We start from the raw sequence: 56,343 nt of genomic DNA on the forward strand, positions 1-56,343 counted from the left end.
CGGACGGCGAGTGGCCGGGACCAACGGGGACCGTCGGCGAGCGCTCTGGGAACGCGCAGGTCAGCGTCTTGCCACGTCAGCTCGGATCCGGTTACGCGATCCACCAAACTGGGGCTACCGCCACCAGTCGCCATCGGCGGGGAGGGAACGGTGCAGGTAGTCCTTCAGCTCCCGTGCAGCCCACAGCCGACTGTCGTTCTCGTGGTCCCAGACGAAGATGTCCGGTCGCTCGGGCGTTAGCACGAAGGCGAATTGGTCGCCCCCGCTGTTGTCGCCGAAGAACAGCAGTGGATCGAAGGGCATGTACAGGCCCGGGAACGTATCGGGGGACCAGAACAGCAGGTTCTTCTCCACAATCCGATCCAGCGACCACACCGCGTCAGTCCCGTACTCATCGACTATCCCGTCGGTCTCCATCAGTAGAGCAGTCAGCTGCGACGGCAAGCGCCGGCCAAGGCGCCGCTCCGCTTCGGCCAGAGCGGTTGCGTCAACGGGTGCCCTGAACTCGACCTTGGCCGAGGCTTCGGCAGCGGTCTCTATCCACATGAGCGCAGCCTAGGCGGAAGAGCTGCCCGCCCCGACGGCAGGCGCTGTACAGCAGCGGGGTACCGCAACCCCAGCAACCACCCCTGTCCCTACCGCCCTTTCAGGGCCTTGTGGTGGCCGGTATGACCGTCGCTGACCGACCCGGCTAGAGCTACGGATCAGAAGGCCTCTGACATCCGCGGCTGACATCAACGACGCCGGACAAGGGCAGACACGAGCACCCCAGTCCAGTCGCCACGACGACAGACAACGGCGCCAGGGCCACCCCTCGATCGAACTCCTAAAGCGGTTGTCGCCAGCCCGCCCCGTCGGTGACCGGCCGGTGCGCCTACTCGAAAGTGGGAGCGATTGCCATCAACATGCTGCTGTTTGAGCCCTTGTCGGCGGCGGCTGTGGTGGGGTCGATGCTGGATTCCTCTGCGACCGTCGTCGCCCAGCAATCCCCCCAGGTCGCCGCCCAGTCGCCGGCCAGGTCGCTGTCGGGGTCGAGATCCTCGGGCTGGCCCGTGATGCCGTAGGCGTCGAGGAGTCGTCGCTCGACACCGAACGGTTCGCCCAAGGCGAGCTTCGGGTACTCACTGATCCAACGCCTAAGAATCCGTCCGCGCTCGGCGATCAGCCACGCCTCCCCGTCGTTCTGCTCGCTGTGGAAGAAGAGTTGAGCTTTGCCGAAGTGCGCGCTCAACTCTCGGCACAGGTCAGTGACGGGCGCTGTCTGCTGCGGGTAGGGCAGGCCGAAGTACGGTCCGACCACCAGGGTCCATCCCTGCATGGGTGGAGTAACGACGACCGTGGAGAACGGCTCCTCCTCGTCGTGCGCCACCTCGTCGATGAGTTCCACGCCGTCGACCCAGGTGGTCTCCCGTACATCAGTCAGGCCAAGGGCCTTCACCACCTCTGCCTGATCGACGGTCTCGACCGCGAGCCATGAGAGCCAGCAGGCGCGTATGAGTGGTGCGGAATCGGATGTCCCCATGGCCTGCATCGTAGGGCCGTACGAGTATGACTCGTGCTTCCACAGCGGCCGTCGAGGCACCGGACGGACGTGCCAGATGCGTGCCAGATCTCGCGGAGAACCACAGGGAGCACGGGGGAACAAGTCGGCAACCGCTCGGACGCCGTACACGTTCCGCCGCAGGTCAGAACAAGTTCTTCGCACGTTCGGCGAGCACCAGGTCCTCGAGCCCGGCGGCGACTTCTCGTTGCCGGTCCTCACCGGAGTGCTGATAGATGAGCGCCGCCTTCTCGGAGGACTGGCCGGCGCGCACCATCGTGTCCCGGAGGGTGGCGCCCGAGCGCGTCGACAGGGTGTGTCCGGTGTGACGAAGGTCGTAGAAGCGGAAGCCGTCCGGGAGCCCCGCAGCCGCGCGAGCGCGACGCCACTTCCGCCCGAACGAGGTGCGCCGGAATGCCGCGCCCTTCTCGCCCACGAAGACCAGCCCATCGGGGCCCTTCTCGGCGAACCAGTCGAGATGCCGCTTCACCTCCTTCTGAAGGAAGGCCGGGAGGACTCCGACACGGGCGCCCGCGTCGGACTTCGTCGGGCCGGGAGCCCGCTTGCCATTGGTCCGCTCAGGCTCGGCGACACGCACATGGATCACGAGATTGTCGATGTCCACATCCCGGCGACGGAGACCGGCCAGCTCTTCGGGCCGCATCGGACCGTAAGCGCCGAGGTAGACCATGAGGCGCCAGCGGATACCGATCGCGTCGGCGAGGGCGTCGACCTGGGCGACCGTCGCGATGCGCCGTTCTGCCGCCGACTCCTTGCCCGCCCCCTTGATCCGGCACGGGTTGCGGGTGATCAGGTCGTCATCGACGGCCGTCTCAAACACCTGTCGTCGCTCCGCCGACCTCTCGTTGAAGCGGGGCGAGACGACCGATGAGAAGCTGACACGCAGTCCGTCTGAATGGGAGCAGCGACGAGGCGGCCAGGTGGTCGCTGAACAAGGAGGCGAACACGATGGCGCGGTACCTGATCTCCTTCGACGACGGATCGATGAACTTCCCCGAGGAGGACCTCCCGGCGGTCGGCGAGGCATCCCACCGGGTGGTCCAGGAGGCCAAGGACGCAGGTGTCTGGATCTTCGGCGCCGGAGTGGACCGTCAGCAGGCGAGCATCGTGGCCACCGATGGCACGGTCACCGACGGACCGTTCCCCGAGACCAAGGCGGTCGTCGGCGGCTTCTCGATCATCGAGGTCCCGTCGCGCGAGGACGCACTGATGTGGGCTGCGAAGATCGCCGAGGCGTGCCGGTGCGCACAGGAGGTGCGCGAGATCATGTACGACCCGGAGAGCTGAGCCACCGATCCGAGGAGTCCTCAGCCGCGGCGTTGGGGCGATCATCACAGCGCTGCGATAGCCAGAGCGGCCCCGGGGGTATCCCTGGGGCCGTCTCGGGGCCGCCAAAGGGTGCTCAACGACGACCAACGCTGACAACCAGCGGCAGCTAAGCCGCAGGTCACAGCGTTGATCGATTACATGGCCGCAGGTCAGAGACCCGGCCCTTCACTTCTTCGGCTACTGGTGGACGTGGCCCGCCCGTCGACACAAGTGCCGTGCCCCATCCGTGCCCGATCCTGCGGGGAACGTCGGGGAACCACGGTGACGAGCGGGCACCCCGCAGTACAACGGCCCTCGACCATTCTCACCTGGTCAGGGGCCGTTCACGTACGCGGTGGTTGTGGGATTTGAACCCACGGTGGCTTGCGCCACGACGGTTTTCAAACCACACCACCCATCAATCAGCGGTCAGGGCGTTCCTGACCTGCACAATTCAGGGCCAATATCCCCCAGAGGAGGCCGTCTTGGCCGGAGGTTGGCCGCATGCACTACCGGCGCACTGACCGCGGCGGCCGCTCCTTCGACCGCCGCGACGACCGTGGCGGCTTCCACCAGGACCGTGACCGTGGCGGTTTCCAGCGCGACCTTGACCGGGAGCGTGGCGGTTTCTGCCGCGACAGCAACCGTGACGGTTCCCGTCGCGACGACCGCGCCGGCCACCACGACCGCCCGTACGGCCGCCGCGACGACACGCCGCGCTGGAAGCGCAACGGCTCACCCGGTCTGCGCGGGCTGACGCCAGATCCGGAAGGACCCAGACCCGGAAAGCCGCACACCCGGGAGGGCCCTTCCGGGTTTCCCTTTCCTCCGCCATGAGTGATTCGTGAACACATTCGAATTCTGTGTATGTCCTGTGTTAGCTTTCGGCGCCTGCTGGAGGCCTGCTCCGCATCGCGCCACGTCGGTGTGCACCACTTGCGCGTGTCCGTGTGTGTCCGCGTTGAGCTGCCTCCTCATCAACAGCCAGTTGGAGGTATGCGTGACAGGACGACACTCGCCTGCCCGCAGACGCACGCTCATACGCACGGGCATCGCCACTGCCGCCGCGCTCGCGGTCGCCGGCGGTGCCATCCCGTTTCTGCTGCAGGGAGCCCAAGCCGATCCCACGCCCCTCACGATTCCGGTCCCCGATCGGTTCGCACCGCTGAAGAACACCGTGCATGATGCGGGCGCCTCGGGCTTCCTCACCAGGGAGGAGCAGGAGGGCGACGCGTACAACACCGGCTTCGGCCCCATGAGCGGCTACCGGTGGATCCCGCAGAGCGGCGAACCGCAGGCCGTCGGCTCCGACCCCGCCGATTCCGGTGTGCGAGTGGACGGATCGGCCTCCGATGTCGTCGCCCTGTACACGAAGGCGTCCCGCACGGTCGAGCTGAAGGACCTGAAGGCGGGTACGTCGACGACGTTCACGCTGCCCGACGGGCACATCTACCTCGGTGCCACGGGCGGCGCCGTCCTCACCGCCACCTCGAAGGACACCGGCGACATCGAGGCGCTGCACGTGCTGCGCAAGCCGGACGGCGGCGAGCTCACGGACACCACAGTGACCGGTGCCGTGCCCGCGTCCGCGTGGGCGGTCGGCGCCGACGGGCACACCATCGCCCTGCGCACCCCCGTCACCGGTGGCCAGCAGATCACGCTCGTCGACCTGGAGGCCGGGCGCGCGGCCCTGGCCTTCCCGGCCGCGTGGGCGAGCGCGCAGCTGCAAGTCGTGCTCTCCGACAAGTACGTGGGCTGGTACGACAGCGAGAACGGCGACGACAAGGTGCATCTGCTGCGCCGGGACACGCTCGACGGCGCCGAGACGACGGTCGCCGTGGCGGGCAGCAGCGAGTACCCGGCCAACGTGGCGGTGCTCGGCGACTACGTCCTCGCCACCACCGGCTATTCGCCGCAGCAACCCTCCGACGAGTACCAGCTGCGCCGGGGCGGGGAGCTGCGGGCGCTGCCCATCGGCGGCGGCGACGCCAAGACCCTGCTGCCGCACGCGGCCCTGTCCATGGCGGCCGCGCCCGACGGCGGCGTCCTGGTGACGGGCGGCGCGGACGCGGGCCACTGGGCGGTACGCAAGGCCACGGTCGACGCCGACGGCCTGATCGGCCTCAGCACGCTGCGCGAGCTGCCCGCACGCGCCGGCCAGCTACGTGAACTCGCGCTGTCCGCCGGAGTGCTGGCGACGACCGAGTGGGACACCAACTCCTACCCCTCGGTCTTCAAGCGCACCCTCGACCTCGGCGACAGCCCGTCCGCGGGCGACCGCTCGGTGCTCCAGGAGCCCGCGGCGACGGACAACGCGAGCGACGTACGCCGATACGCGGGCACCCTCCCCGTGGGTACCGGCGACGGCCGCTTCGCGTACAAGGACACCTACGCGTACAGCACCTCGAAGACACACCTCGAGGTGCGCTCCTCGGCGCAGGACTCGCTGTCCCTGCCGCTGCCCACGACCGACGCGGGCGGCCTTCCCACGACATACGGCAGCAAGGTGCTCTCCGCGTCCGGCCGCTATGTCGTCTTCGGGCAGGGCACCGGCCCCAACGACCACCAGTACGTGGCGGACATGGCGGCGGCCGGCGGGCCGAAGATCATCTCCGAGCGGGTGGGCGGCGGAAGCGCCGTGTGGGGCACCAGGCTGTGGACGGTGGGCGACACCGACGGCACCATCAAGGCCGTCGACCTCAAGTCCAAGGAGACCGCCGACACCATCGACATCGGCTGCACGCCGACCCGGCTCCAGGCCGTGGGCCGCTGGGTCGCCTGGGACTGCGCCTCCGGCTCCGGGCTCTACGACCGTACGACGAAGCAGAAGGCCGGCCTTCCGGCCGCGGGTGAGCTGGGCGACGGTTATCTGCTCAGCCTCGACAAGGACGCCGGGAAGGTCCGCCTGACCGACTTCCACACCGGCACCGTCGGTGACACCCGCGACCTGGCCGATCTGCCCGGTGCCACTGGGAAGATCACGGCCGACCGGTTCGGCGGCGGCGTCGCCTGGCTGGACACGGCCACGGGCGTCGTGCACGCCCAGTCCACCGGTCTGCCCACGTCCCCGCTCGCCAGGATCGAGGCGCACCCCGACACGTCCGTCAACCTGAAGTCCACGACGGACGCCCGCTGGGACGGCTCCTGGCAACTGTCCAAGCCCGCGGCATCCGGCGCACAGGTCGTGATCAAGGACAGGGCGGGCCGTACCGTGCGGACGCTCAACGCCACCACACGCGGCGCCGCGCTGACTGCCGCCTGGGACGGCAAGGTCTCCGACACCAGGTACGCGACCGACGGGACGTACACCTGGACGCTGACCGCGGCGCCGAAGGACGGCCAGGGCGCGGCCCTGCAGCTCATCGGAAGCATCACGCTGACCGGCGGCGCACGCGGCCACCACGACCTCAACGGCGGCGCGGGCGACCTGATGACGCTCAGCTCCTCCGGCTACCTCACCACCCACTACGGCGACGGCAAGGGCGCCTTCGGCAGCAAGGCGTCCGGCTCCGGCTGGCCGGCGGGCACCTACGCCGTGCCCTTCGGGGACCTGACCGGGGACCGCTGCAACGACCTCCTGGTCCGCATGCCCGACGGCATCCTGCGCCGCTACACGGGCAAGTGCGCGGGCGGCGGCTACAGCCCCAGCGGCAGCTACAAGGCACTGGGCACCGGCTGGCAGCAGTACAACGTGCTGACCGCGCCCGGCGACATCACCGGCGACGGCCGTACGGACCTGATCGCGCGACAGGCCTCCACGGGCGACATCTACCTGTACGCCGACAACGGCTCCGGCGGCTTCAAGAGCCGGGTGAAGATCCGCTCGGCGTGGACCACGTACACGCACATCACCGGCGTCGGCGACCTCAACGGTGACGGCTTCGGCGACCTGCTCGCCCGCCACAGCGACGGCACGCTCTTCCGCTACGACGGCACGGGCGCGGGTCAGTTCAAGGACCGGGTCATCGTCTTCACGTCCTGGGGCAAGACGTACAACGCGATGGTGGGCGTCGGGGACATCACCGGTGACGGCAAGGGTGACCTGGTCGTCCGCGACACCTCCGGGAACCTCTACCGCAACGACGGCAAGGGGAACGGATCATTCACCTCGCGCACGCAGATCGCCACGGGTTGGCAGGTCTACAAGGGCCTGTTCTAGAAGACTGCTGAACGTATCCGTTTCTGGCCCCGACTCGGTCGAGTCGGGGCCAGCCTTGTAGGCATGCCGGGGGAATAGGCCGGGGAGACTGTCGGGCCGGATTGAGCGGGGAGCAGCGGGGAATCACGGTGAAAGCGACCGAGCCCGCGCAGTCCGCAGACTGGCCGTTCGCCGTCAGCACCCGACTCCGCCCCAGAACATCGCAGCTTCCCAAGCTGAGAGCGCGAGTTCGATTCTCGTCACCCGCTCCACGCCAAAGGCCCAGGTCAGAGACCTGGGCCTTGTTTGTTGTCCCGTCGATTCGAGGGCGGCGTGAGTCGCTGGTGCCATGGCATGTGCGGCAGGCGCGACAGGTGCGGGAAGCTCCGGATCCGTGCGCTACGCGGCGATGACGGCAACCCCTGTCCTGCCCCCGTCGACGTCCACCACGGTCCCGTGCACGAAGGCCGCTTCGTCGCTGGCCAGCCAGACCACGGCATACGCGATGGCATCCGGTGTGCCGACAGCACCGGCCGGGGTGCCCTTCATCATGATCTCGCCCGGATGTGGCTCGCCGCCCTCCGGGGCCGGGGGCAGGACGACGCCCGGCGAGACGGCGTTCACGCGCACGCCCATCGGGCCGAACTCCGCGGCCCACGCACGCGTGAGCGTCTCCATGGCTCCCTTAGTGGAGCTGTAGAGCGCGCCGAGAGGGACGCCCAGGCGCGCGATCCACGAACCGAGGTTGATGATCACCCCGCCACCGGACTCCGTCATGGTCGGCGCTACGGCAGCGGTGAGGAAGAACGGGGCCTTCACGTTCACTCCGTAGACCTCGTCGAACGTCTTCTCGTCCGTGGCGGTGGTGGCGGGCGCCGGGTAGATGCCGGCGTTGTTCACAAGGATGTCGATCCGCCCGCCCAAGGCCTCCCGGGCCCGATCGGCCAGGTCCTGGGAGTTCTCCGCGCTTCCGTCAAGGTCCGCCGCCAGGAAGTCGGCCCGGCCGCCGGATGCGCGGATCCCTTCGACGACCTGTGCTCCCCGTTCCCGATTGCGCCCGGAGATGATGACGTGAGCCCCTTCGGCGGCGAACGCTTCGGCGATCGCCTGCCCGATGTTGCTGGTGGACCCCGTGACCAAGGCCGTCTTGTTCCGCAGTCGTTCGCTCATGACGTGTTCTCCCTTGTGCGGCCGCGTGCGTCTTGCCGTGCGCGGACCACTGTGCGTCGTGGAAAATGGACCAGCAAGTCCAGAAATTCGCGATGAGGAGGCCTGATGTCGGACGCGCCGACCGAGAAGGGCCGTGCCACACGGGCCCGCATCGTCGAGGGTGCAGCCGAGGTGTTGCGCGAGCAGGGCGTCGCCTTCACCACGCTCGACGACATCCGTGGCCGCACCGGCACGAGCAAGAGCCAGCTCTTCCACTACTTCCCCGGCGGCAAGGACCAACTGCTGCTGGCGGTAGCACAGTTCGAGGCGGACCGGGTGCTGGAGGACCAGCAGCCGCACCTGGGGCGGCTGGACTCGTGGGAGTCCTGGCGGCAGTGGCGGGACGCCGTGGTGGAACGCTACGAACTACAGGGCGACCACTGCCCGTTGGGGTCGCTGTTCCTCCAGGTGGGACGGTCCGGCCCCGGCGCGCGGGCGATCGTGACGGGGCTGATGCGGCAGTGGCAGGAGCAACTCGCCCGCGGGATGCGCGCCCTTCAGGCAAACGGCCTGGTGCCGTCGGACCTCGATGTGGACCGGACGGCCGCCGCGCTGTTGGCGGGCATCCAGGGAGGCGTGACCATCATGATGTCCACGGGCGACTCGTCCCACCTCAAGGCAGCCCTCGACACCGGGATCGAGCATCTGCGCACGGCAGGACGAACGGAAGGGTCGGGAGGGAACCGGTGCGGGACTGACGGGGCACCGCCGTGGCCGTGACCGGCGCCGCGTGCACGGTCAGCGGGTCACCGCGGGCGCGGTCTTCTTGCGGGCGCGGTATGCGGCTGCCTTGATCTTGTTGCCGCAGGACTCCATCCCGCACCACTGTCGGCGCATGCCCCGCGAGCGGTCGATGTAGGTGCGGGTGCACTCCGGGTTGCCGCACTCCTTGAGCAGGGGCACGTCCGGTCCGCTCAGTAGCTCGACTGCGTGGCGCGCCACCACGGAGAGGGCTTCTTCCGGCGTCGCCTGAGTCCATCGCCCCGACGGAGTGAGCTGCGGCACCGCCGGCGGCTTACGGGCCGCGTTGTTGACCACGGTCAGCGCCGCCCCGTCGTACTCCTCTCCCAGTCGACGGGCGGTGACCAGCTGGTAAATGGCTTCCCTGACGGTTGTCGCCTGCTCGACGTCGGCCTCCTGGCCGGGTGAGACCGCGTCGACGATGCCGGACTCCACGTACCATGCGTTCAGCCTGTCCGGCGTCACGAACATCTCGAAGCGCACGGTACGGCGCGCACGGAGCGTGGCGGCGAAGTCGAGTGCCGGATTCCCGCAGACGAAGACATGCTCAAGGTTCATGTCACCATCCTGACAGGTGACTCTTGCCCCGGGCAAGGTGCGCCACCTCGGCCGCCACCGCTCAGAGGCCGAGGTCGGCGGCGAGACAGGAGAAGGACGTCCACGATCTCTCGGGATCGTAGGCGTATCGCGCCGGGTCGTTCGGTGCGACCGCCTTCTCCTCGACCATCTCGTCGTGACGGATACGCTCGGGCAGCTTGCCGAACCGCGTTCGGCGTGCCGCCGCAGCACTGTCCGTGGCCTTCTCGTTCTCCATGGTCGAACTCCTTTCAGGTCTTCAGCGGAAAGGGCCGGTCACCGGTCGAGAGGGTGACCGAGAGGGTCAGAGACGGTCCACGTCGATGACGGCCTGAGCGAAGGCGGTGGGTGCCTCCTGCGGCACGTTGTGGCCGACGCCCGCCAGGGTCCGGTGCTCGTATGCGCCGGTGAACCTGTCCCGGTACGAGATGCCGCCGCCCGGCGCGGTGAAGGGGTCCTGGTCGGCGTCGAGGGTGATGGTGGGCACCTCGATGAACGGCCGTGTGGCGAGCCGCCTTTCGATCCCGTCGTAGCGGCGCTCCCCGTCGGCGAGGCTCAGGCGCCATCGGTAGTTGTGGATGACCACGGCCGCGTAGTCGGGATTGTCGAAGGCTGCCGCGGTGCGCTCGAACGTGGCGTCGTCGAAGTCCCAGGTCGGGGAGACGGCCTCCCAGACGAGCCTGGTCAGGTCGTGGCGCAGGCCCTTGTCCTCCATGGCGAGCCGGCCTCGCTCGGTGGCGAAGTAGTACTGGTACCACCAGGCGTACTCGGCCTTGGGCGCCAGCGGCTTCAGGTTGGCCTCGCGGTTGGTGACGAGGTATCCGCCCACCGACACAAGAGCCTTGCAGCGTTCGGGCCAGAGAGCGGCGATGATGTCGGCGGTGCGTGAGCCCCAGTCGAAGCCGGCCAGCACGGCCTTCTCGATCTTCAGGGCGTCCATCAGCGCGACGATGTCGAGGGCGATGGCCGACTGCTGGGCATTGCGGAACGTCCCCTCGGAGAGGAATCGCGTCGTGCCGTGGCCGCGCAGATAAGGGACGATCACCCGGTAGCCACGCTCGGCCAGCAGCGGGGCGACATCGACGTAGCTGTGGATGTCGTACGGCCAGCCGTGCAGACAGATGACCACCGGACCGTGCGCGGGGCCGAGTTCGGCGTACCCGACGTTCAACAGGCCGGCTCTGACCTGCTTCAGCTGCGGGAACACGGTGTGTGCGACCGGGGCGACCTCGGGAACGGGCGACGCCACGGATTCGCTCCGTGCGTCGGCGGACGCGGTCGGCAGGCCGGCCAGCGACACCGCGGCCGCACCCGTGCCCAGCCCCAGGGCCTTGCTGAAGACCCGCCTGTTGATCATGTGAATCCCTCCGCACGTCTGCGTTTACCGGCTTGCCCGATGGCCTGACTGTGACACGGTCACGCGTCACCAGTCAAGATGGTGATGCAATCCCCTTTCGACGCAAGCGACATTGGGCATTGCTTCGAAATCATCACTAGCTTGACTGGTGACACGGGCGCCACCAACCCCGAGCAGCTGCTTGCGGCCGGCTGGGCCGCCTGTTTCCTGGGAGTCGTGCGCCGCGCCGCCGTGAGCGCAAGGTCAGGCCGGCGAGCACCGCCGTCACCGGCGAGATCACCCTCCACCACGGTGACGACGACGAATTCGGCCTGGCCGGCGTTCTCCATCTCGAACTCGGCGGCGTCGACCAGCAGACCGCGACGGAACTCGGCGCCGCCGCCCACCGGATCTGCCCCTACTCCAAGGCCACGCTGATTTGTGGACTGCAACCCCAGTCGGTGACCTGGGGTTGGTTGTCGTCCGGGCCCGTGGTCGCGCATCAACCCCGCAGCGCGATCGGCGCCTTGGCCGTGTTCGCCGGGTGGGCGGTGAGGAGATCGGGCAGACCGACGCGGGTGAGGAACTCGCGGCGGATGCGGTCGGCGACGTTCGAGACCTCTTCGGAGCCGTCGTCGGCGGGGTCGATGTGCACCCGATACGGGCGCTGTCCGGCGGGAAGCGCGACGATGCGGGCGATCTCTTCGGAGACCAGGGAGGCGTCCGCATCCTGGGGGGCCAGCGCGGCCAGCTTCTCGGCGACCTGCTCCATGAGGCCGGGGTACCTCGTCTCGTATGCCGCCTCGACGGCGCCGTCGGCCGGGTGGCCGGAGTGGGCGAAGTGGTTGGTGCCACTGGTGAACGAGCCCGGCACCACGATCGAGGTCTCCACGCCCCAGCGGGCCAGTTCGGCGGCGTAGCTCACGGCGAGGGAGTCCATGGCGGCCTTGGCGGCGAAGTAGGGGCCCAGGTAGGGCGGGGTGCCTCCCTTGACGCTGGAGCTGGACACCCAGATCACCAGGCCATTGCCGGCCGCGCGCAGGTGTGGGAGCGCGGCGCGATTGACGCGCTGGGTGGAGAGGACGTTCACGTCGTACAGCTCCGCGAGTTGGGCGGGCGTGAACGCCTCGGCGGGGCCGGTGACCATGTGACCCGCATTGTGGATCAGGACGTCGATACGGCCATGTTCGGCGATGACCCGGTCGATCGCGGCGTCGACCGACTCCTGGGAGGTGACGTCGAGTTCGAGGGTCCGCAGGTCCACGCCGTGCCCCTGTGCATAGTCGGTGGCCGCCTGGGCCTGGGGGGCATTGCGCGTGGCCGTCTGCCGCATGCCGGCGTAGACGGTGTGGCCTGCGTCCGCGAGGGCGCGGGCGGTCAGGGCGCCGAAGCCGCTGGAGGCGCCTGTGATCACAACGATGTTGCTCATTTCTCGGTCTCCTTGAGGAAGTCGGGGGCGTCAGGCCACGCCGCCGTTGGCGAACAGCACCTGCCCGTTGATCCAGCGGGCCGGCCCGGCGAGGAAGGCGACCGCCTCGGCGATGTCGTCCGGCGTGCCCAGGCGCTCCAGCGGGGCCGTCTTGGCGAGGTTGTCGATCGCGGCCTGGTCCTTGCCGTCGAGGAAGAGCGGCGTGGCGGTGGGGCCGGGGGCGACGGCGTTGACGGTGATGTCCTTGCCACGCAGTTCGCGGGCCAGGATCAGGGTCATGCCCTCGACGGCGGCCTTGCTCGCCGTGTAGGCGCCGTACGCGGGGAACTGGAGCCGGGTGACCGAGGTGGAGAAGTTGATGATCGCGCCGCCGGCGCGCACCCGCCGGGCCGCCTGCTGGGAGACCACGAAGGTGCCGCGGATGTTGGTGCGGTGCATCCGGTCCAGATCGTCCAGGTCCAGCGTGGCGATCGGCGACAGGAGCATGATGCCCGCCGTGTTGACGACGACATCGATGCCGCCGAACTCCCGCTCCACGGCGTCGAACGCCTCCGCCATGGCGTGCTCGTCGGCGACGTCGCCGCCGACCGTGATCGCCCTGCCGCCGACCGCGGTGACCGCGGCGACCGTCTCGTCGGCGCGGGCCTTGTTGCCGGCGTAGTGGACGCCGACGGCAATGCCGTCCCTGGCGAGGCGCTCGACGACCGCGCGGCCGATGCCGCCGGAGCCGCCGGTGACCAGCGCGACGCGGGTGGTGGTGTCCGTCATGGTGATCCGTCCTTCGGTGAGATGCCTCGCGGTCCCGGTGGGCCCGGCGGAGGCTGTGGATGGGCTGAGGGCGGGGTCAGCGTTCGCTGTCGAGGGTGGCCATGAGGGGGGCTGCGTAGCGCTCGCCGGCGGCGGACCCGGCGGGAACGGCCGCTTCGATCTCGGCCAGGGCGTCGGCGTCCAGGACGAGGCCGGTGGCGGCGAGGGATTCGGCCAGCCGCTCCCGTCGTCGGGCGCCGACCAGCGGGACGATGTCCTGTCCCTGGGCAGCCACCCAGGCGATGGCGATCTGGCCGGTGGTGGCGCCCAGGCGCTCGGCGACGCGTCCCAGTGCCTCGACCAGGCGCAGGTTGGCCTGGAGGTTCTCGCCCTGGAAGCGGGGGCTGTGCGCACGGAAGTCGCCGGCGCTCAGGTGCCGTGTGGCGGTCCAGTGACCGCTGAGCAGGCCGCGGGAGAGCACGCCGTAGGCGGTCAGGCCGATGCCGAGTTCGCGCAGCGTCGGGATGACGGAGGCTTCCGGGCCGCGGGAGAGCAGCGAGTACTCGATCTGTACGTCGCTGATGGGGGCCACGGCCGCGGCGCGGCGGACGGTGTCCGCGCCGACCTCCGACAGGCCGATGTGCCGGATGAAGCCGGCCGCCTGCATCTCCGCGAGGGCACCGACGGTCTCCTCCACGGGGATGTCGGGGTTGAGGCGCGCCGGGCGGTAGATGTCGACGTAGTCGGTGTTCAGCCGCCGCAGGGAGTAGGCGAGGCGGTCCTTGACCGCGGCCGGGGACACGTCGTAGGGCACGGGCTGGAAGCCGCCGTCCGGGGTGCGGCGGGAGCCGAACTTGACGCTCAGAACGACGTCCTCGCGCCTGCGCTCCTTCAATGCCCGTGCGATCAGCAGTTCGTTGGCGCCCGAGCCGTAGAAGTCGGCGGTGTCGATGAGGCTGAGGCCCGCGTCCACAGCGGCGTGCAGCGTGGCGATGCTCTCGGCGTCGTCGGCCGGCCCGTACAGGTCGGACATGCCCATGGCGCCCAGGCCGATGGCAGACACCTCGGGGCCGCTCGTGCCCAGCTTGCGGGTGGCGATGGTCATCGAGTTCTCCCTGTGGGACGACTTGTCGGAAGAGCGGAACAAGGTGAGGAGGCTGGTGGTCGGCCGGCGACGGTGGGTGTTCGGGCGCACCGCGGCAGACCGGCGACGGTCGGGGGCAGCCGCGGTGTCCTGGGTGAACCGGGAAAAGCGGCCTTGGCAGTGGTGTACGGGCCGAGGAACGGCGGGGCGGCGCGGGTCGTGGGCCTCGGTGACGCGCCTTGTGGCCGGGAGCGGCCGCGGGCGTGAGCGAACCCGGCTGCCGCGACCCCACGCGGCGGCGACAGCGTCCCGTCAGACGGCGAGTGCCGTACGCAGAGCGGCGACGGCCTGGCGGATGGCGGCCTCGGCGGCGTGGGTCTCGCGCAGGGCGTTGAGCATCACGAAGTCGTGGATGATGCCCTGGTAGCGCACCGCGGTCACGGGGACACCGGCCTGGCGCAGCTTGTTCGCATACGCCTCGCCCTCGTCGCGCAGGACGTCGGCCTCACCGGTGATGACCAGCGCCGGCGGCAGTCCGGCGAGCTGCTCGGTGCTGGCCCGCAGCGGCGAGGCGGTGATGTGCGCGCGCTCCTTCTCGTCGGTCGTGTACTGATCCCAGAACCACTTCATGGCCTCGCGGGTCAGGAAGTAGCCCTCGGCGAACCGGCGGTAGGAGCCGGTGTCGAAGTTCGCGTCGGTGACCGGGTAGAACAGCACCTGGAACGTCAGCGGTACGTCGCCGCGTTCCTTGGCCATCAGGGTCAGAGCGGCGGTCATGTTGCCGCCGACGGAATCGCCGGCGACGGCCATGCGGGAGGCGTCCAGGCCCTTGCCGGCGCCGTCGGTCACGACCCACCGGGCCACGGTGTAGTTCTGCTCGATGGCGACCGGATAGCGCGCCTCCGGTGACAGGTCGTACTCAGGGAAGACCACGGCGGCGCCGGTGCCCGCGGCGAGCTCGCGGACCAGGCGGTCGTGGGTATGGGCGTTGCCGAAAACCCAGCCCGCGCCGTGGATGTAGAGCACGACCGGGAGCATGCCGACCGACCCGGCCGGCTTGACGACACGGGCCCGGACGCTGCCCGTCGGACCGCCCTGCACGGTGATCCACTCCTCGTCCACGGCGGGCTTCGCGATCTCGCCTGACTGGACCTCGTCGACCGCCTTGCGCCCCTCGGCCGGGGGCATCTGGTACAGGAACGGCGGCTGCGAGGTGGCCTCGGCGAACGCCGCCGCGGCCGGCTCGAGGATGGTGGCGACTGGAGTGACGGGAGTAAACGTCTCGGACATGATGCTCCTCCACTGAAAGGGCGGGGGGCTGGACCGGCGACTCGGCGGGGAGCCGCCTCGGATGTCTCCCAGTCTGGTCACGGGCCGCCCGGACGGCTGTCGAGCCGACTTCAAAGCCTGTGTCGGTGGCCCCGAGGCCGTATGTGGGGAAAACCCCACGATCCGCCTCGGGTAGCCGTCGCCTCGCACCCTCCGGCCGGCTCGGCGCGGCCGACTAGGATGCGTTCATGCGTGAGCCTCTGCGTGCGGTGCTCGGGGAAGACCAGCCGATCGTTCGTGAGGGCATCACGGCCATGCTGGAGCGGTCCGGCATCGAGGTCGTCGCGGCGGTTTCCCACGCTCCGGACCTGGTCAGGGCGGCCGCGGAGCACAAGCCCGATGTGGTGATCACTGACATCCAGATGCCACCGGACCTCGCCGACGACGGCCTGCAGGCGGCGCGGCGGATCCGGGCCGAGCAGCCGGGTACACCCGTGATCGTGCTGTCCCAGTTCCTGGACGCCTCGTACGCACTCGACCTCGTCGGGGACGATCCGAGTGGAATCGGCTACCTGCTGAAGGAGAAGGTCGCCAGCCCGCAGATCCTCACGGACGCGGTGCAGCGGGTTGTAGCCGGCGGTTCCGCGCTCGACCCGGACGTCATCTCCACGCTCGTCGGCCGGGGGCGAACCGCCGGTCCGCTGGACGGGTTGACCCCCCGGGAGAGAGAGGTTCTGGCGCTGATGGCCGAGGGGCACTCCAACTCGGGCATCGCGAAAAAGCTCGTCGTGACGGTCCCCGCCGTGGAGCGGCACGTCACCGGGATCTTCCTCAAACTGGGCCTGCAGCAAGCCGAGTCCTCACAGCACCGCCGCGTTCTCGCCGTGCTCCACTACCTCAGGCGATAGGCGAGAAAAGGGCTTTCAGGTCTGTGTCGAACAGCCGGTCCTTGGCCACGAAGCTCAGGATGCCGGCACCGGCCAGTTCCTCGGCCGACCACGCCGCCGGATCGGTAGAGGTCAGCACGATCCTCAGCGGTTGTCCCTCGTGCGTGAGCGCTCGGGCGACGGAGAGACCGTCCTCGTCCGGAAGGTGAAGATCGAGCAGCACGCCATCGGGGCGGTACTCCCGGACCGCCGCGACCGCCGATGCCCCGTCCGGCGACTCGGCGACGACCCGCAGCCCTCGCGCGGCCAGCAGTGCCCTGGCAATGCGACGGAATCCGGGGTCGTCGTCGACGACCACGACATTGACTGACATGGGGCCAGCATCTCCGACGGAACAACCTGCAGGCCATGGGGCCAACCCCACGTTGACCCCTTCAGAGGGCCTCAGGCCGGTATCGGGATCCGCGCCAGGATCGTGGTGCCGCCGCCCGGGGGCGACTCGATGGTCAACGTGCCGTCGAAGGCGGCCACGCGGTCGGCCAGCCCGGTCAGACCAGTGCCGGCCGTGGTGGCGCCCACGCCGCCGACACCGTCGTCGACGACTTGGATCTGCAGGGTCTCCCCGAGGTCGAGGGAGATGTCGATCCGGGACGCCTGGGAGTGCTTGACCGCGTTCGTCACGGCCTCGGCCAAGACGAAATAGGCGTTGGACTCCACGGCACCGGGAATCCTCCGGTCAAAGTTGCTCTCGACGACGGCGGGAATCGGGCAGCGGGATGCCAGGTCCCGCACCGCCGCGACCAGACCCTTCACCGTCAGCACGAGCGGGTAGATCCCCGATGCGAGTTCCCTCAGCTCGTCGATCGCCGTCTGCGCGTCGGCGATCGACTGGTCCAGCAGCTCGGTGGCGGACGCTTCCTTATCGGCGACCAGCTCCCGTGCGAGTCGGAGCCCGATCATCAGGCTGACGAGTCGTTGCTGCGCCCCGTCGTGCAGGTCCCGAGCCGTACGCCGGTGTACCGCCTCGACGTTCTCCATGATGCGCCTGCGGCTGTCCTGCAACGAGGCCGCCATGGTGTTGAAGGCGGCACCCAGCGCACCGATCTCCGCCACCTTGCTGGGGGCGATCCGCACTCCGAGGTCACCGTCGGCGAGCCGCCCCGCCGCAGCCGCCGCGCCACGGACGGGCCGCACGACGGCCCGGTGCTGGAGCACCGTGAAAGCGGCCACAAGCGCAGTGGATGCCGCCAGCCCCACAGCTGCCGCGGTCACCGCCCGCCGCCCGTTGGCCCCTGCGGTGTCCTCGCGCGCCGCGAGCTTGGCCCGTTCGTCCGCCGTATATGTGTCGAACTGGGCCCGCAAGGCATCGACGCGCCGCTTCCCCTCGGCCGTCGCTGCCAGACCGGACGCGGCGGGATCACCCCGCCGGACTGCCTCCACCAGCGGAACCGAGTAGTCGTTCACCAAAGAGTCGACGTCCTGCGTGATCTGTCCGGCAATGCGCCGCTGTTCGGGAGAGGTAGCGGTCTCGGTGAACCTCCGCGCTCCCGCAGGGAGCTCGTTCCGCGCCGCCTGCCACGGCTGGAGGAACTCCTCACGCTTGGTGATCAAGAAGCCGCGCTGCCCCGTCTCGAGGTCCAGGACCAGTTGTTCCAGGTTGCCGGCTTCTACGAGGGCCGTCCGAGAAGCGCGTCTCGCCGATGTGGAGCTGTTCGCGTCGGCGATCGCCCACAGCAGGACGGCGAACGCGACGCCTATCAGCAAGGCGAGCAGGCCGCTCGCCGCAATCGTGAGGCTCGTAAGCCCCAGTCGCGGACTCCCGTACCCTGGTCGCACCCTCATGCCCTGCCCAGCGATAGAAGAGATGGAAACTCCGCCAACCGGCAATGGGAGTATCAAACCGCAGCCATGGGCAGGTCCAATGCCTTTTGTGGTGCGCTCGATAACCACAGGGCATCGGTGCAGGAAGGCTCGGAAGTGACATGCCTGATGTCCCGACGGATCTCGATCTGCGCAAACTGCGGTACTTCGTGGCCGTGGCCGAACTGCTGCACTTCGGCCGGGCGGCCCTCGCCCTGCACGTCACCCAGCCCGCGCTGTCCCGCCAGGTACGGCAGCTCGAGCGCGACCTCGGGGTCGTGCTCTTCAACCGCACCAGCCAGGGCGTGACCCTCACCGCCGCAGGCGAGCAGTTCCTGCACGACGCCCGGGCTCTGCTGGCCGCCGGGCAGGCCGCCCGGGACCGGGTCCGCCGAATCGATGCCGGCGAGCACACGCTGACCGTCGGCTTCATGCTCGGCACGGACGTCACCGCGGCGCTGAACGCGTTCTCCGCGGGCCACCCCGACGTCCCGATCGAACTGGTCCGCATCCGCTGGTGGGACCAGGCACAGCCGCTCCTGGACGGCACCGTCGACGTCGGCTTCGTACGGCTGCCCGTCGACTCCGACGACCGACTGGACATCCTGCCGCTGTACCCGGAGCGGCTCAGCGTCGTCCTGCCCGCCCGTCACCCCCTGGCCGGCGAGGCCGGGATCCGCATCACCGCCCTCGCCGACCGACCGGTCCTGCAGTACGCCGACGCCACGCCCGCCTGGGCAGCCGTCTGGAACGCCGTGCCGCGCCCCGACGGCACCCGGCCGCCACAGGGACCCGTCTTCCACGACATGGAGGAACTACTCGGCTACGTCAGAGCAGGGCGCGGCGTCGTTCTCGTACCGGAGCCGGTCGCCGTCGTCTTCCCGCGCCCCGACATCGCCTATGTCCCGGTGACCGACGTACCGCCGGGCCGGGTGGCCCTCGCCTGGGACGACGCACGGCGGTCCGCGCTCGTCACCGACTTCGTCGAGGCCGCCCGGAGCACGTTGCGGCTGAGGGAGTAGGCCCGGAGTCGGTCGTACTCGGTGGCGACGTCCGGACCCACCGCGCCCTTCTCGTCGATCCGGCCGATCCGCATACGCGACGGCGCCCAGCCGTGTGACGACGCCCAGGACGAGGATCACGAAGCCGATGCTCTTGAGATTGAGCGGGCGGGCCCACCTCCACGCCCCGCCATAAGCGCATTGCATGAACGAGCTGTCGACGCCTCGCCTGTCGAGTCGCGCCCCACGGGCCGGAGCGGCCGAGCGAGGACCGGAAGCCCACAGCCAGCGGACGGCGGCCCTCGCTCACGGACAACAGGTCTGGCGTGGTCAGGAGACGGAGGGCACGTAGGGGAAGACCGAGGACGGCTTGGCCGTGACGGACTCCTTGCCGATGCCGAGGGTGACGGGGGTGTTGGCGGCGAAGGAGAACATGACGTCCGGGGCGTTGTCGCTCAGTGAACGGCCGTTCCACCCCGCGAAGCCATAGGCGGCTGCTGTCCCAACGGTGTACGGCAGCACATTGGGCAGGATCCTGTCGACGACGGTCCGGGCGTAGGCTTCCGGGTTCTCGGCAGTGCCGTAGGCACGCACCACGCCCGCCACCATGTCAGTGAGCAGCTTGCCGTGGGTCTGAACGTCGTCAGCCGGCGCGTTCTCGTTGAGCCGGTCGCCGAGGTCCTCGTTGAACTGGGTGAACAGCGGGTGGATCATCGGCAGCCCGGCCCGGTTGACCGGACGCCACCCGCCGGCGTCCGTGGCCAGCGAGGCCAGACCCCATACGCCGATCCGATGGCTCTCGCCCGCCACCGGCAGCAGCTCCTCGTCCGCGATCTCCAGGACGATCGAGTAGACCGTGTGCCCGGCGAACAGGTTCTTCGCCTCCGCCGGGTTCCAGGACGAAAGGTCGACGGTCGTGCCGTCCTGAAAGGCGTGGCCTACGGCGTGCAGCACATCCGGCTCGATCCAGAACGGGTCGCCCGCCTTGCCGACCCAGGTCCTGCCGCCGTCGGCGAGCTCGACGATCTCGCCTGTGCGTCCCTCAGCGATCACCGTGCCCGCCGCGAAGGCGTCGCGGGCCTCCGGACCCGCCAGACGGCGAAGCCGGTAGCCCTGTGTCCCGTCCGCGTCGGCGTCCGAGAAGGTGAAGCGGTAGGTCAGCTCCTCTACGGCGTCACCATTGCCGTCGATCTTGAACTCGTACCTGCCTTCCGGGTGCAGACCGCGGGGGATGTCCTCGCCCGCGAGCGAATGGCTGTGGTTCGTCACGAAGACCGTGCCGCGCTCACCGCGGAAGACGTACAGGTCGGTGATGTCCAGACGCGGGTCCTGGCGGGCGATGGGGGAGTCGAGGTGGTGGGACATGGCGCTCTTGCCTTTCTCTGAGGGGTCGGCAGAGCGAGGTCGTTCCGGTGGCGGAAACAGGAGCTTCACCGCTGTGACGGGCGTCCGCCTGCCTCTCTCTGCGGTGGTTTCAGTCTGCTGAGAGCGGCTGCGGAAGGCTGTCTAGACGCCTCCACAATCACCGGCCGCACGCCCTACTCCGAGCTGTGGGGTTAACCCCACGCCCATATCGCCTGCGTGCATCGGCAAACAGGCGGTTCCCCCTGATTCCCGACCGCGCACTGCCGGAATCCCGCAGGGCGGCCGGCAGCGCCCCGACGGTACGTTCGGGCGCCGTGCCCAGCGTGCCCGTAAGAACGGGCAATAACGGTCAACAGCGGCTCGTCCGACCAAGGGCTCTGCTGCCTTTGGCAGGTCCCGGCGGGCGAGCCTGTGCGGGCCGAGGCCGCGGGCGGCAGGCTCACCTCGGTGACCGTCACCGACGCCGAGAACCATAGGCTCGCCGGCAAGGTCGCGGCCGACGGCCGGTCGTGGCTCTCCGCCCGCAAGGTCGTACCCGGCGCGGCGTGCACGGTGACGGCGGCGACCCGGACCGAGGGCGGAACCACCAAAAGCACCAAGGCCACCTTCACCACGGCTCCGGCAGAAAGGTCAACAAGGTCGACTGGTGACCGGGCGCCGACACCACCGTCGGCTGCACGACCACCTTCACATCGGCGCCCAGCAGATCGTCAAGGTCGACCTCGACGGCCACCAGCTCACCCTCGTACGCGACGGCGAGACGGTCCGGCGCATACCGGTCTCCGGCGGCACGTCCGGCGGTGACAAGCGCTCCTGGCGCGGAACCGCCGTACTCATGGCCAAGGAGGGCACGCAGCAGCGTGAGCCCGCGGGGGCACGGTCCTCGGAGCGGCCGGGGTCTGCACCCCCCGGCCGTCCGTAGCCGAGCCGAACAGGCCGCCCGCGACACCGCGAGCGGCCTGCTGCTTGAGTCAGGTCTACTGACTTACCGTCAGCTCTCCTCGCTCGTACGGCGCCTGCGCGCGAAGTAGACCGCGGCGGCGCCGGCCGCCGCGACCGCGAGACCGGCACCCGCGAGGACGGGAGTGCTGCTCGACGCGCCGGTTTCGGCGAGATCTCCGTTCGAGGTCGGGTCGTTCGCCCCCGTGTCCGTGCCGGGCTCGGGCGTGGCCGACTCGCTGGGGGCCGGGGACTCGCCCGCACCAGGCGTGGCCGACTCGCTCGGGGCCGGGGACTCGCCCGCACCGGGCGTGGCCGGCTCACTGGGGGTCGGGGACGCGCCCCCACCGGGCGCGTCGCTCTCGGCGAGCACCGCCGCGAAGGTGCCAGCGATCACTTTGTGGCCATCGGCGTTGGGGTGCGGGTCCTGCTTCGTGCACGCCCAGGTCAGCTGGCAGATCTTGGCCACGTTCGCCGGCACCTCGCCCGCGCCGGGCACGTTCACCTGGGTGGTGAAGTCGTCCGAGGAGAAGGCCCCGGCCACGTCCGCCACCTTGAAGCCGGTGGACTTGTACACCTGGGTGATCCCGGTGTTGGCGGCCTTGACCAGGGGTGCCGACTCCTTGGCGGCCTGCTGCCCCGCGGCGCCCTGCAGCCAGGCCGCCAGGAACGGGTTGTGGTATGTCGAGCCCACGAACTGGGTGTTGTCCGTGCCGGCCTTGCGGAGCGTGCCCGCGATCTGGGCGAGGTTCTTCGCCATGGTCTGGCTCTTGCTGTTCAGGCACGCCCTGTCGAGGGTGCCGGCCGGGCTGACGCAGTTAAGGAGGATGTCGTTGGCGCCCACGCTGAGGGTCACGTAGGCGACCTTGCCCTTGTGCTGGGCCATGGCCTTCAGGGCGGCGTCCAGTTGGGACTTGGCGTTCGGGTAGTCGCACGTTCCGCCGTTGATCAGAGACTCGGTGGTCTCAGCGGTGCAGCCGAGGCGTATGTGCTTCAGTCCGGGGATGCGCTGCTTGAGCTGCGCGTAGAGCTGGTCGGTGTAGGCGACGTCGGTGTCCTTGTCGACGTCCGGCTGGTAGCCGGTGGTCAGGGAGTCGCCGAGCGAGATGTAGTACGTGGTGTCCTTGCCGTCGGTCGCCTCATCGGCGGTGGCCAGTCCGGGCGTGCTCAGCACGATGGTCATGGCGGAGATGGCCAGCCGGGGGCCGAAACGCTGAAGGGATCTCATCACTTACGTGCGCTTTCCAGTGCGTTGGGGGGTTGGATGGTGAAAGGCATTGGCGTGAAGCGTGGCTGGAAGCGGTGAAACTCAACCCCTACGGTTTTCGGGCATCCAAAGAAGCCCTGGTGAAGGCGTAGGGGGAATGCGGCCTCCGTGAGCTGCTGGATCTGCCCGACTGCGTCTCGGAGGTGCGGGCTCAACCTAGCAAGGGTGACACCGACTTGGGTATGGGGAGCCGATAAAGGAACGGTCACACGACACGTGTAATCATCAGAAAGGCGCGACTGGCGGGGAATTGGTGACCGGACCCGTTGGTAGCCATTCGCTGAGTGATCGACTGGGTGGCGAATACTCCTCGCGGGCAGGCCACCACCTGCACACGAACTGAACCGCTCCGGGGTTCGGTTGAGACTCTACGGGTTGGGTTCAGCTGCCGGTGGGGATGTGTTGAGCGTAGTAGTTGGCCCCTTGTTCGACGGGCCGAATGACACCGGGCCTCGTGTCCGGCAGGCCGAATGGCACCGATCGCAGAATGCAGACGCTGGAGTTCAATCCGGTCCACCCATTCCGCGGAGTTGGACAGCACACGGCAGATCGACTCGACCCCGAACACCTTCTTGAACTCGTCGATGAACGCTACTGAGCTTGAACTCGGGGTGTTGCGTGAGTAATTCGGGGCGGAAGGCGAGCCCGGTTTCCGCGAGACAGCCGTCGAGGAGTGCTGGACGGTACTGGATCTTGCGAAGGCCCTGGCGGACGGTGCTGGTGCGGTGGCTCCCAGGGGCACCCGCTGTTCGGCCGGGGTGACGGTGGCCGGGTAGTCGGGCTTGGTCCCTCGCCGATCAGCCACGTGCGCAGGGTGTACGTCTGGCTGGTCGCGCCCTGCGGCAGGGCGTACTGGTTGATGTACGCCTGCGACGGAGACCGCAGCTCCTCCGGACGCATCGGACCGTACGCGCCGAGGTACACCATGAGCCGCCACCGCATACCCACCGCCCCGGCGAGGGCATCGGCCTGGGCGACGGTCGCGATGCGCCGCTCAGCCGCGCTGCATCGCGACCGGGACTTCGAGTGCATCGCCGCCGTCACCGGCCAGGCACTCCAGTGGTACGGCCCCGATGCCGGCAAATGAACCAACGGCGAGCGTCGGCCGTTTCCGAGGAAGCCCGACCAGACGTCTGGCGACCGCTCGTCGCCGGTCATCCGCGGAGGTAGGTGAGGACGGCGAGGACGCGGCGGTGTCCGTGGCCGTCGACGTGGAGCTCGAGTTTCTGAAGGATGTTGCTCACGTGCTTGTTGACCGCTGCCTCGGTGACGTACAGCTCGCGGGCGATGGCGGCGTTGGTGCGCCCCTCGGCCATCAGGGCGAGGACTTCGCGCTCTCGGGGGGTGAGGCGTTGCAGGGGGTCGCGGCGGCGGTTGAGGAGTTGGCGGACCACCTCGGGATCCACGACCGTGGCGCCCGCGGCGACCTGGGCGACCGCGTCGACGAACTCGCTGACGGCGCTGACGCGGTCCTTGAGGAGGTAGCCGACCCCGGTGTCGCTGCCCAGGTCGAGCAGATGGGCGGCGTAGGACTGCTCGATGTACTGGCTGAGCACCAGGACCGGCAGGCTGGGGCGCTCCTGGCGCAGGGTGACAGCGGCGCGCAGGCCGTCGTCGGTGTTGTCCGGTGGCATGCGGACGTCGGTGACGGCGATGTCGGGACGATGTTCCCGCACGGCCGTGATCAGGGCGTCCGCGTCACCGACGGCGGCGAGCACCTGGTGGCCGAAGCGGGTGAGCACGCCGACCAGGCCGTCCCGCATCAGCGGGGAGTCCTCGGCGAGTACGACGGTCAGTGGCATGGCAGCTCCACGTGCATCAGGGTAGGCCCGCCCTGAGGGCTGGAGATGCGGAGTCTGCCGTCCGCCACGGCGACGCGGTCGGCCAGGCCGACGAGGCCGGTACCCGCCTCCGGTGCGGCGCCGCCGATGCCGTCGTCGCTGACCGACAGAGCCAGAACGTCGGTGTGCAGACGGGCGTGCACCTCGACTCGGGTAGCCCTGCTGTGCTTCACGGCGTTGGTCAGAGCCTCGGCGATCACGAAGTACGCCGCGGTCTCCACGGAGAGTGGCAGACGACGAGGCAGGCGGATGTCGACCGTGACGGGCAATGCTGAGCGCCCTGCCAGGTTCTCGACCGCGGCGGCCAGACCGTGGTCGGTGAGCGCCTTCGGATGGACGCCGCGGCTGAGCTCCCGCAACTCGTCGACAGCGAGAGCGACCTGTTCCTGTGCCTTGGCGAGCTGGCCGGCCAGCGGTGAGTCCGGCTCGGTGTCGAGGGCGGCCAGGCCGAGCATCACGTTGAGGGAGACCAGCCGCTGCTGCGCCCCGTCGTGCAGGTCCCGCTCGATGCGGCGCCGTTCCGCGTCGAAGGCGTCGACCAGCCGCGCCCTGGAGGCCCGTACGTCCGTGAGCTCGCGGCCCAGTTCGCTGTCGCGCGGCGCCAGCATGAGACGGGTCACGGCCGCCCTGGCGCCGGCCCAGGCAGTGATGGTGTACGGCGCGGCGGCGAGCAGGCAGAGTCCGACGATCACCAGCGGCCAGGCTCCGGGGTCGTCGAGGGGCGACATGATCACCAGCACGGGGACGACCAGGGCGAAGCCCAGGACGAGGAAGTCCATCCACCACAGAGCGGTCGCCGACACCGCGGTGAAGCCCAGCTCACGCCAGGTCGCGGGCTCTCGCAGCCGGGTTCGTACCCATCCGACGAGTCCCGCGTGTTCGGGGGCCCGGTGCGGGTCCGGCACCGGGTCGAGGTCCACCAGGCGCAGGCGCCACCGCTCGAAGCGGGTGACGGCGACACCGGACAGTGCCACACCGAGCAGGATCGGCACCCCTACCAACACGACCAGCGAGACGACCCCTGCGACCAGCGCGACCACGAGGATCGCGCCGGCGACGGCGCCGAAGACCACACCGGACAGCAGATAGGCGAAGGACCGCCAGGGCCAGCTGGAGCCGAGCACCTTCAGCGGGTTCTGACCGAGCGCCTGCCAGGCGGTCCGATGTCGCATCCCTCGAACCTACCGAGCCGGGGATCTTGGGGCAGTAGTGCGTGCACTACCTCTGAACTCGCGTGTGCGCCCGTGCGCCGGGCGGGGAGGGACCGGTGCACTGGGCTCCATGAAGCTGATCACCGCCCCAGCTGGCATGCGTCGCAGACTCGGCACCGTGCTGGCCGCGCTCGGTATCGCGGTCGCGGCCACCGCCGTACCGGCGGCCACCGTCATACCGGCGGCCGCTGCCACGCCGGCGGCCTCCTCGGCCCCGCGGTCCACCGCCGCCCTGGATCCGGCCTCGATCGACCGATTCGTACGCGACTACCTGGAGCAGACCCGTCTGCCGGGCGCGGTGGTCGCCGTGACCAAGGGCGACCGGGTCGTCCACACCGCGGGGTACGGGCACACCGCGTCCGGGCAGGCCATGACGGAGCGGACGCGCCTGCCCGTGGCGTCACTGTCGAAGTCCATGACCGCACTCGCCGTCATGCAACTGGTCGAGGCGGGCAAGGTCGACCTGGACCAGCCCGTGCACCGCTACCTGCCCGAGTTCACCCTGGCCGACCGGCGTTCCCGGGAGATCACCGTCCGGCAGGTCCTGACCCAGACCTCCGGGATGGCCGACTCCGCCTACCCGGACCTGACCCGCGCTCAACCGCGCACCCTCGAAGAGGCCGTCGCCGCGATGCGCGAGGCACCCCTCGCCGCCGCGCCGGGCACCCGGTACCGCTACCACAACCCCAACTACTTCGTCGCGGCACGCCTGGTCGAGGTGGTCAGCGGACAGCCCTTCGCCGACTACCTGTCCGCCAAGCTCTTCGATCCGCTGCGCATGACGCACACCGCATCCCTCGACTCGACCACCGAGATGCCCGACCGGGCCCGCGGCTACGTCCGCGCCTACGGCACGGTGTTCTCCCGTCCGCACCCCCGCTGGTTCGCCGCGGGCGGTCACGGTGTCGTCACCACGGCCGACGACCTCTCCCAATGGCTCATCGCCCAGAACAACCAGGGCGTGTCCGCCGACGGCCGCCGTATCGCCACCGCACGCACCGTCGAACTCACGCACACCCCACCGAAGGCGCCGAAGGACACGGACTACGGGATGGGCTGGTGGCGGAACCAGCAGGGTGACGGGCCCGAGCAGATCCAGCACAGCGGCCAGCTCCTGACCCACAACTCCATGGCCACACTGCTGCCCGACAGCGGGATCGGCATCGCGGTCGTCACCAACACCGGCCTGATCGCGGGGGACGACGCCGCCCAGATCTCGATGGGCCTCGTCGACCTCGCGCGGGGCAAGAGCCCCGAGGTGGCGAAGCCTTTCTCGATGACGGCCGACTGGGTCCTGGCGGCACTGACGCTACTGGCGGCGGGCCTCGGCTTCCGCGGTGTCCGGCGGGCACCCCGATGGGCGCGGCACACCACACAGCGGCCATGGTGGCGAACGGCCCTGCGGTTGCTGCCGCAGGCGCTCCCGATCCTCTTCCTCACCCAACTCGCCTCGCTGCTCGGCCTGCTGATGAACCGCTCCGGAACCCTGGCACAGACCACCTACGCCTGGCCGGCCCTCGTCGTGTGCGCGGCAGCCGGGGGCCTCGCCTCCACCGCGGTCATCACCGCCCGGGCCCTCGCTCTGGTCCGTCACCGCCGACGCGCCCGGCAGGGAGCCGGGGGCGACGGGGTTGACGAACCACTCGGCACACGAGACGGGCATCAGGCCCTCCGCCCCGCCTGACGCCGGAACTCCACCACGACGTTGATGCCGACGGGCAGATGACAACAGGCGGCAGGAGGTCAGCGCGGCCCCGGAAGGGTTCGCGCTGACCTTCCCCATGTCGCCGCCTCCGGCACAAGCCTCATCCCAGGGAGCAACCCCGGACCAGGCCGGAGGTGGGCGGTGCCGTCACCTTCCGAGGGACCCTGGGGCGGAGTTCAGCAACACCCCTGCACCGACGCGCCGTACGAACGTGAGTCGCCCGCCGCGTCGCCCCCATCGTCGCCCCCTTCGGCGTCGGCGAGCCGCCCGCGGAGCATGGAGTCCATCACCGCCATGTACCGCTGCGCCCGCGTTCGGCCGAGTACGAAGGGATTCGCGCCGTCCGGCCGGCTGCGGAGCTCCTCAAGACGCTGAAGGCCGTGGTCGTTGGGGTGGTTGGACAACTCCACGTCCACGTTCGCCTGCCTCATCCGCGCCCGGAAGGAGTGGATGGACGCCAGGTAGGTGCGCAGTTCCGTGACGGTGGTGGGCGGGTTGGTGCCGCCCCACAGCATGGCCGTGTGCCTCTCGCGGCCCGCCCGCAGTGGAATGATCGGCGAGACGGTGCCCGGGGTGTGGCCGGGAGTGTGGTGGAGGCGGATCGTCGTACCGCCGACCGTGAGCCGTTGTCCGTCCGCGATCTCCAGGTCCCTGGTGGGGGCATGGGCCGGGCTGGTGCGGCCGACGAGGTCCCAGTCGGCCGGCGACATCAGCACACGCGCTCCATAGCGGTCGGCAAGATACTGCGCGCCTCCGAAATGGTCCTCGTGCCCATGGGTGACGACGATGTACCTGATCGTCCCCGGATCGGCCCCCACCTCCCGCAACCCCGGGACCAGTACGCTCTCGGCCTCCGCGGGGGAGGTGAGCGCGTCGATGAGCACGATCCCGTCGTCGGTCAGCACCGCCATCGCGGAGACCCAGCCCACGCTCAGCATGGCGAGGTTGTCGAAGATCTTCAGCGGCGCCGGAGCGGGCGGGCGGGGGAAAGGGAAGCCAGGCGTCAGCGCGTTCACGAGGGCCAGCAGGACCGGGTCCTCTCCGGCCAGGCGGCGGGCGCGGTCGTAGTGCTCCCGTCCGTTCGCTCCGGCGGCCACGGCCGACGAGCCGAGAGCGACCGACCCGGCACCGGCAGCGAGTCCGAGGACGGTGAGTCGGCCGAAGTTACGCCTGGAGAAGCTGCGCCTGGAGAGGGGTTCGGCCGCACCGTCGCGGCGGGGTAAGTCCGTCACGGTGGTTCTCCTGGTGATGGTCTCGGCAGGTGATGCGAACCGGGACCACGATAGACGTTTACGCCGTTTACGCCGAGAATCCGGACCGCTTGTCGGGGTGGAGCGGCTGACGGATGCCTTCACGGACGCCTTCACGGATGTCTTCGTTGAGTAGACGATAATTCGGGCGAAATCTGCGCAACGATGCGGAACACTCGGGCCGGCCGATGAGTTCTGCCAGCCGCGCCGGTCTTCACCGGTGCCACCACCCACGTCCATGCCGGCGGCCCTTGGCTGCGAGGCGACTGAGACCAGGAACCCCAGCGAGGTGCTGCCATGTCAGCTGCGATCCAGGAACGACCGGCCGTGCAGGCGGGCCGCACACCGACGGTGGTGCGGCTGCTGGTACTGGCGACGTTCGTGGTGATCCTCAACGAGACCATCATGATCAACGCGATCCCGCGGTTGATGGAGTCGTTGCACATCACCGAGCAGTCGGCGCAGTGGGTGTCCACCGCGTTCATGCTCACCATGGCCGCCGTGATCCCGGTCACCGGCTGGTTCCTGCAGCGGGTCACGACCCGTCAGGCCTACGCGACGGCGATGGGCGTGTTCCTCGCGGGTACCGTCCTGTCAGCCGTCGCGCCGTCCTTCGAGGTGCTGCTGCTGGGCCGGATCGTGCAGGCCGCAGGCACAGCCGTGATGATGCCCCTGCTGATGACCGCGTTGATGATCGTGGTGCCCGAGCACGACCGCGGCCGCGTGATGGGCAACGTCACCCTGGCGATCTCGGTGGCGCCCGCGCTCGGACCTGCCGTGTCCGGGCTGATCCTGCAGGTCGGCTCCTGGCGGATGCTGTTCGTGGTCGTCCTGCCGATCGCGGCTCTGGTGACGCTGTTCGGGCTGCGCAAGGTGGAGGACATCGGCGACCCGCAGGTGAGCTCCATCGACTGGCTCAGCGTCGGCGTGGCGGCGCTCGGCTTCGGCGGCCTGGTGTACGGCCTGAGCCTCTTCGGTGGCAGCGACGGCAGGGTCGGGCTCGGCGTCGGCATCGTCATCGCCGGGGTCGCGACCATCGCGGTTTTCGTGATCCGCCAGCTCAAGCTGCAACGCACCGGTGTGCCTCTGATGGACCTGCGCACCCTCGGGCACCGCACCTACAGCCTGTCCTTGGCCCTCCTGTCCATCGGCTTCCTGGCGATGCTCGGGGCGATGATCCTGCTGCCGCTGTACCTGCAGAACCTGCGCGGGCTCAGCCCACTGGAGACCGGCCTGCTGGTCATGCCGGGCGGTCTGGCCATGGGCCTGCTGGGACCGACCATCGGAAAGATGTTCGACCGGTTCGGCAGTCGGCCCCTGGTGCTGCCCGGCTCGATCGGCATGGTGCTCGCCCTCGGCGGGTTCACCCAGGTCTCGATGACGATGCCGTACTGGCAGGTGCTGGGGCTGCACGCGCTGCTGATGGTCAGCCTGGCGGCGACGTTCACGCCGGTCTTCACGCTCGGCATGGGCGGGCTCCCCCCGCACCTGTACTCGCACGGCAGCTCGATGCTCGGGACGTTGCAGCAAGTCGCCGCGGCGTTCGGGACCGCGCTCGTGGTGACCGTGATGTCCGCGCGCACCAGCCACCTGGTCGCCGACGGCGCCGCCGCCGCGCCCGCACAGGTGAGCGGGATGAGGCTGGCCTTCGGCGTCACGACCGCCCTCGCCCTGGTGACGATCGTCGTCGCGGCGAAGCTGCCGCACCGGATCGCGGACGCCGGCACCCAGGACCACGGCAGCCCCGACCACGGCAACGCCGACGCGGACCCGGCCGCCGACGGGCACCCCGGCAGCGGAGCGGCGTAGGAGTGCGCGGGGCCTGGGGATTCTCAGGCCCCGCGGCGTCAGGATGGGAGAGCGGCGTCGGGTGAGGCCTGGCGAGCGCCGTGGCGTGAGGCTCGGAGAGCGGCGTCGGTGTCGGCGGCGGCGAGGTCGGCGTTCATGTGGGCTCCTGCCAGGGCGCCGGCCGCTGCGGAGGCGCCGACCTGGGCCATCAGGTCCGTGGCGTTGCCGGCCACCCACACGCCGGGAACCTCGGTGGTGCCGGCCATACCGGTGGAGAAGTGGCGGCCCATCCCGCCGGGCAGGTCCTGCATCGGCAGCTTCAGCTCCTCCAGGCCGTCGGTGCGGGCCTGCATGCGGGTCGCGACCGCGAGGACGCGGCGGGGCACAAACTCGCTGTCGGCCAGGCGCACGCCCGTGATGGTGCCGTCCTCGGCGGCTTCGATCGCGGTCACGGGGGTCTCGACGACGCGGATGCCGCGTGCGGCGAAGCGTGCGCGGGTGTCCTCGTCCGGGTCGGTTCCGCGGGTGAAGTAGACCAGGTCGTCGGTCAGCTGACGGAACAGCAGCGCGTGGTGGACCGAGGCCGGTCCCACCGCCAGCACCCCGATGGGTTCGTCGCGCACCTCCCAGCCGTGGCAGTACGGGCAGTGCACCACACCGCGCCCCCAGTGCGCGGCGAGCCCGGGGATGTCGGGAAGCTCGTCGCGCAGTCCGGTGGCCACCAGCAGGCGCCGTGCCTGCAGGGTGCGGCCGTCGGCCAGCGTGACGGTGAAGCGCAGGTCACCATCGGCAGCGGCGGCAGCCGGGGCGGCGGAGACCACCTGCCCGCCCACGACCAGGCCGCCGTAGCGGCGGACCTCCTCGCGTCCCTTCCGCAGAAGCTCGGATGGCGGCGTGCCGTCCAGACCGAGCAGGCCGTGCACGCCCTCAGCGGGCGCGTTGCGCGGGGTGTCGCTGTCGATCACGACGACCGAGCGGCGGGAGCGGGCGAGCATCAGCGCGCCGTTCAAGCCTGCGGCGCCACCGCCGATCACCACGGCGTCAACCGTCTCCTGCGGCAGCTTGTCCATCATGTTGTCCCTGGTGGGCTCGGCAGAAGTCACAGACATGGGATGCACCTTTTCTTCGCGTTCTTCGTGTTCTTCGCGTGAGTGGGGACCCGGACACGGGCGGGCTCTGCGACGACCGTAAGCTCTTGCTTGCGCCTTGGGCATATGATGTTGCCTATGACGCAAGAAGATGGCGAGCTGGACAGCCTCGTACGCAAACGGATCCGCGCCCTGCGGGTGGCGCAGGGCTGGTCGCTGGAGGCGCTGGCCACCCGGGCCAACGTCAGCCCGTCCACGCTCAGCCGCATCGAGACCGGTCAGCGTCGCCTGGCCCTCGACCAGCTGGTCACCCTCGCCCGCGCGCTGGACACCTCTCTCGACCAGCTGGTCGAAACGGCCACGGACGACGTCGTCTCCAGCCCGATGATCGACGCAGCCCACTCGCTGATGCGCTGGACCGTCAAGGCCGAGCCCGGCATGACCGTCGTACGTCAGCGCATAACGAACCCGCCGCCGGACAATCCCGCGCGCATGCGCGCGCACCCGGGCCGTGAATGGCTCGTCGTCCTGTCCGGCACCGCGATCCTGCTGCTGGGCAACGGCCGCTTTCGGGTCGAAACCAATCAGGCCGCCGAGTTCCCCACCATGCTGCCGCACGCCATCGGCGCCGACGGGGGACCGTGCGAGATCCTGGGCATCTTCGACCGCGATGCACGCCGCGGCCACCAGCGCGGCGAAGACGGTACGCAGACGAAAACAGCCGCAAGCCAGGCCAGAGTCGCTCCGCCGACCTCCTCCTGAATCTCCAGGTCGGAGGCAACCTGCGCGACGTCAGGCGGTCCGACGTGGACGACGTACCGAGCGCGGGCACCGCTCCGCCGCAGGTCAGCGGGCGCCCTCGCATCGAGGGCGCCCGTTCCGATGTGCGAGTGTGCGTGTCAGGCCGGTGCCTTGACCGCCGAGCCCGCGCGGGTCGGCTCCCGCAGGACGCGGCGGCGCCGGATCGGCATCCCGAACGTCGGGTTGGCGACGCCCCAGGCCGCGCCCTTGCAGACCAGCTCCTTGTAGACGGCGGCGATACGTCCTGTCAGGGCCGCCCGCACGGCGCGGTCGTCAGCGGTGACGTACTGGATCAGGCCTTCCTTGCGGCCCAGTGAGATGCACTGGTTGAAATAGCGGATCGGCACGTTCGGGAGCTTCCCGCCGGTCAGGCGCGCCGCGATGGCTTCGGCGGCCTGCCACGCGGTGAAGCCGCCCGAGGCGCACGACATCCGCAGCGGCTTGTCGCCGGGCCCCATCGCCATGGCCGCGTCGCCGATGGCGTACACGTCCGGGTGCGAGATCGAGCGCATCGTCCGGTCGACCACGATCTGGCCGGTGTCGGCGACCTCCAGGGCGGTGGCCGGCGCGATCGGGTGGACGGCGAAGCCGGTGGTCCACACGGTGACCGCGGCGGGGATCATCCTGCCTTCGGCGGTGGCGACATGGTCGGCCTCGACGGCGGTGACGGCGGCGTGCGCGTGCACGGTGATGCCGAGCTTGTCGAAGACCCTCCGCAGGTGCCGGCTGCCCTTGGGCGAGAGCCAGTCGCCGAGGCCGCCGCGGGCGACCAGGGCGATGTCGAGGTCCGGGCGGGCCTCGGCGATCTCGGTCGCGGCCTCCAGGCCGGTGAGACCGCCGCCGACCACGACCACGGACTGCCCGGCGTCCAGACGGGCCAGGCGCTCGCGCAGCCGCAGCGCTCCGGCACGGCTGGCGATCTCGTGGGCGTGCTCGGCGGTGCCGGGGACGCCCTGGTCGTTCCAGCCGCTGCCGAGGGCGTACACGAGGGTGTCGTACTCCAGTTCTTGGGCTTCTTCGGCTTCTTGGGCTTCTTGGGCTTCTTCGGCGCCGGTCGCGTCGAGGACGGCGACGACCTTGCGGTCGACGTCGACGCCGGTCACCTTCCCGAGCTTCAGTTCGACGCCGGTGCCCGCGAACATCTCGCTGAAGGGCCGGGGCTTGAGGAACTGGCCGACCGCAAGCTGGTGCATCCGGACGCGCTCGACGAAGTCGGGCTCGGCGTTGACGAGGGTGATGGCGACGTCTTCGCGGCGCAGCCGCCTGGCGAGGCGCCCGGCGGCGACGGCTCCGGTGTATCCGGCTCCGAGGACGATGATGCGGTGCTGCATTTCCTCGCTCCTGTCTGCTCCTACGTCGGCGGGTCGCCCCTTGAACCGGGCGGCCCGCCGTTTCCTGACAGGAATGCGCTGTGAAACAGGTCACATCTCGATCGTCTGGATCACCGGGGTCAGAAGGCGGCGCGGAGCAGGGGTTCGCCGTGGTCGGCGGCCGCCCATCGCCGGGTCGCGCGTTCGAGCTTGTCGGGGTTGGCCTGGTTGCGGACGGCGGCGATGCCCTCGGCGGTGACCTCCAGGCACATGACGCCGATGACCCGGCCGTCGAGGACCGCCACGAGGGCGGGCTCGCCGTTGGCGGTCGTGGCGTAGACGTCGGGCGAGCCGCCGACCAGGGCGCGCTTGGCCTTGCTGGGCTTGAACAGGCCCCGCATGAACGTCGCCACCGCGAGAGCGCCCTCGAACGCCTTGGTGCGGGCCGGGACCTTGCCGCCGCCGTCGCCGATCGAGACGGCGTCCTGGGTGAGCAGCCGCACGAGCGGCTCGGTCCGGCCGCTGGCGGCGGCCGCGAGGAACTCGTCGATGATCCGCCGGGCGGCGGCCTCGTCGATCTCGGCGCGGGCCTTGCCGTCCGCGACGTGCTTCTTGGCGCGATGGAAGATCTGCTGGCTGGCTGCCTCGGTGATGTCGAGGATCCCGGCGATCTCCCGGTGCGGATAGTCGAAGGCCTCCCGCAGTACGTACACCACGCGCTCGTTGGGCGAGAGGCGCTCCAGCACGACGAGGACCGCGTACGAGACCGATTCGCGCTGTTCGGCGGTGTCGGCCGGGCCGAGCATCGGGTCTCCGGCGAGCAGCGGCTCGGGCAGCCATTGGCCCACATAGGTCTCGCGCCGCGCGCGGGCCGAAGTGAGCTGGTTGAGGCACAGGTTGGTGAGAACCTTCGTCAGCCAGGCCTCGGGGACCTCGATGTGGTCGGCACCGGCGGCCTGCCAGCGCAGGAACGTCTCCTGCACGGCGTCCTCGGCCTCACTCGCGGAGCCGAGCAGGCGGTAGGCGATGGCCTCCAAGCGGGGCCTGGAGGCCTCGAACCGTTCCACGTCGCTCATGGTGAGGGCCATGGCCCGGATCCTAGACGTGCCAGGCGTCGTGAGGCAGGGGGGCACCTCCCGGACGGAGTCTGGGGGAGGGACTCGGACTCACTCGCCTAGCTGTCGCGGCGCGCGACGACCGCTGCACTGCGGCCCCCGGTGGCTGCTGCGTCCGGCACAGCCGGGCACCCTGACGGGCCTCAGGCGCCCTGTCCGGCCGAGCCCCTGAATGAAACTTTGTGTGCAGAAGTGTTGACCCCTGTTCGAATTGTCTTCTAGTTTGCGGGAGCCATTCGAGCCGCCGCTCTGTGTCCGCGAGTTTTCGCGAATGCAACTGCTCAGAAAGGGATGTCGTGTCACGAAGAAACCCTCGCCGGACAGCGTGCCTCGGTGCACTGCTGGCCTGCGTCACGGCATTCGGCGGAGCACTCGCCTCCCCCGCGTCCGCCTCCCCCGAATCCACCTCATCGCCCGAGGCGGCGGTGCCGCCCGTCAGCGACTTCCACGGGGTCAACTGGGCCGACCCGCGCGACAACTACGCCGATGACGCGGTCGTGCCCTCGGGCCTGTCCACCTCCGACAGTTACGCCACCGTCTACGCCAAGTCCGAGGCGATCATCAGCGGGTTCGCCAAGCTGGGCGCCAACACCGTCCGGCTGCCGGTCAACCCCACCTCCGTGAACGGCCCCTTCTGGAAGTCGTACCGGGGAGCGATCGACGCCGCCACCGACCAGGGCTTCAAGGTCATCCTGGGCTACTGGGAGGCCGACAACGCCAAGGACGGCAAGATCGACAACCAGGCGGCCTGGGACCAGATGTGGGCGCGGATCACCTCCGCCTACGGACGCAACTCCAAGGTGTACTTCGAGCCGATGAACGAGCCGTTCGGCTACACCGCGCAGGAGTGGACCGACATCGCCGCGAAGTGGGTCCAGGCCCACGGCAACGTGCCCCGCGACCGGATACTGATCGGCGGGTACAAGTACAGCGAGGACGTCAAGCCGGTGTGCGCCGACCCGCGCCTCAAGGGCACCCGTCTCGCCCTGCACAACTACGGCTTCTGGCACACCGACTGGACCAGCGTCGACCAGTGGAAGCAGGACTTCAAGCAGCGCATCGGCGACTGCGCCTCGCGGACCATCCTCGACGAGTTCGGCGCCACCATGACGTCCGGCCTGGACTACAACGGCCCGGTCAACGGCTCCAACGAGATCGCCTACATCCAGGCGGCCACCGACACCATCCGTGAACTCGGCCTGGGCTCGGTCTACTGGCCCGGCCTGCGCAACGGCGACACCTACTCCCTCACCACCCTCCAGGGCACGGGCACCGACCTCAGCCTGAAGGTGAACAACCAGAGTGGGCTGGACCGCCTGCACTGGGCCTGGAGGCAGTAACCGGCGATGACCGGCGTGACCCCCGGGGCGTCCTCGTGGCTGAGCCACGAGGACGCCCCTTTTCTGCGACCACCGGGCGTTGTTCACCGCTGCGGAACGGGTGGCTGAACAATCCGTGTCCGCGCTGAACTGGGCCTACGGTGCCGGGATCCGGCCCGCCAAGACGGGATCGCAGCGCGCACGGAGAGAGGTCGTTGGATGTTCAAAAGGGGCAGCGTCACCGTGCTGGCCGCCGGGCTGGTTCTGGCCGTCGGCGGCTGCGGGAGCGGTACGGACGAGAAGGCCGCCCACGCGTCCGGCAAGAAGTCGGCCGAGCCGGCACCGGCACGGCCGCCGTCCAAGGAACTGGTGGAGTGGGTCGGCGGCATGTGCGAGTCGACGAGCGCCCTCAAGGATCTTCGGGCGGAGAGTGCGGCCGATCTGAAGGAAATCCGCGAGTCCGGGCAGTCCGCCCAATTCCTCGCCGTCAGCTACCTGTCCCAGACACCGACGGCGGTGGAGGACGTGGAAAGCGATCTGAAGGGCCTCGACCCGTCGGGCGTTCCCGCGGCAGACCGGCTGCTCGACGCCTGGCTGAAGAAGCTGAAGGGCGTCACCGCCGAACTCGACGAGGTGTCGCCCGGTGATGCCCTCGACGACGCCGAGGGCATCACCGCGGGCGTCGACAAGCTCGTTCAGTCCCTCACCCCGCCCAAGCCCGACCTGCCCGCGCTGACGAAGAAGGATTCGCAGCTCGCGGCCGCGTACAAGCGTGCGGAGCAGTGCGCTCCGGGCTGGAAGCCCGGCGAGGAGGCCGAGGACACGGCCTCGCCCGCGCCCACGGGCCCGCTGCCCAAGGCGGCGGACGGCAAGAACACCGACGCGTGCTCGGACGGCGAGTGCGAGGTCCTGGTGACCTCGCCGGGGTGGATCACGGCGAACGGGCTGGACGTGCATGTCATCCCGGGGGACGACTCCGTCACGTTCGAGACGCCGAGCTCCGTGATGCGGCTCGGTGGCGCGGGCGGTGTGGCCAAGTGGGGCGACGATCTGAAGGTCACCGTCGTCGCGCAGAACAAGGACGGCGCCGTGCTGAAGTTCACCGTCCCCTAGTTCACCATCCCTTGAGCACCCCTGACGGCCCTGAGCCCTGCACGCTCAGCGCCTCCCGCACACCTCCTGGTACCCGAGTCGCGGCAGGTGCTCCTCCCATACGGCGCGGGTGAGGACGCCGCCGGTGCGGTCGCAGACGTGGTCCGCCGCGCGGTCCGCGTCCAGGGTCCACACCCGGGCCGTCAGGTCGTAGCTCGCGGAGGCGAGGGCGTCGCCCTCCGGGCTGAACGCGACGGAGGTGACGGTCTCGAGATGGCCGGTGAGTTCCTGGCCGGCGGGCTCGGCACGGGCCGGGTCGGCCACGTCCCACAGGCGCACCGTGCCGTCCTCGCTGCCGGTGGCCAGAGTGCGGCCGTCGGGGGCGAAGGCCACGGTCCTGACCGGCCCGCGGTGTCCGGCCAGCTCCTCCCCCACCGGGCGTGCCCGGTCCGCCTGTTCCACGTCCCACAGCCGCACCGTACGGTCGTCGCTGCCCGTCGCCAGAGTCTTCCCGTCCGGGGCGAAGGCCACCTCGTTGACCTGCTCGTCGTGCCCGGTGAGGGCGGTGCCTGCGGGCCGTGCCCGCGCCCCGTCGCCCACGCGCCACAGGCGCGCAGTGTCGTCCTCGCTGCCGGTGGCCAGGGTGCGGCCGTCCGGTGCGAAGGCCACGGACGTGACGGCGTCCGTGTGGCCGCGCAGCGGTTCGCCGAGCGGCCGTACGCGGTCCGGCCGCCGTACGTCCCACAGCCGCACCGTGTCGTCGCCTCCACCGGTGGCCAGCGTCCGGCCGTCCGGGGCGAACGCGACGGCGAGGGCGCCACCGTCGTGCGCGTCCAGCGGTTCGCCGAGCGGGGCGGGACGTTCGGGAGCTGAGACATCCCACAGCCGTACGGTGCCGTCCGCCGAGCCGCTGGCCACCGTACGACTGTCGGGGGCGAACGCGACGGCCAGCACCTCGTCCTCGTGGCCGGTGAGCGTCCGCAGGAGGCGGCGCGGGCGGTCCGGCCGGCGTACGTCCCACAGGCGGATCAGCCCGTCGTCGGTACTGGCGGCGGCGAGCAGGCGGCCGTCGGGGCTGTAGGCGACGGCGGTCAGGGGGTTGGTGAAGTCGGTGAGGACGGTCGGCGGCCGGTGCCACAGGCGGACGCTGCCGTCGGCGCCGGTGCTGGCGAGGGTACGGCCGTCGCGGCTGAAGGCCACGTCCCACACGGCCTCCGTGTGGCCGGTCAGGGGCTCCCCGAGCTGCTGCGGGTAGGCGGGGTTGGCCACGTTCCACAGGATCGGCGCGTCGTCCTCGCCCGCGGTCGCCAGGGTCTCGCCGTCGGGAGTGAACGCCACCGACATGACGGGCGCGGTGTGCTCGGTGAGCGGTTCGCCCAGCGGCTTCAGGCGGCCCGGGTCGGATGCGTCCCAGAGCCGTACGGTCTCGTCGAAGCCGCCCGTGGCCAGCGTCCGGCCGTCCGGGGAGAAGGCCAGCGTCCAGACGGGGGCGGTGTGGGCGCGCAGCGGCTTGCCGAGCGGTGCGATCCCGGTACCGTCGTCCTCGCTGAACCGCCACATCCGTACGGTGCCGTCGTATCCGGCCGTGGCCAGCGTGTCCCCGTCGGGGGCGAAGGCGACGGCGCGGACGCTGCCCGTCTCGGACTCGTGGGCCTGGGCGGGCTCGCCGAGCGGCGCGGGCCGGGCCGGGTCGCTCAGGTCCCACAGCCGTACGGTCCCGTCGTCGCCGGCGGTGGCCAGCGTCCGGCCTTCGGGGGCGAAGGCGACGGAGACGATGTTCTCCTCGTCGTGGCTGATCAGCGGCCTGCCGAGGGCGCGGGGCCGCTCCCGGTCGCGTACGTCCCACAGCTGGATGCCGCCGCCTTTGCCGGTGGCCACCAGCAGGTCTCGGTCCGCCGGCGCGAAGGCGACCGCGCCGACCGGGCCCGTGGGGAGTCGCAGCGGTTCGCCCAAGGCCCTCCCGGCGGTGTCCCACAGCCGGACCGTGCGGTCGTGGCCGCCGCTGGCGAGGGTGCGGCCGTCGGGTGCGTACGCCACGGAGCTGACGACACCGTCGTGCCCGGGCAGCCGCGTGGCCAGCACCCGGCCCGCGTCCGAGGCCAGCCGGGTGCGCAGGTCCGGTGTGGAGCGCATGCGGTACGCGGCGACGTCGAGCCGGGCGGCCAGCCCGGCGTCGGTCTCGCGGACGCGGTCGGCCTCGGCGGTGAGACGGCCGAAGACGGCTTCGTCCCGCTCGGCCTGCGCCGCTTCGCGTGCCTGGAGGGCGACGACGGCGGTGCCGGTGGCGAGCAGCACGAGCGCGGCGAGTACGGCCACGACCGTGCGGCGCAGTCGCGCGGCGCGGCGCCGGCGCCGGATCGAGGCGGTGAGGAACTGCCGCTCCAGCGGGGTGAGTTCCTCGCTGCGGTGGTTCTCCCGTGCGGCGTCCTGCGGGAAGGCGTCGCGGGCGGCGTGCAGACGGGAGCCGGCGTAGAGCGCGGCGTTCTCCCGGCCGAGCGCCTCCCAGGTGCGGGCCGCCTCGGAGAGCGAGCGGTGGACGCGCAGCCGGTCGCGTTCGGCGTCGATCCATGCGCGCAGGCGGGGCCAGGCGGTGATGAGGGCTTCGTGGGCGAGGTCGACGGTGCCGTCGTCGAAGGTGATGAGGCGGGCCCGGACCAGGCGTTCCAGTACCACTCGGGTGTCGGCGGGGCTGGCGAAGTCGAGTTCCGCGTGCTCGGTGGGGCGACGCGTGTCGGGTGTGCCGTCCCCAGGGGCGACGAGGCGGAGCAGGATGCGGCGGGCCAGCTCGGCCTGCGGCGCGGTGAGTTCGTCGTACACCTGCTCGGCCGTACGGACGACGGCGCCGTGAAGCCCGCCGGCCGCCTCGTACGCGGCCTCGGTCAGGACCCGGCCGCTGCGGTGGCGCCAGGTCTCCAGCAGGGCGTGCGACATCAGCGGCAGTCCGCCCGGTGCGCCCTCGACCTCGTCCAGGAGGCGGTCGGTCAGGGAGCGTTCGACGATCAGGCCGTCCGCGGCGGCCGGGCGGACGATGGCCTCCCGCAGCTCCGCGCGGCTCATCGGCCCAGCGAGCAGCGTGGCGTCCTGCAACGCGGCGGTGAGACCGGGGTGTTCGGCGCAGCGGCCGAGGAAGTCGGCCCGCACCGCGATGACGACGCGCAGCCGGCTGTCGGCGTCGGTGGCGGCGACGAGGCGGTCGATGAAGGCGTCCCGGTCGGCCGGGTCGGCGCCGAGGGTGTACAGCTCCTCGAACTGGTCGACGATCAGCCAGGTGTCGGCATCGGTGCCGGGTACGGGCACGAGCCGGTCGGCGTGCGTGCGCAGCGGGTCGGCACCGGGTGTGAGGATCCGTACGGCTGCGGGAGGGGTCTCGCGGTCCTCGCCGTCCCCCGGATTGCGCAGTCGTGGGATCAGGCCGGCGCGCAGCAGCGAGGACTTGCCGCTGCCGGAGGGGCCGAAGACGGCGGTGAAGCGGTGCTTGCGGTTCAGCTCGGTCAGCCGCTCCACGAGCTGGTCGCGGCCGAAGAACAGTTCCGTGTCGCCCGGTTCGAACCGGGTCAGACCGCGGTACGGCGGCCGGCAGCTCCCGTCGTCGGCGGCCTCGGCGGCCAACTCGGCCGACACCTCGCGCCAGCGCCGCTCCCACTCGATCACGTCGCCGCCGCACGCCTTGACGTAGGCGAGCGTCACCGCGCGCGTGGGCAGCTGCTTCCCGGCCGCCGCCTGCGACAGGGTGGTCACCCCGTACCGCGCCCGCTGGGCCATCACCCGGTACGTGGGCTTGCCCGCGGACTCGCGCAGCGCGCGCAGTTCGGCGGCGAAGCGCGGCACCGGTCCGGCCGCCGGATCCAGCTCGCCCTCGGTGCGCCCCGGCCCTGGTTGTCCCGACACGTGCCCGCCCGTCCCCTCTTTCACCCTCGATGGACTTTCCGACGAATCGGTAGGCAGGACACGGGGGTTCACTCATTCCTCACGCTTCCTCCCGATCCCCGTTCGTTCGGTTTCGCGCCTTCAGGTTGTTCAGCGCCGGGAGAGGACCTGCTGAACAACGGCGTACGGCGGTCGAATGACTCGAGGGACGTGGCCCGGACGGGCCATGGCGCGGTCCGAGCCCCGCGAGGGGAGGGTTCGGGCCGCTCCCCTGATCCGCAGTCCACACACTCACATCCGCAATCCGCACACGCACGACACGCTGAAGGGGAGTCATGCACGGACGACTTCGCGCCCGGCACCTCGCCGTGGGGTTCGGCGCGGGGGCACTCGCGGTGACGCTTACGGCGTCCACGGCGACCGCCGCCCCCGACCCTCCGACGACCGCCGCCGAACGGTACGGCTGGGGCGACCCGCTGCCCGAGTGGTCGGACGAGTTCGACTACGGCTCCGAGGCCGACCCCGCCCTACCGGACCGCGACAAGTGGCGCCTGGCGGGCGGCGGCCCCGGCAAGTGCTGGCCCGGCCACAGCGGCAACGGCCGCCGCTGCGACGTCAACACCCGCGTCGTCGGCGGCGTACTGCGCATGACCGGCGAGGCGAACGGCGACACCGGGTGGCTCGCCTCGCCGTACGGCCAGCAGTACGGCCGGTGGGAGGCCCGCGTACGCTCCCGGGCCACCGCCCCCGACAACGGGCGGCCGTACCACCCGCTGCTGATCCTGTGGCCGGACTCGAACGAGCACCCTGAGGACGGCGAGTACGACTACCTGGAGAACGGCGCCCCGGGCGAGCAGTGCGCCGAGGCGTTCCTGCACTACCCGCACCCCGAAGGCGTGCCCGTGCAGCAGGAGTTCGCGCAGAAGTGCGGCGTGGACCTGTCGCAGTGGCACAACGTCGCCATCGAGTGGACCCCGGACCACGTGCGCGGATTCATCGACGGCGAGGAGTGGTTCCGCTTCTCCGGCGGCGCGACCGAGGACCGCGACTGCATCCAGTGCGCCCCGTCCATGCACCAGATCATCCAGCTCGACAACTTCCACGGGGACGACCTGCAGAGCGCCGTCTACGAAGTGGACTGGGCCCGGGTCTACGACCTGCCGGGCCTTCCGGACAACGAAAGCGAGAGGTGATCCGCGATGCAGAGCTCTCCGTATCAGCCCGGTCAGGCCGGTCAGCCCGGTCAGCCCGGCCAGGTCGATCTGCCCGGTCAGCCCGGCCAGCCCGAGAAGGTGCGCATGCCCGGGGCCCTCATCGCCGTTCTCGTGCTCGTCAGCGCGCACGCGCTGGGCGCGGTCTTCGGCGGCTGGGCGATCCTCGATGAGAACCAGAACAAACAGGACCACGGGCAGGACCTGCTTCTGCCGTGGAGCATGGCCTGGTTCGTGGCGCTGTTCTGCTGGGCGCTGGCGGCGCTCCAGGTCGTCTGCGTCGTACTGGCTCGCAGGCGCCGCACCTGGGTCCGTGTGGTGCTCATCGTCTGCCTGTCCTTCGTGGCGCTGTCGACGGTCTTCGCCTTCCTCGGCTCGCTGGCCTCCGGGGCACCCAGCCTCGCGGTGTTCGTGATCGCCGGCCTCGATGTGGCGGCCCTGTGGATGGTGAGCGGCGTGAGGGGCCGCCACTACTTCTCCGTACGCAGCCCGGCGCCCACGTCGCTTCAGGGGTGATCGCTCGTGGACTCCCCGACGTACGAACCCGACCCGTACCGGCCGCCTGCCGAGCCGCCGATGCCTGCCGAGCCGCCGGCGCCTGCCGCTCCGCCGACACCTCCCGAGCCACCCAGGCAGCCCCCGCCCCCGCGCGACCCGGTGGCGGTGGCACTCGGCAACGCCTCGCTGCTCGGCATCGGTTATCTGCTGCTGGGCCGCTGGCGGCTGGCCGCGCTCGCGGTGGTCGGCACGGGCTGGCTCCTCAACCTCACCGCATCGACCGCTGAGACCTGGTGCGAGATCCTGCTGCTCCTGTGGTGGGCGGCCGGCATCGCCCACGGCTGGTTCCTGGCACACCGGCGCCCGGAGCATGTCGCACGGCGCGGGCAGCGCATAAGCACGCTCGCCCTGGCGGTCGTGGTGCTGCTGACCGCCGTACTGCTGCGCGTCGACGCGTACGGCATCGAGAACCGCGTGACCGAGGCCCGCGAGGGCGGCGACTGCGAGACGGCCGTGGCCGCGCAGGGCGAGGTGTGGTCCGGCCACCGCCTGGCGGCCGCACCGGTGGTCGAACCCGGCGACGCGGTGGTGGATGCGTGCCGCCGGCTGGAGCGGGCCGCGTCCACGCTGGCGGACGCCGCACGGGACGGGAGCATCGAGGACCTGGAGCGGGGCTTCGGCATCCTCGCCGGCGTCCTGCGCAAACCCGGCAACGAGCAGACCGTCAAGACGGTCCTGGACACCTTCCTCGACGGCCTGCCGACCAAGGACTCCTGCGACACCGCCGACATCACCGGCTGGCTCCGCGACCGCGGGCCCACCCGGAACGTACTGGACCGGTCCGCCGACGCCGCGGCGCGCACGGAACCCGCCGCGCTGGTGGGCTGCGGCGACGATCTGATGGCCGAGGACGACTGGCAGCAGGCGCGGGCGCACTACCAGCAGCTTCTCGACCAGTACCCGGACGACGAGCGTTCGGACGAGGCACGCAGCGGTGTGAAGAAGGCCGGCCTCGCCATCGAACTGGACGAGGTACGCCGTCTGGTCCAGAACACGTCCGACGCGAAATCCGGCTACTGCGACGCGCCCGCCAAGTACAGCGGTGCCCCGGCGTACCGCAAGGGCTTCAACCGCGCGTTGTTCCTGGGCGACACCGAGTACACCGGCAAGCTCCCCGGCGGCTGGCGCACCAGCGACCCGGCCAAGGCCGCGCTCGTGGTCTGCGCGGGCACGGCGGAGCACGGATCCGCCGTCGAGACGTGCTACTACGAGAACGACGAGTCCGCGTACTTCCCTCACGAAGTGACCTTCTACAAGGTCAAGATCCCGCTGAAGGTCTACGAGCTGCGCACCGGAAAGCGCATCGACCCGCGCCAGGTGCAGATCAGCGGCGGAAGTTGTCCGAGGACCCTCTACTACGGGTACTACGGCACGTACGACTACGGGCCGGGCGACCAGTTCGTCTCCACCGCCAAGTCCGACGTACGGGAGGCCTTCTGGCCGGTCGTCAAACGATGACCACGCCGTGAGCCCTCGGCTCCGACCCTCGGCCGTGACGCCTGCGCGCCGTCACGGCCGAGGGTCGAGCTGTTCCCCGAAAATTTCGACGAGTTGATCTCTCCTCTCAGCCCCTTATTCGTGCAACTTTCGAACATCAACTTCTATTCGATTGCCAAGGCTGGCTGACGACCTGGGACGTCGACCCTCCGGAGGCATCTCCCAGCCCGAGCGAACGTTTCGAAACAAATACCGAAAGCATTGACAGTTGACGTGGCCAGGCCAACACTGTTCGCCACCCAGGCTGGAGGACCACGCCACATGAGAACCAGACCACGTCTCTCGATACGCTCCTTACTGACGGGATTGGCCGTCGTCGCGATGACCGCAGCAAGCACCCTCACCGTCAACGCCGCCCCGGCGCAGGCCGCCGCCTGCAACGGGTACGTCGGCCTCACCTTCGACGACGGCCCGTCCACCAACACACCGGCCCTGCTCAACGCGCTCAAGCAGAACGGGCTGCGGGCCACGATGTTCAACCAGGGCCAGAACGCCGCCGCCAACCCGTCCCAGGTCCGGGCCCAGGTCGACGCCGGCATGTGGGTGGCCAACCACAGCTACACCCACCCGCACCTCACCCAGCTCAGCCAGGCGCAGATCGACTCGGAGATCTCCCGGACCCAGCAGGCCATCGCCAACGCGGGCGGCGGCACTCCGAAGCTGTTCCGCCCGCCGTACGGCGAGACCAACTCGACGGTGAAGTCGGTCGCGGCCAAGTACGGCCTGACCGAGATCATCTGGGACGTCGACTCGCAGGACTGGAACGGCGCCAGTACCGACGCGATCGTGCAGGCCGCCGCCCGGCTGACCGACGGCCAGATCATGCTCATGCACGACTGGTCCGCCAACGCGCTCGCTGCGATTCCGCGCATCGCGCAGGGGTTGGCCAGTCGCGGCCTGTGCGCCGGGATGATCTCGCCGGGGACCGGCCGCGCCGTGGCCCCCGACGGCGGCGGCACCGGCGGTGGCGGCACCGGCAGTTGCACGGCGACCCTGTCCGCGGGCCAGCAGTGGAGTGACCGGTACAACCTCAACGTCTCGGTCTCCGGCTCCAGCAACTGGACCGTGACCATGAACGTCCCCTCCCCGGCGAAGATTCTCTCCACCTGGAACATCAGCGCCAGCTATCCCAGCGCCCAAGTGCTGACGGCCAAGCCCAACGGCAGCGGCAACAACTGGGGCGTCACCATCCAGCACAACGGCAACCGTGCCTGGCCGACGGTCTCCTGCACCGCGACCTGACCGCCCAGCACTCCCGAGACACCGCACCTCGCACCTGTGGCGCGGCGGCCCCTGGCTGCCGCGCCACACTGCTTGACCGGTCACCGGAGCTGCTGACGGCAGGCCGGTCATGGAACTTCGGAGCGCTGGGAGGAGTTGGCAGGAGGACACGCGGTACACACGCGGACGACCGGAACGACATGGGCTGAAGCCGAGGAGGCACGGATGGCGATGTGGGATCGGATCAAGGACCAGGCCAAGGGTCTGCAGCAGCAGGCGCAGGGGGCGAGGGGCGCCGGCGGACACGGGCGGCCCGGCGCAGGGTCCGCAGGGGGATCGCGGGCGCAGGGATCGCGGGCGCAGCTGGTGAACACGCTCAAGTCCCAGCTCACTTCCCTCAAGACGGAGCTGAAAAGCGGTGCCTACCGGGACGCCAGCATGGCCATGTGCGCCCTGGTCGCCGCCGCCGACGGGCATGTCGACCCGGCCGAGCGGCAGCATGTGGAGTCGCTGATCCTGCACAACGACGTCCTGCAGAACTTCCCGCCAGAGCAGTTGCGGCAGCGCTTCAACAAGCACGTCGACCAGCTGGCGCTCAACTTCCAGCAGGGCAAGGCCGAGGCCCTGCAGGAGATCGCCAAGGCTGCGAAGAAGCCGACGGAGGCCAGGGCGGTCGTGCAGACCGGCTTCGTCGTCGCGGGTGCGGACGGATACGTGGCGCCGGCCGAGGAGCAGATCCTGCGCGAGGCGTGCTCGGTACTCGGCGTGTCGACCCAGGAGTTCGGCCTCTGAGGACACGCACCGCCGTAGGTGACCGGACCTCGGCGGACGCGAGCGCACGGCTGCTGCCCCGCTCAGAACTCCCGCTTTCGTGCGCGGAGCCGAGTGCCGACCGGTCACGTGGCGTTCTTGAAACGCTGCGGTCCGGGCGGGCCAATATCTATGGCCATGAAATGAGAAATCGACGCGACGCGCGATGAGGATTTCTCGGGCCACGGGCGGAGCGGAATTATCGACCGTGCACGACCGATCGCGCCGTGCTACTGTCGATCTCAGTTGCAGTTGTGGTTACCAAAAGCTTTAGGCGTCCGCACCGGTTTATGCACCGGTGGAGCATTTTCGTGTGCCCGGTTATTTTCCCGGCGGGGTGATCATCACGGCGACGCGGAGTCCGCACAGGGCGAGCTCCGAAGCACCGCCCCGAAGGAGATTCACCATGGCTTCTGGCACCGTGAAGTGGTTCAACGCGGAAAAGGGATTCGGCTTCATCGAGCAGGACGGCGGCGGCGCCGACGTCTTCGCCCACTACTCGAACATCGCCACCCAGGGCTTCCGCGAGCTGTCGGAGGGCCAGAAGGTGACGTTCGACATCGCGCAGGGCCAGAAGGGCCCGACGGCCGAGAACATCGTTCCCGCCTGACGCGACGCTTACTTCGCAGCTGGGGCCCGCACCTTGGGGTGCGGGCCCCAGCTCGCTGCATTTCAGGGCGCCTTACGGCAATGCTCGACCCTGCACTCAGCGCTCTCGGCGTGAATTCACCTGGGTATGGATTCACCAGAGCCGGCCGGGCGGAATATCCGATCCGGCCCCCATCGTCTTTGGCTCGTTCTTGCGATTTCTGGGCTGCTCATCTGCTGCGGGAATTCCTTGATACGTGCCACATCAAGGAGGTTCCGCTTGAACCGCGCACGTACGAACGATCGCCTCTCCCGCACTCGCACGGGGAATTCGGGCTCCGGAAGGAGCGGCAACCGCACAGGAGCCGCTGCCGCCAACCGCTCCGGTGCGCAGCGCCGCCCCAAGGGCTACGGAAACCGACAGGCCGCAGCACCAGGCGAGTTCGCGCTGCCGGCGACGATCACGCCCGCCCTGTCCGCCGTCGAGTCGTTCGCCGATCTCGCCATGCCGGCTCGGTTGCTGGCAGCGCTTGGCCACGAAGGCGTGACCGTACCGTTCCCGATCCAGGCGGCGACCCTGCCGAACTCCTTGGCCGGTCGTGACGTACTCGGCCGTGGCCGCACCGGTTCGGGCAAGACTCTCGCCTTCGGCCTCGCGCTGCTGGCCCGTACAGAGGGCCGGCGCGCCGAGCCACGGCAGCCGCTGGCCCTCGTCCTCGTACCCACCCGCGAGCTCGCCCAGCAGGTCACCGACGCCCTCACTCCGTACGCCCGCTCTGTGGGGCTGCGGCTGGCCACCGTGGTCGGCGGGATGTCGATCGGCAGACAGGCCGGTGCGCTGCGTGCCGGGGTGGAGGTCGTCGTCGCGACGCCGGGGCGGCTCAAGGACCTCATCGACCGTGGCGCCTGCCGACTGGACGACGTCGGCATCACCGTCCTCGACGAGGCCGACCAGATGACCGACATGGGCTTCATGCCCCACGTCACAGCCCTGCTCGACCAAGTGCGTCCCGAGGGGCAGCGGCTGCTCTTCTCGGCCACCCTGGACCGCAACGTCGACCTGCTGGTCCGCCGCTATCTGACCGACCCGGTGGTCCACTCCGTCGACCCGTCGGCGGGTGCGGTCACCACGATGGAGCACCACGTCCTCCACGTGCACGACGCGGACAAGCATCGGACGACCACCGAGATCGCGGCCCGGGACAGCCGGGTGATCATGTTCCTGGACACGAAGCACGCGGTGGACCGGCTGACCGAGCACCTGCTGAACAGCGGCGTCCGGGCCGCGGCCCTGCACGGTGGCAAGTCCCAGCCGCAGCGCACGAGGACCCTCACCCAGTTCAAGAGCGGGCATGTGACGGTACTCGTGGCGACCAATGTCGCGGCGCGCGGCATCCACGTCGACAACCTCGACCTGGTCGTCAACGTGGATCCGCCCAGCGACCCCAAGGACTACCTGCACCGCGGCGGCCGGACGGCCCGCGCCGGCGAGTCCGGCAGCGTCGTCACCCTGGTGACCCCCGACCAGCGCCGCGGCATGAGCCGGCTGATGGCTTCGGCCGGCATCACCCCGCAGATCACCCGAGTACGTTCCGGTGAGGCGGAGCTGAGCCGCATCACAGGGGCCCAGGCCCCTTCCGGTGTCCCGGTCGTCATCACCGCGCCGGCCGTGGAACGTCCCCGCCGTGCCGCGTCTTCTTCGTCCCGGGGAGGCCGTAGCCGCACCGGCCAGGCCCGGCCCACCGGTGAAGCGGCGCGCCGTAGGGCGCAGCGGCAGTCCGCCTTCGACCCGGCGGCCTAGAACCATCGTGATCAGAAATCTCGCCCATCCCCGCAGGAGGCACCTTTGACAACGGCTCAGATGCAGCGCCACCAGGCAGATCCCGCCCCCGCGACCGTCGTCGACGACATGGACGCCTCCGGACCGCGGGTCTCTGACGACATGACCGTCGAGGTGGCCCTGGCTGTCATGGCCAGTGCCCGTGTCGAGTATCTGCTCCTCTGTGACGGGGATGACCAGTGCACGGGCTCGATCACCCGGGCCGAGCTCGCCGTTCTCCGCGACAGCTCGACGTACACGGACCGGATCCGTCTCCGGGACGTCCTCGGCGGACCGTTCACCTCAGCTGTGGCCGCGATGGCCGGAGCCGGACACCCCGTACGGCACCGGCAGCCCGGCGCTCGACCCGCCGGCGTCGGGGAGCACGGCCGGGCCCTGGGCGTTCGCACCCTCTCCCGCTGATCCCCCTCGCTCCAGCCGGCCCTTTCTCCTTCTGTCTGTGAGGCACCATGCGCTGTGTCATCGCCCGGTACCCGTTCGACCTCTCCAAGAGCGGAGTGCTCGCCTCGATGAAGGGCGTCAAGCCCGAGCTCATCACGGGCGAGTCCGTGACCATCGGCCGCCGCCGCTACCCCGTCAAGCAAGTAGGCGAAGTCATCACCCGACAGGACCGCCGCGACTTCACCAGCGGCGAGGTCACCCGGGCCATGGCCCGCCTCGGCTTCGCCTGCCACGACCACCCCGAGGCCGCGCCGGTGCATGTCCTCACCCCGCTCCAGACCGCGTCGGCACTGCTCGGCAGCCCCGTCCCCCTGGACGTGTGAGGACGGGCGGAGTCCGCCATCCGTCAGCGGTGAGGGCCCTGTCGACACCTGTCGACAGGGCCCTCACCGCGTCTCGTCGTCCTACTGGTCGGAGTAGCTGAAATCGCCCACGGTCCAGGCGCTGACGTCCTTGATCGCGACACGGTACATCCCGCCCGTCTCGGGGATACCGAGGCTCCCCTGCAGGATCCGGGCGAGATGGAAGTGCAGATGCGTGGGCGGCTCGCCGCGGTCGGGCCGCCCCTCTCGCCGGTCGAAGGTGAAGACGTCGGCGAACGGGCCGAGACGGTCGGAGTCCCTCAGGACCTCCGAGACACGCTCCCTCCACACGGCTTCGGGAGCCAGTCGGCCGGTGATGACGGCGCCGCCGACGACCACGGTCAGCGACATCTGATTGCTCTGCTCGGACTCCACCATGGCGCAGATGGCGACCAGCAGCTCGTCAGGGTTCTGCATGAGCGCTGATTCTATTCAGCGGCCTGTTCAGGCGGACCCCTGGGCGTGAGGCGGCTGCGTGGGCGTCGGGAGACAGGTGCCATACCTATGGCCCACGAGAACTGAAATCTACTTTTGCCGGAGTAGACATTGGCCCTTGGACTGGTTAAGGTTTCTCTCGTAGATACGGTCAGAAGAGACGAAGAGACCCGGCAGACACGAACTGCCGGGTCGCAGTACCGCAGTACCAGTTCTGCAAGCAGTACCAGTTCGGCAAGTGGTTGGTTCAGAGGAAGGACGGAGGAGCAGACGCCATCAGGATCGCCCGGCCCGAGAAGCATTCGGTCCGGGTACCGCAAGACCCCGGAATGGAAGGTGGTCCCCGGTCACGCAGCCGCGATCCCCGCACCCCCGCCCGTCTGCCGGGCCCGGGTAGCGGAAGCAGAAGGTCGGCACAGCAGTAGGGCCGACAGATGGTGTTGAATTTCCTTCGGGGCCCTGGTGCCGTACGGCATCAGGGCCCCTCGACGCGTTGCACTACGAGGTGACATGACAGCAGATACTCCGCTCAGCGGTCGTCTGGACGACGACGACTACCCCGCGTACACGATGGGCCGAGCCGCGGAGATGCTCGGCACCACCCCGGGCTTCCTCCGAGCCATCGGTGAGGCCCGGCTGATCACTCCCCTCCGCTCGGAGGGCGGGCACCGCCGGTACTCCCGCTACCAGCTGCGGATTGCCGCTCGCGCTCGCGAGCTCGTCGACAAGGGCACCCCCATCGAGGCTGCTTGCCGCATCATCATCCTTGAGGACCAGCTCGAGGAAGCTCAGCGCATCAACGCCGAGTACCGCCGTGCCGCGAACGCAGCGGCCGACGGTTCGCGTCCCGGTGCCAGCTGATCAAGCGGGCACCGGGCCGGTCGGCTCGAACAGCGTCCCGCGAGAGGCCGGCGGCACCTGTGCCGTCCACGCGAACACCGTGCGCCGCGCCCCCAGGGCTGCCACCGCCCTTGCCGACACGCGCTGAGCCCATGGCCCGGCGACGAGTCCCCACGGTCCGCCACCGCCCGGGAAGCCGCTTCGCGGCGCTGCTCGGAAGGGCGCTGAACCGTCAGGTGCCCGGTCGCTGTGACGTCGTGCCGAGCCAGGCCGTTGTGTCCGGGCCGAGGTGGCCGTTCTCGAGTGGAGTGCTGGTCAGGAGGAGTTCGCCTGGGGGCAGGGGGACCGGTTCGGCGGACAGGTTCGTGACGCAGCTCCAGCCGCCGGGGCGGACGAAATGCAGTACTCCGGGGGCGCTCTCCGCCCAGGTCAGCGACTCTTCACCGAGCACGAGCAGTTTGCGGCGCAGGCGCAGCGCGGCGCGGTAGAACTCCAGCGTGGAGCCCGCTGCCTCGTCCTGGGCCTCGACGGAGTGCGCGGAGAAATTCTCCGGCTGCGGCAGCCAGGCGGGGCCCGGGCCGAAGCCGTACGACGGGCCGGTGCGGGTCCACGGGAGCGGGACGCGGCAGCCGTCGCGGCCCTTGCGGACGTGGCCGGTCTGCTCCCAGATGGGGTCCTGGAGGACCTCGTCGGGCAGGTCAGCGACCTCCGGCAGGCCCAGTTCCTCGCCCTGATAGACGTACGACGAGCCGGGAAGCGCCAGCATGAGCAGGGTCGCCGCACGGGCCCGGCGCAGTCCGCGGGCCTCGTCGACGGCGGGAGCGCGGCCGCCGGACAGCAGCCAGGCGTCCGGATCGGTGCCCTCGGGGAGCATGAGCCGCGAGGCGTGGCGTACGACGTCGTGGTTGGACAGCACCCAGGTGGCGGAGGCGCCTGTGGCGCGGGCGGTGTCCAGCGAGACCGTGATGACCTCGCGCAGGTCGCGGGCCGACCAGCCGGTCTTCAGGTACTCGAAATTGAACGCCTGCCCGAGTTCGTCCGGGCGGGCGTACAGCACCCGCCGGTGGTGGGGCACCCAGGCCTCGGCCACCGCCATCCGCGGCGGCGTGTACGCGTCGAGGACCTTGCGCCAGTCGCGGTAGATCTCGTGGACCTCGTCCCGGTCGTAGAACGGATGGGTGCCGTCCGCCATGGTGACCAGGGCGTCCTCGCCCTGCAGATGCTCGCCGAGGTCCCGTAGCGGCTCGGTGAGGTCCTTCGCCAGGCCATGCGCGACGTCGATACGGAAGCCGTCGACGCCCCGGTCCGACCAGAAGCGGAGGGTAGTGCGGAAGTCGGCGCGCACCTCCTCGTTGTCCCAGTCGAGGTCGGGCTGCTCGGGGGCGAACAGGTGCAGGTACCACTGCCCGTCCGGCACCCGCCGCCACGCGCTGCCGCCGAAGACGGACTGCCAGTCGGAGGGCGGGAGTTCGCCGTGCGCGCCGCGACCGTCGCGGAAGACGTACCGGTCGCGGGCGGCCGAACCCGGCCCGGAGCGCAGTGCCTCCTGGAACCAGACGTGCTGGTCGGAGGTGTGGTTCGGGACGATGTCGACCAGCACCTTCAGGCCCAGGCGGTGGGCCTCGGCGACCATCGCGTCGAAGTCGTCGAGCGTGCCGAGGCGCGGGTCGACATCGCGGTGGTCGGCGACGTCGTAGCCGCCGTCGGCCAGTTCGGAGGGGTAGAAGGGGCTGAGCCACAGGGCGTCGACGCCCAGGGTGCTCAGGTGTGTCAGGTGCTGGGTGATGCCACGGATGTCGCCCAGGCCGTCGCCGTCGGCGTCGGCGAAGCTGCGCGGATAGATCTGGTAAATGACGGCCTGCCGCCACCAGTTGGGGTCCTTGGGCGACAGGTCGGGTGCGGAGGGGGTGCGTTCGGTCACACGGTCTCCTTGAGTGTGAGGGCGGTTGCACCTGAGGGCGGTTGCATGCGCCCAGGGACGGTTGCAGAGGGCCGGTGTGCGGAGCAGTGGGGACCCTTTGGACCTTTGCCCACGTCTGGTCGAGCGCATCCGCAGGACTCGGCCGCGAGAGCTATGGACTCGGCCGCGAGAGCTATGGCGGCGCGCCTGCGGCCGGGCGGCATCAAAAATGCATAAAGACTGCCGGAACCAGGCAGTGTGATGAGCGGCACTCTCGTGCGATCATGCGGTCCGGTGGGGGATGAAGGCAGGGAGCGTTGGGGGGGCTCACATGGCTTGGTTTCTTGGTCTCGGCATTGCGGGGATCGCGGTGCTCGTCCTGTCGCTCGTCTTCGACGGTGTTCTGGACGGGCTCTTCGGCGGAGCGGTGGACGGTCTCCTCGACGGGCTGCTGTCGCTCCCGGTCATCGCCGGATTCGTGTCGATGTTCGGCTTCGCCGGTGCGATCACCCTGGGCACCACGGGTCTCGGCGCCGCCGGCGCGACCGCGGTCGGCGTACCGGCCGGGTTGGGTGCGGGCTGGCTTGCGTACCGCTTCAGCCGTGCCCTCATGCAGGACCGCGACGCCGTCGCACCTCGCGGGGACGACCTCGTCGGCACGGCCGGCACCGTGGTCACCGCGATTCCGGCCGAGGGCTTCGGCGAAGTGCTGCTCCGGCTCGCCGGTCAGCCGGTGAAGTTCGCCGCGCGCAGTGCGAGCGCGGTGCCCGTGGCGCAGGGAGCCGAGGTGTGGGTCGAGGCGGCACTGTCGCCGACGTCGGTCGCGGTACGGCACGTCGAGCGCTGAGTTCCGCCGCCGGGTTCCAAACGCCTACCGGCCGTCAAGCGCTGTTTCCTGCGTCTTCGTCGGCTGCCGTCCCTGCCGTCCACCGCAACCGCCTGCCGTGTCCGCCGTCCGCATCTTTCTTCGCACCTCCCGTCTTTCTTCGCTCGTCCGTCGTTCGTCGCTCGTCCGTCTTTCTTCCTACGTCTCTTGGGGGCCTCATGAGTCCAGTCGTCATCGCCGTCGTCGGAGCCGTCGTGCTCCTCGTCCTGCTGGGCCTCGTCGTGATCACGCGCTACAAGGTGGCGGGGCCGAGCGAGGCGTTCATCGTCACCGGGCGGCGCGGCAAGAAGTCCACCGACCCGGAGACCGGCCGGGTGTTCACCGACAACAGCGGTCAGAAGGTCGTGGTCGGCGGCGGTGTCTTCGTCGTGCCGTTCGTCCAGCAGAAGTTCACCCTCGACCTGTCGTCGCGGCACATCCCCGTCGCCGTACGGGGCGCGGTCACACTGCGCGGCGTCAAGGCCAACCTGGAGGGCGTGGCGATCGTCAAGGTCGGCGGCACCGAGGACTCGATCCGCGCCGCAGCCCAGCGGTTCCTGATGCAGCAGGACGGCATCGTCGGCTTCACTCAGGAGGTGCTCTCGGGCGCGCTGCGCTCCATCGTCGGGCGGATGTCGGTCGAGGACATCATCCGGGACCGCGCCGCGTTCGCCGGGCAGGTGGCGGAGGAGGCCGAGGCGAGCCTCTCGGGCCAGGGCCTGGTCCTCGACGCGTTCCAGATCCAGGACATCACCACCGAGGGCTCGTACCTGGAGGACCTCGGCCGGCCCGAGGCGGCCCGCGCCAAGCAGGAGGCCGACATCGCCGAGGCCGTCGCGCGCCGCGCCTCGGAGCAGGCCCGGCTCAAGGCCGAGGAGGAGATCGCGATCGCCCAGCGGACGTTCGCGCTCAAGCAGGCGGAGATCAAGGCCGAGACGGACGAGGCCGCGGCACGGGCCGCCGCCGCGGGCCCGCTCGCCGAGGCAGCCCGTCAGCAGGAGGTGCTGGCCGAGCAGGAGAAGGTCGCCGCGCGACAGGCCGCGCTGACCGACCGCGAGCTCGACACCAAGGTCCGCAAGCCCGCCGACGCCGCCCGCTACCAGGCCGAGCAGGAGGCCGAAGCCCGGCGTATCGCGCTGGTCAAGGAGGCCGAGGCCGACGCGCAGCGGGCCCGGCTGACCGGTGAGGGCGAGAAGGCGCACCGCGCCGCGCTCGCCGACGCCGTACGCATCGAGGGCGAGGCCGATGCCGCCGCGACCGCCGCGAAGGGCGCCGCCGAGGCCGAGGCGATGCAGAAGAAGGCGGACGCGTTCGCGCGGTACGGCGACGCGGCCGTGCTGCAGATGCTGGTCGAGGTGCTTCCGCAGGTCGTGGCGAAGGCGTCCGAGCCGCTGAGCGCGGTCGACAAGCTGACGGTGATCTCCACGGACGGCGCGGGGCAGCTTCCGCGCACGGTCGCCGACAACGTGGCGCAGGGCCTGGAACTCCTCAACTCCACCACGGGTGTCGATCTCGCGCAGTTGCTGCAGGGCATCACCCAGCGCACCGCCGGCACGGGAGCGCCCAAGGCCGCCGTCGAAGCCAACGGAAAGATCGAGATCACGGACTGACCCGGCACAGGGCGCCCCGCGAAAGGGGCACCCGGCGGGAGACCTCCACAGCGCCCTACGAACAGGTCTCGATCCGGGAGGTCTCTTGGACGGCGGCGGCGGCGCGGCAATCATGTGGCCATGCACCGGCCGCCGTCCCGCCTCGAGACCCCCGCGTGGTTCACGGGCGACGACTCGACCCTGAATGTCGCACTCGTGTACCCGATGCAGGGGCCTGCGGGGATCTTCGGCCCCGCCTGTGTCTCGTGCGCGCGGCTCGCCGCGGAGGAGGTCAACAAGGCGGGCGGGGTCCTCGGCAGGGAGCTGCGGCTGCTCGAAGTGGACGGCGGCGCGGAGCCGCGGCGGGTCGCACGGGACGTGGAGGCCCTGGTGGCGGCCGGCGCGGTGCAGGGCGTCACCGGCTGGCACATCTCCTCGGTCCGGCAGGCGGTGGCGCCGCGGGTCGCGCACCGGGTGCCGTACGTCTACACGGCCCTGTACGAGGGCGGCGAGCGCACCGAGGGCGTCTTCATGACCAGTGAGACGCCCGCGTGGCAGCTGCTGCCCGCCATGCGGCTGATCGCGGAAGCCCGCGGCGTCCGGCGCTGGTTCATAGTCGGCAATAACTATGTGTGGCCGCGGCACACGGCCCGGGCCGCACGGCGCTATGCGCGCCACAGCCATGGTGGGGCGGTCTGCGGTGAGGCGTATCTCCCGCTGGGCACCGACGACTTCGGCGGCGTGCTGCGGCGGATCGAACAGGCGGACGCCGACGCCGTGCTGATGCTGCTGGTCGGCAGCGACGCGGTCCGCTTCAACCGGGCCTTCGCCGCCTCCGGGCTCGACCAGCGGTGTCTGCGGCTGAGCACGCTGATGGACGAGAACATGCTGATGGCGAGCGGGGCCGAGGCCACCGCCGATCTGTTCAGCACGGCGGGCTTCTTCGCCTCACTGGCGAACCAGGACACTCTGGACTTCCACGGCCAGTACGCCGGCCGCTTCGGCATCGAGGCCCCGGCCCCGGGCAGCCTCGGCGAATCCTGCTACGAGGGCGTCCTGCTGCTGGCGGCGCTGGTCGAGCG

General features: G+C 70.2%; 48 protein-coding genes and 4 pseudogenes (1 of these 52 only partly in view). 26 read left to right on the forward strand and 26 right to left on the reverse strand.

Annotated elements, in window-relative coordinates:
- Positions 1-114 precede the first annotated feature (114 nt).
- The 3 genes and pseudogenes from STSP_RS05700 to STSP_RS05710 all read right to left on the reverse strand — a co-directional run.
- Positions 115-546, reverse strand: a complete 432-nt coding sequence (locus STSP_RS05700; protein WP_067272912.1) for an SMI1/KNR4 family protein — start codon at positions 544-546, stop codon at positions 115-117.
- Between the two features lie 328 nt (positions 547-874).
- Entirely contained in the window at positions 875-1,522 is a 648-nt protein-coding gene (locus tag STSP_RS05705) for a hypothetical protein (protein ID WP_157902777.1), read from the reverse strand.
- A gap of 163 nt (positions 1,523-1,685) precedes the next feature.
- A pseudogene (locus STSP_RS05710) lies at positions 1,686-2,387 on the reverse strand (tyrosine-type recombinase/integrase); the annotation flags it as partial.
- Between the two features lie 122 nt (positions 2,388-2,509).
- Between STSP_RS05710 and STSP_RS05715 the strand changes: the two are divergent.
- The 3 genes from STSP_RS05715 (at position 2,510) to STSP_RS05725 (ending at position 7,028) form a co-directional block, all read left to right on the forward strand.
- Complete coding sequence (locus STSP_RS05715) at positions 2,510-2,848, forward strand: YciI family protein (RefSeq protein ID WP_067272919.1); 339 nt, start codon at positions 2,510-2,512, stop codon at positions 2,846-2,848.
- A 525-nt stretch (positions 2,849-3,373) separates the two neighbouring features.
- Positions 3,374-3,706, forward strand: a complete 333-nt coding sequence (locus STSP_RS39985; RefSeq protein ID WP_067272922.1) for a hypothetical protein — start codon at positions 3,374-3,376, stop codon at positions 3,704-3,706.
- A gap of 163 nt (positions 3,707-3,869) precedes the next feature.
- Positions 3,870-7,028 (forward strand): FG-GAP-like repeat-containing protein, encoded by a 3,159-nt coding sequence (locus STSP_RS05725; RefSeq protein ID WP_067272924.1) that lies wholly within the window; start codon positions 3,870-3,872, stop codon positions 7,026-7,028.
- 378 nt (positions 7,029-7,406) lie between these two features.
- On the opposite strand, the gene STSP_RS05730 is transcribed toward STSP_RS05725, so the two are convergent.
- Positions 7,407-8,177, reverse strand: a complete 771-nt coding sequence (locus STSP_RS05730; protein ID WP_067272927.1) for an SDR family NAD(P)-dependent oxidoreductase — start codon at positions 8,175-8,177, stop codon at positions 7,407-7,409.
- 105 nt (positions 8,178-8,282) lie between these two features.
- On the opposite strand from STSP_RS05730, the gene STSP_RS05735 reads away from it, so the two are divergent.
- Complete coding sequence (locus STSP_RS05735; RefSeq protein ID WP_067272930.1) at positions 8,283-8,936, forward strand: TetR/AcrR family transcriptional regulator; 654 nt, start codon at positions 8,283-8,285, stop codon at positions 8,934-8,936.
- Between the two features lie 18 nt (positions 8,937-8,954).
- Here STSP_RS05735 and STSP_RS05740 read toward each other — a convergent pair whose 3' ends face one another.
- The 8 genes from STSP_RS05740 to STSP_RS05775 all read right to left on the reverse strand — a co-directional run bounded on the left by STSP_RS05740 (position 8,955) and on the right by STSP_RS05775 (position 15,419).
- Positions 8,955-9,515, reverse strand: a complete 561-nt coding sequence (locus STSP_RS05740) for a CGNR zinc finger domain-containing protein (protein ID WP_067272933.1) — start codon at positions 9,513-9,515, stop codon at positions 8,955-8,957.
- 61 nt (positions 9,516-9,576) lie between these two features.
- On the reverse strand, positions 9,577-9,771 hold the full coding sequence (locus tag STSP_RS05745) for a hypothetical protein (RefSeq protein ID WP_067272936.1): 195 nt from the start codon (positions 9,769-9,771) through the stop codon (positions 9,577-9,579).
- A 66-nt stretch (positions 9,772-9,837) separates the two neighbouring features.
- Positions 9,838-10,890, reverse strand: coding sequence for an alpha/beta fold hydrolase (locus STSP_RS05750; RefSeq protein WP_067272939.1), 1,053 nt, complete (start codon positions 10,888-10,890; stop codon positions 9,838-9,840).
- Positions 10,891-10,949: 59 nt separating this feature from the next.
- Entirely contained in the window at positions 10,950-11,276 is a 327-nt protein-coding gene (locus STSP_RS40900) for a hypothetical protein (RefSeq protein WP_067272941.1), read from the reverse strand.
- A gap of 95 nt (positions 11,277-11,371) precedes the next feature.
- Positions 11,372-12,298 carry an SDR family oxidoreductase gene (locus STSP_RS05760; protein ID WP_067272944.1) on the reverse strand — a complete coding sequence of 309 codons (927 nt, stop codon included), beginning with the start codon at positions 12,296-12,298 and terminating at the stop codon, positions 11,372-11,374.
- Between the two features lie 30 nt (positions 12,299-12,328).
- Positions 12,329-13,066 carry an SDR family oxidoreductase gene (locus STSP_RS05765; protein ID WP_067272947.1) on the reverse strand — a complete coding sequence of 246 codons (738 nt, stop codon included), beginning with the start codon at positions 13,064-13,066 and terminating at the stop codon, positions 12,329-12,331.
- A gap of 76 nt (positions 13,067-13,142) precedes the next feature.
- On the reverse strand, positions 13,143-14,150 hold the full coding sequence (locus STSP_RS05770; protein WP_067272950.1) for an aldo/keto reductase: 1,008 nt from the start codon (positions 14,148-14,150) through the stop codon (positions 13,143-13,145).
- 291 nt (positions 14,151-14,441) lie between these two features.
- Positions 14,442-15,419, reverse strand: coding sequence for an alpha/beta hydrolase (locus STSP_RS05775; protein WP_067272953.1), 978 nt, complete (start codon positions 15,417-15,419; stop codon positions 14,442-14,444).
- A 227-nt stretch (positions 15,420-15,646) separates the two neighbouring features.
- Here STSP_RS05775 and STSP_RS05780 point away from each other — a divergent pair, with 227 nt between their 5' ends.
- The gene (locus STSP_RS05780) at positions 15,647-16,306 is read left to right on the forward strand and encodes a response regulator transcription factor (RefSeq protein ID WP_067272955.1); all 660 of its coding nucleotides are present in this window, start codon (positions 15,647-15,649) and stop codon (positions 16,304-16,306) included.
- Here the strand turns inward: STSP_RS05780 and STSP_RS05785 are convergent.
- Positions 16,296-16,658: a response regulator gene (locus STSP_RS05785; protein WP_067272957.1), complete on the reverse strand. Its 363-nt coding sequence runs from the start codon at positions 16,656-16,658 to the stop codon at positions 16,296-16,298. The genes STSP_RS05780 and STSP_RS05785 overlap by 11 nt on opposite strands.
- A gap of 71 nt (positions 16,659-16,729) precedes the next feature.
- A complete protein-coding gene (locus STSP_RS05790; protein WP_232789535.1) occupies positions 16,730-18,049 on the reverse strand; it encodes a CHASE3 domain-containing protein in 1,320 nt (439 codons plus the stop codon).
- A 218-nt stretch (positions 18,050-18,267) separates the two neighbouring features.
- Between STSP_RS05790 and STSP_RS05795 the strand changes: the two genes are divergently transcribed.
- The gene (locus tag STSP_RS05795; RefSeq protein WP_067272962.1) at positions 18,268-19,167 is read left to right on the forward strand and encodes a LysR family transcriptional regulator; all 900 of its coding nucleotides are present in this window, start codon (positions 18,268-18,270) and stop codon (positions 19,165-19,167) included.
- A 309-nt stretch (positions 19,168-19,476) separates the two neighbouring features.
- On the opposite strand, the gene STSP_RS05800 is transcribed toward STSP_RS05795, so the two are convergent.
- Positions 19,477-20,511, reverse strand: a complete 1,035-nt coding sequence (locus STSP_RS05800; protein ID WP_067272965.1) for a DUF4331 family protein — start codon at positions 20,509-20,511, stop codon at positions 19,477-19,479.
- 390 nt (positions 20,512-20,901) lie between these two features.
- Here STSP_RS05800 and STSP_RS36675 point away from each other — a divergent pair.
- Positions 20,902-21,364: pseudogene (locus tag STSP_RS36675) on the forward strand (Ig-like domain-containing protein); the annotation flags it as partial.
- 138 nt (positions 21,365-21,502) lie between these two features.
- Here the strand turns inward: STSP_RS36675 and STSP_RS05810 are convergent.
- Positions 21,503-22,633, reverse strand: a complete 1,131-nt coding sequence (locus STSP_RS05810) for an SGNH/GDSL hydrolase family protein (RefSeq protein ID WP_067273052.1) — start codon at positions 22,631-22,633, stop codon at positions 21,503-21,505.
- 969 nt (positions 22,634-23,602) lie between these two features.
- A pseudogene (locus STSP_RS39995) lies at positions 23,603-23,722 on the reverse strand (tyrosine-type recombinase/integrase); the annotation flags it as partial.
- Between STSP_RS39995 and STSP_RS36680 the strand changes: the two are divergent.
- Positions 23,718-23,804 (forward strand): annotated as a pseudogene (locus tag STSP_RS36680) (PIN domain nuclease); the annotation flags it as partial. The pseudogenes STSP_RS39995 and STSP_RS36680 overlap by 5 nt on opposite strands.
- 67 nt (positions 23,805-23,871) lie before the next feature.
- Here STSP_RS36680 and STSP_RS05820 read toward each other — a convergent pair.
- Positions 23,872-24,519: a response regulator gene (locus STSP_RS05820; protein ID WP_067272972.1), complete on the reverse strand. Its 648-nt coding sequence runs from the start codon at positions 24,517-24,519 to the stop codon at positions 23,872-23,874.
- Complete coding sequence (locus STSP_RS05825) at positions 24,510-25,730, reverse strand: sensor histidine kinase (RefSeq protein ID WP_067272975.1); 1,221 nt, start codon at positions 25,728-25,730, stop codon at positions 24,510-24,512. The genes STSP_RS05820 and STSP_RS05825 overlap by 10 nt, the downstream gene beginning before the upstream one ends.
- A gap of 109 nt (positions 25,731-25,839) precedes the next feature.
- Between STSP_RS05825 and STSP_RS05830 the strand changes: the two genes are divergently transcribed.
- Entirely contained in the window at positions 25,840-27,453 is a 1,614-nt protein-coding gene (locus tag STSP_RS05830; RefSeq protein WP_198547274.1) for a serine hydrolase domain-containing protein, read from the forward strand.
- A gap of 197 nt (positions 27,454-27,650) precedes the next feature.
- Here the strand turns inward: STSP_RS05830 and STSP_RS05835 are convergent, their stop codons facing one another.
- On the reverse strand, positions 27,651-28,706 hold the full coding sequence (locus tag STSP_RS05835; protein ID WP_232789536.1) for an MBL fold metallo-hydrolase: 1,056 nt from the start codon (positions 28,704-28,706) through the stop codon (positions 27,651-27,653).
- 315 nt (positions 28,707-29,021) lie between these two features.
- Between STSP_RS05835 and STSP_RS05840 the strand changes: the two genes are divergently transcribed.
- A complete protein-coding gene (locus tag STSP_RS05840) occupies positions 29,022-30,533 on the forward strand; it encodes an MDR family MFS transporter (protein ID WP_078066918.1) in 1,512 nt (503 codons plus the stop codon).
- Between the two features lie 38 nt (positions 30,534-30,571).
- Here STSP_RS05840 and STSP_RS05845 read toward each other — a convergent pair whose 3' ends face one another.
- Positions 30,572-31,621, reverse strand: coding sequence for an NAD(P)/FAD-dependent oxidoreductase (locus STSP_RS05845; RefSeq protein WP_408646232.1), 1,050 nt, complete (start codon positions 31,619-31,621; stop codon positions 30,572-30,574).
- Positions 31,622-31,738: 117 nt separating this feature from the next.
- Here STSP_RS05845 and STSP_RS05850 point away from each other — a divergent pair, with 117 nt between their 5' ends.
- Positions 31,739-32,362 (forward strand): XRE family transcriptional regulator, encoded by a 624-nt coding sequence (locus STSP_RS05850; protein ID WP_067272981.1) that lies wholly within the window; start codon positions 31,739-31,741, stop codon positions 32,360-32,362.
- Between the two features lie 137 nt (positions 32,363-32,499).
- Here the strand turns inward: STSP_RS05850 and STSP_RS05855 are convergent, their stop codons facing one another.
- Together STSP_RS05855 and sigJ are read right to left on the reverse strand one after the other, a co-directional pair.
- The gene (locus STSP_RS05855) at positions 32,500-33,732 is read right to left on the reverse strand and encodes an NAD(P)/FAD-dependent oxidoreductase (protein WP_067272983.1); all 1,233 of its coding nucleotides are present in this window, start codon (positions 33,730-33,732) and stop codon (positions 32,500-32,502) included.
- 119 nt (positions 33,733-33,851) lie between these two features.
- Positions 33,852-34,799: an RNA polymerase sigma factor SigJ gene (sigJ, locus tag STSP_RS05860; protein WP_067272986.1), complete on the reverse strand. Its 948-nt coding sequence runs from the start codon at positions 34,797-34,799 to the stop codon at positions 33,852-33,854.
- 323 nt (positions 34,800-35,122) lie between these two features.
- On the opposite strand from sigJ, the gene STSP_RS05865 reads away from it, so the two are divergent.
- Positions 35,123-36,166: a glycoside hydrolase family 5 protein gene (locus STSP_RS05865; RefSeq protein WP_067272988.1), complete on the forward strand. Its 1,044-nt coding sequence runs from the start codon at positions 35,123-35,125 to the stop codon at positions 36,164-36,166.
- Positions 36,167-36,364: 198 nt separating this feature from the next.
- On the forward strand, positions 36,365-37,258 hold the full coding sequence (locus STSP_RS05870; protein ID WP_067272991.1) for a hypothetical protein: 894 nt from the start codon (positions 36,365-36,367) through the stop codon (positions 37,256-37,258).
- Positions 37,259-37,303: 45 nt separating this feature from the next.
- Here STSP_RS05870 and STSP_RS05875 read toward each other — a convergent pair whose 3' ends face one another.
- On the reverse strand, positions 37,304-41,125 hold the full coding sequence (locus STSP_RS05875; RefSeq protein WP_067272994.1) for an nSTAND1 domain-containing NTPase: 3,822 nt from the start codon (positions 41,123-41,125) through the stop codon (positions 37,304-37,306).
- 314 nt (positions 41,126-41,439) lie between these two features.
- Here STSP_RS05875 and STSP_RS05880 point away from each other — a divergent pair, with 314 nt between their 5' ends.
- The 9 genes from STSP_RS05880 to STSP_RS05920 all read left to right on the forward strand — a co-directional run bounded on the left by STSP_RS05880 (position 41,440) and on the right by STSP_RS05920 (position 49,593).
- The gene (locus STSP_RS05880) at positions 41,440-42,297 is read left to right on the forward strand and encodes a glycoside hydrolase family 16 protein (protein WP_067272997.1); all 858 of its coding nucleotides are present in this window, start codon (positions 41,440-41,442) and stop codon (positions 42,295-42,297) included.
- Between the two features lie 6 nt (positions 42,298-42,303).
- Positions 42,304-42,831: a hypothetical protein gene (locus tag STSP_RS05885; protein WP_067272998.1), complete on the forward strand. Its 528-nt coding sequence runs from the start codon at positions 42,304-42,306 to the stop codon at positions 42,829-42,831.
- A 6-nt stretch (positions 42,832-42,837) separates the two neighbouring features.
- Positions 42,838-44,331 carry a tetratricopeptide repeat protein gene (locus STSP_RS05890; protein ID WP_157902778.1) on the forward strand — a complete coding sequence of 498 codons (1,494 nt, stop codon included), beginning with the start codon at positions 42,838-42,840 and terminating at the stop codon, positions 44,329-44,331.
- 300 nt (positions 44,332-44,631) lie between these two features.
- Positions 44,632-45,612: a polysaccharide deacetylase family protein gene (locus STSP_RS05895; RefSeq protein ID WP_067273003.1), complete on the forward strand. Its 981-nt coding sequence runs from the start codon at positions 44,632-44,634 to the stop codon at positions 45,610-45,612.
- A 204-nt stretch (positions 45,613-45,816) separates the two neighbouring features.
- Positions 45,817-46,383, forward strand: coding sequence for a tellurite resistance TerB family protein (locus STSP_RS05900; protein WP_067273004.1), 567 nt, complete (start codon positions 45,817-45,819; stop codon positions 46,381-46,383).
- A gap of 424 nt (positions 46,384-46,807) precedes the next feature.
- Positions 46,808-47,011 carry a cold-shock protein gene (locus STSP_RS05905; RefSeq protein ID WP_037734387.1) on the forward strand — a complete coding sequence of 68 codons (204 nt, stop codon included), beginning with the start codon at positions 46,808-46,810 and terminating at the stop codon, positions 47,009-47,011.
- Positions 47,012-47,269: 258 nt separating this feature from the next.
- Positions 47,270-48,790: a DEAD/DEAH box helicase gene (locus tag STSP_RS05910; RefSeq protein WP_067273007.1), complete on the forward strand. Its 1,521-nt coding sequence runs from the start codon at positions 47,270-47,272 to the stop codon at positions 48,788-48,790.
- 45 nt (positions 48,791-48,835) lie between these two features.
- Complete coding sequence (locus tag STSP_RS05915) at positions 48,836-49,231, forward strand: CBS domain-containing protein (RefSeq protein ID WP_408646233.1); 396 nt, start codon at positions 48,836-48,838, stop codon at positions 49,229-49,231.
- Between the two features lie 47 nt (positions 49,232-49,278).
- Positions 49,279-49,593, forward strand: a complete 315-nt coding sequence (locus STSP_RS05920) for an SCO5918 family protein (RefSeq protein WP_067273012.1) — start codon at positions 49,279-49,281, stop codon at positions 49,591-49,593.
- Positions 49,594-49,674: 81 nt separating this feature from the next.
- On the opposite strand, the gene STSP_RS05925 is transcribed toward STSP_RS05920, so the two are convergent.
- Positions 49,675-50,049 carry a hypothetical protein gene (locus STSP_RS05925; RefSeq protein ID WP_067273015.1) on the reverse strand — a complete coding sequence of 125 codons (375 nt, stop codon included), beginning with the start codon at positions 50,047-50,049 and terminating at the stop codon, positions 49,675-49,677.
- Between the two features lie 528 nt (positions 50,050-50,577).
- Here STSP_RS05925 and STSP_RS05930 point away from each other — a divergent pair.
- A complete protein-coding gene (locus STSP_RS05930; protein ID WP_067273017.1) occupies positions 50,578-50,928 on the forward strand; it encodes a MerR family transcriptional regulator in 351 nt (116 codons plus the stop codon).
- Between the two features lie 211 nt (positions 50,929-51,139).
- Here STSP_RS05930 and STSP_RS05935 read toward each other — a convergent pair whose 3' ends face one another.
- On the reverse strand, positions 51,140-52,828 hold the full coding sequence (locus STSP_RS05935; protein WP_067273020.1) for a glycoside hydrolase family 13 protein: 1,689 nt from the start codon (positions 52,826-52,828) through the stop codon (positions 51,140-51,142).
- A gap of 310 nt (positions 52,829-53,138) precedes the next feature.
- Here STSP_RS05935 and STSP_RS05940 point away from each other — a divergent pair, with 310 nt between their 5' ends.
- From STSP_RS05940 to STSP_RS05950, 3 genes are all read left to right on the forward strand, one after another.
- Positions 53,139-53,654, forward strand: coding sequence for a hypothetical protein (locus tag STSP_RS05940; protein WP_067273022.1), 516 nt, complete (start codon positions 53,139-53,141; stop codon positions 53,652-53,654).
- A 197-nt stretch (positions 53,655-53,851) separates the two neighbouring features.
- Entirely contained in the window at positions 53,852-55,282 is a 1,431-nt protein-coding gene (locus STSP_RS05945; protein WP_067273023.1) for a flotillin family protein, read from the forward strand.
- Positions 55,283-55,402: 120 nt separating this feature from the next.
- On the forward strand, positions 55,403-56,343 hold the 5' portion of the coding sequence (locus STSP_RS05950) for a substrate-binding domain-containing protein (protein WP_067273057.1). Its footprint extends 181 nt past the window's final position; only the first 941 of its 1,122 coding nucleotides appear in the window; it begins with the start codon at positions 55,403-55,405; its stop codon lies off the right edge, out of view.

This window comes from Streptomyces jeddahensis (genome assembly GCF_001642995.1).
GTDB lineage: Bacteria > Actinomycetota > Actinomycetes > Streptomycetales > Streptomycetaceae > Streptomyces > Streptomyces jeddahensis.

What these genes read in the sequence shown, in the direction of transcription:
- STSP_RS05750 (WP_067272939.1), bottom strand. Translation starts at nt 10,890, where the DNA reads ATGATCAACAGGCGGGTCTTCAGCAAGGCCCTGGGGCTGGGCACGGGT.
- STSP_RS05825 (WP_067272975.1), bottom strand. Translation starts at nt 25,730, where the DNA reads ATGCGACATCGGACCGCCTGGCAGGCGCTCGGTCAGAACCCGCTGAAG.
- STSP_RS05900 (WP_067273004.1), top strand. Translation starts at nt 45,817, where the DNA reads ATGGCGATGTGGGATCGGATCAAGGACCAGGCCAAGGGTCTGCAGCAG.
- STSP_RS05920 (WP_067273012.1), top strand. Translation starts at nt 49,279, where the DNA reads ATGCGCTGTGTCATCGCCCGGTACCCGTTCGACCTCTCCAAGAGCGGA.
- STSP_RS05885 (WP_067272998.1), top strand. Translation starts at nt 42,304, where the DNA reads ATGCAGAGCTCTCCGTATCAGCCCGGTCAGGCCGGTCAGCCCGGTCAG.
- STSP_RS05775 (WP_067272953.1), bottom strand. Translation starts at nt 15,419, where the DNA reads ATGTCCGAGACGTTTACTCCCGTCACTCCAGTCGCCACCATCCTCGAG.
- STSP_RS05745 (WP_067272936.1), bottom strand. Translation starts at nt 9,771, where the DNA reads ATGGAGAACGAGAAGGCCACGGACAGTGCTGCGGCGGCACGCCGAACG.
- STSP_RS05830 (WP_198547274.1), top strand. Translation starts at nt 25,840, where the DNA reads ATGAAGCTGATCACCGCCCCAGCTGGCATGCGTCGCAGACTCGGCACC.
- STSP_RS05820 (WP_067272972.1), bottom strand. Translation starts at nt 24,519, where the DNA reads ATGCCACTGACCGTCGTACTCGCCGAGGACTCCCCGCTGATGCGGGAC.
- STSP_RS05740 (WP_067272933.1), bottom strand. Translation starts at nt 9,515, where the DNA reads ATGAACCTTGAGCATGTCTTCGTCTGCGGGAATCCGGCACTCGACTTC.
- STSP_RS05780 (WP_067272955.1), top strand. Translation starts at nt 15,647, where the DNA reads ATGCGTGAGCCTCTGCGTGCGGTGCTCGGGGAAGACCAGCCGATCGTT.
- STSP_RS05925 (WP_067273015.1), bottom strand. Translation starts at nt 50,049, where the DNA reads ATGCAGAACCCTGACGAGCTGCTGGTCGCCATCTGCGCCATGGTGGAG.
- STSP_RS05810 (WP_067273052.1), bottom strand. Translation starts at nt 22,633, where the DNA reads ATGACCATCGTGCTGAGCACGCCCGGACTGGCCACCGCCGATGAGGCG.
- STSP_RS05760 (WP_067272944.1), bottom strand. Translation starts at nt 12,298, where the DNA reads ATGAGCAACATCGTTGTGATCACAGGCGCCTCCAGCGGCTTCGGCGCC.
- STSP_RS05765 (WP_067272947.1), bottom strand. Translation starts at nt 13,066, where the DNA reads ATGACGGACACCACCACCCGCGTCGCGCTGGTCACCGGCGGCTCCGGC.
- STSP_RS05870 (WP_067272991.1), top strand. Translation starts at nt 36,365, where the DNA reads ATGTTCAAAAGGGGCAGCGTCACCGTGCTGGCCGCCGGGCTGGTTCTG.
- STSP_RS05770 (WP_067272950.1), bottom strand. Translation starts at nt 14,150, where the DNA reads ATGACCATCGCCACCCGCAAGCTGGGCACGAGCGGCCCCGAGGTGTCT.
- STSP_RS05800 (WP_067272965.1), bottom strand. Translation starts at nt 20,511, where the DNA reads ATGTCCCACCACCTCGACTCCCCCATCGCCCGCCAGGACCCGCGTCTG.
- STSP_RS05845 (WP_408646232.1), bottom strand. Translation starts at nt 31,621, where the DNA reads ATGTCTGTGACTTCTGCCGAGCCCACCAGGGACAACATGATGGACAAG.
- STSP_RS05895 (WP_067273003.1), top strand. Translation starts at nt 44,632, where the DNA reads ATGAGAACCAGACCACGTCTCTCGATACGCTCCTTACTGACGGGATTG.
- STSP_RS05905 (WP_037734387.1), top strand. Translation starts at nt 46,808, where the DNA reads ATGGCTTCTGGCACCGTGAAGTGGTTCAACGCGGAAAAGGGATTCGGC.
- STSP_RS05940 (WP_067273022.1), top strand. Translation starts at nt 53,139, where the DNA reads ATGGCTTGGTTTCTTGGTCTCGGCATTGCGGGGATCGCGGTGCTCGTC.
- STSP_RS05785 (WP_067272957.1), bottom strand. Translation starts at nt 16,658, where the DNA reads ATGTCAGTCAATGTCGTGGTCGTCGACGACGACCCCGGATTCCGTCGC.
- STSP_RS05735 (WP_067272930.1), top strand. Translation starts at nt 8,283, where the DNA reads ATGTCGGACGCGCCGACCGAGAAGGGCCGTGCCACACGGGCCCGCATC.
- sigJ (WP_067272986.1), bottom strand. Translation starts at nt 34,799, where the DNA reads ATGGCCCTCACCATGAGCGACGTGGAACGGTTCGAGGCCTCCAGGCCC.
- STSP_RS39985 (WP_067272922.1), top strand. Translation starts at nt 3,374, where the DNA reads ATGCACTACCGGCGCACTGACCGCGGCGGCCGCTCCTTCGACCGCCGC.
- STSP_RS05930 (WP_067273017.1), top strand. Translation starts at nt 50,578, where the DNA reads ATGACAGCAGATACTCCGCTCAGCGGTCGTCTGGACGACGACGACTAC.
- STSP_RS05795 (WP_067272962.1), top strand. Translation starts at nt 18,268, where the DNA reads ATGCCTGATGTCCCGACGGATCTCGATCTGCGCAAACTGCGGTACTTC.
- STSP_RS05700 (WP_067272912.1), bottom strand. Translation starts at nt 546, where the DNA reads ATGTGGATAGAGACCGCTGCCGAAGCCTCGGCCAAGGTCGAGTTCAGG.
- STSP_RS05705 (WP_157902777.1), bottom strand. Translation starts at nt 1,522, where the DNA reads ATGGGGACATCCGATTCCGCACCACTCATACGCGCCTGCTGGCTCTCA.
- STSP_RS05840 (WP_078066918.1), top strand. Translation starts at nt 29,022, where the DNA reads ATGTCAGCTGCGATCCAGGAACGACCGGCCGTGCAGGCGGGCCGCACA.
- STSP_RS05850 (WP_067272981.1), top strand. Translation starts at nt 31,739, where the DNA reads ATGACGCAAGAAGATGGCGAGCTGGACAGCCTCGTACGCAAACGGATC.
- STSP_RS05855 (WP_067272983.1), bottom strand. Translation starts at nt 33,732, where the DNA reads ATGCAGCACCGCATCATCGTCCTCGGAGCCGGATACACCGGAGCCGTC.
- STSP_RS05945 (WP_067273023.1), top strand. Translation starts at nt 53,852, where the DNA reads ATGAGTCCAGTCGTCATCGCCGTCGTCGGAGCCGTCGTGCTCCTCGTC.
- STSP_RS05880 (WP_067272997.1), top strand. Translation starts at nt 41,440, where the DNA reads ATGCACGGACGACTTCGCGCCCGGCACCTCGCCGTGGGGTTCGGCGCG.
- STSP_RS05715 (WP_067272919.1), top strand. Translation starts at nt 2,510, where the DNA reads ATGGCGCGGTACCTGATCTCCTTCGACGACGGATCGATGAACTTCCCC.
- STSP_RS05730 (WP_067272927.1), bottom strand. Translation starts at nt 8,177, where the DNA reads ATGAGCGAACGACTGCGGAACAAGACGGCCTTGGTCACGGGGTCCACC.